This window comes from Phenylobacterium sp. RIFCSPHIGHO2_01_FULL_69_31 (assembly GCF_001824475.1).
In the GTDB taxonomy this organism is placed as follows: Bacteria; Pseudomonadota; Alphaproteobacteria; order Caulobacterales; family Caulobacteraceae; genus Phenylobacterium.
Window position 1 is genome coordinate 112659 of the sequence record NZ_MHXN01000039.1, and the last position, 54664, is coordinate 167322.

56 protein-coding genes and 1 pseudogene (2 of these 57 only partly in view) are annotated in these 54664 nt (G+C 69.2%); 22 read left to right on the top strand and 35 right to left on the bottom strand.

Annotated elements, in window-relative coordinates; all coding sequences use genetic code 11:
- The 3 genes from A2790_RS21020 to A2790_RS21030 all read left to right on the top strand — a co-directional run.
- Positions 1-1612: the 3' portion of an error-prone DNA polymerase gene (locus A2790_RS21020; RefSeq protein WP_293395989.1), read on the top strand. 1595 nt of this gene lie to the left of the window's left edge; the window shows 1612 of its 3207 coding nt (coding positions 1596-3207); the start codon falls outside the window, past its left edge; its stop codon occupies positions 1610-1612.
- A gap of 72 nt (positions 1613-1684) precedes the next feature.
- On the top strand, positions 1685-2806 hold the full coding sequence (locus A2790_RS21025) for a glycosyl hydrolase (RefSeq protein WP_293395992.1): 1122 nt from the start codon (positions 1685-1687) through the stop codon (positions 2804-2806).
- Positions 2803-3066, top strand: coding sequence for a MoaD/ThiS family protein (locus A2790_RS21030; RefSeq protein WP_293395995.1), 264 nt, complete (start codon positions 2803-2805; stop codon positions 3064-3066). The genes A2790_RS21025 and A2790_RS21030 overlap by 4 nt, the downstream gene beginning before the upstream one ends.
- A 4-nt stretch (positions 3067-3070) precedes the next feature.
- Here A2790_RS21030 and A2790_RS21035 read toward each other — a convergent pair whose 3' ends face one another.
- From A2790_RS21035 to A2790_RS21055, 5 genes are all read right to left on the bottom strand, one after another.
- Entirely contained in the window at positions 3071-3805 is a 735-nt protein-coding gene (locus tag A2790_RS21035; protein ID WP_293395998.1) for a glutathione S-transferase family protein, read from the bottom strand.
- A gap of 64 nt (positions 3806-3869) precedes the next feature.
- Positions 3870-5444, bottom strand: a complete 1575-nt coding sequence (serA, locus tag A2790_RS21040) for a phosphoglycerate dehydrogenase (protein ID WP_293396001.1) — start codon at positions 5442-5444, stop codon at positions 3870-3872.
- Positions 5445-5519: 75 nt separating this feature from the next.
- Positions 5520-6689, bottom strand: coding sequence for a phosphoserine transaminase (locus tag A2790_RS21045; RefSeq protein WP_293396004.1), 1170 nt, complete (start codon positions 6687-6689; stop codon positions 5520-5522).
- A 221-nt stretch (positions 6690-6910) separates the two neighbouring features.
- Positions 6911-7351, bottom strand: a complete 441-nt coding sequence (locus A2790_RS21050) for a hypothetical protein (RefSeq protein WP_293396008.1) — start codon at positions 7349-7351, stop codon at positions 6911-6913.
- A gap of 85 nt (positions 7352-7436) precedes the next feature.
- Positions 7437-7772 (bottom strand): hypothetical protein, encoded by a 336-nt coding sequence (locus A2790_RS21055; protein ID WP_068874656.1) that lies wholly within the window; start codon positions 7770-7772, stop codon positions 7437-7439.
- 206 nt (positions 7773-7978) lie between these two features.
- Here A2790_RS21055 and A2790_RS21060 point away from each other — a divergent pair, with 206 nt between their 5' ends.
- Both A2790_RS21060 and A2790_RS21065 read left to right on the top strand, forming a co-directional pair.
- Positions 7979-9889, top strand: coding sequence for an ATP-binding protein (locus A2790_RS21060; RefSeq protein ID WP_293396013.1), 1911 nt, complete (start codon positions 7979-7981; stop codon positions 9887-9889).
- Between the two features lie 133 nt (positions 9890-10022).
- The gene (locus A2790_RS21065; protein WP_293396016.1) at positions 10023-10403 is read left to right on the top strand and encodes a hypothetical protein; all 381 of its coding nucleotides are present in this window, start codon (positions 10023-10025) and stop codon (positions 10401-10403) included.
- Between the two features lie 92 nt (positions 10404-10495).
- Here A2790_RS21065 and A2790_RS21070 read toward each other — a convergent pair whose 3' ends face one another.
- Positions 10496-11311 (bottom strand): PhzF family phenazine biosynthesis protein, encoded by an 816-nt coding sequence (locus tag A2790_RS21070; protein ID WP_293396019.1) that lies wholly within the window; start codon positions 11309-11311, stop codon positions 10496-10498.
- A 95-nt stretch (positions 11312-11406) separates the two neighbouring features.
- Between A2790_RS21070 and A2790_RS21075 the strand changes: the two genes are divergently transcribed.
- The gene (locus A2790_RS21075) at positions 11407-11832 is read left to right on the top strand and encodes a GNAT family N-acetyltransferase (protein ID WP_293396022.1); all 426 of its coding nucleotides are present in this window, start codon (positions 11407-11409) and stop codon (positions 11830-11832) included.
- Here A2790_RS21075 and A2790_RS21080 read toward each other — a convergent pair.
- Positions 11820-12398, bottom strand: a complete 579-nt coding sequence (locus A2790_RS21080; RefSeq protein WP_293396025.1) for a nucleotidyltransferase family protein — start codon at positions 12396-12398, stop codon at positions 11820-11822. The genes A2790_RS21075 and A2790_RS21080 overlap by 13 nt on opposite strands.
- The gene (gene thiD, locus A2790_RS21085) at positions 12395-13195 is read right to left on the bottom strand and encodes a bifunctional hydroxymethylpyrimidine kinase/phosphomethylpyrimidine kinase (RefSeq protein ID WP_293396028.1); all 801 of its coding nucleotides are present in this window, start codon (positions 13193-13195) and stop codon (positions 12395-12397) included. The genes A2790_RS21080 and thiD overlap by 4 nt, the downstream gene beginning before the upstream one ends.
- Before the next feature lie 146 nt (positions 13196-13341).
- Here thiD and A2790_RS21090 point away from each other — a divergent pair, with 146 nt between their 5' ends.
- On the top strand, positions 13342-13575 hold the full coding sequence (locus A2790_RS21090; protein WP_293396030.1) for a zinc ribbon domain-containing protein: 234 nt from the start codon (positions 13342-13344) through the stop codon (positions 13573-13575).
- Here A2790_RS21090 and folP read toward each other — a convergent pair.
- The 3 genes from folP to rpsU all read right to left on the bottom strand — a co-directional run bounded on the left by folP (position 13572) and on the right by rpsU (position 16823).
- Positions 13572-14399 (bottom strand): dihydropteroate synthase, encoded by an 828-nt coding sequence (gene folP, locus A2790_RS21095; protein ID WP_293396032.1) that lies wholly within the window; start codon positions 14397-14399, stop codon positions 13572-13574. The genes A2790_RS21090 and folP overlap by 4 nt on opposite strands.
- A 115-nt stretch (positions 14400-14514) precedes the next feature.
- Entirely contained in the window at positions 14515-16401 is a 1887-nt protein-coding gene (ftsH, locus tag A2790_RS21100; RefSeq protein WP_293396034.1) for an ATP-dependent zinc metalloprotease FtsH, read from the bottom strand.
- Positions 16402-16589: 188 nt separating this feature from the next.
- Positions 16590-16823, bottom strand: a complete 234-nt coding sequence (rpsU, locus tag A2790_RS21105; protein ID WP_068874644.1) for a 30S ribosomal protein S21 — start codon at positions 16821-16823, stop codon at positions 16590-16592.
- Between the two features lie 129 nt (positions 16824-16952).
- On the opposite strand from rpsU, the gene A2790_RS21110 reads away from it, so the two are divergent.
- Positions 16953-17648 carry a COQ9 family protein gene (locus A2790_RS21110; protein ID WP_293396036.1) on the top strand — a complete coding sequence of 232 codons (696 nt, stop codon included), beginning with the start codon at positions 16953-16955 and terminating at the stop codon, positions 17646-17648.
- On the opposite strand, the gene A2790_RS21115 is transcribed toward A2790_RS21110, so the two are convergent.
- From A2790_RS21115 to purE, 4 genes are all read right to left on the bottom strand, one after another.
- Positions 17639-17836, bottom strand: a complete 198-nt coding sequence (locus A2790_RS21115; RefSeq protein WP_293396038.1) for a helix-turn-helix transcriptional regulator — start codon at positions 17834-17836, stop codon at positions 17639-17641. The genes A2790_RS21110 and A2790_RS21115 overlap by 10 nt on opposite strands.
- The gene (locus tag A2790_RS21120) at positions 17833-18219 is read right to left on the bottom strand and encodes a hypothetical protein (protein ID WP_293396040.1); all 387 of its coding nucleotides are present in this window, start codon (positions 18217-18219) and stop codon (positions 17833-17835) included. The genes A2790_RS21115 and A2790_RS21120 overlap by 4 nt, the downstream gene beginning before the upstream one ends.
- A 94-nt stretch (positions 18220-18313) precedes the next feature.
- Positions 18314-19393 carry a 5-(carboxyamino)imidazole ribonucleotide synthase gene (locus A2790_RS21125; RefSeq protein WP_293396042.1) on the bottom strand — a complete coding sequence of 360 codons (1080 nt, stop codon included), beginning with the start codon at positions 19391-19393 and terminating at the stop codon, positions 18314-18316.
- A gap of 11 nt (positions 19394-19404) precedes the next feature.
- On the bottom strand, positions 19405-19884 hold the full coding sequence (purE, locus tag A2790_RS21130) for a 5-(carboxyamino)imidazole ribonucleotide mutase (protein ID WP_293396044.1): 480 nt from the start codon (positions 19882-19884) through the stop codon (positions 19405-19407).
- Between the two features lie 125 nt (positions 19885-20009).
- Here purE and A2790_RS21135 point away from each other — a divergent pair, with 125 nt between their 5' ends.
- On the top strand, positions 20010-20732 hold the full coding sequence (locus A2790_RS21135; protein WP_363081422.1) for a GGDEF domain-containing protein: 723 nt from the start codon (positions 20010-20012) through the stop codon (positions 20730-20732).
- 3 nt (positions 20733-20735) lie between these two features.
- Here A2790_RS21135 and A2790_RS21140 read toward each other — a convergent pair whose 3' ends face one another.
- The 3 genes from A2790_RS21140 to A2790_RS21150 are packed head-to-tail and all read right to left on the bottom strand — an operon-like array spanning position 20736 to position 22010.
- A complete protein-coding gene (locus A2790_RS21140; protein WP_068874639.1) occupies positions 20736-20951 on the bottom strand; it encodes a DUF465 domain-containing protein in 216 nt (71 codons plus the stop codon).
- 13 nt (positions 20952-20964) lie between these two features.
- Positions 20965-21408: a TIGR02444 family protein gene (locus tag A2790_RS21145; protein WP_293396047.1), complete on the bottom strand. Its 444-nt coding sequence runs from the start codon at positions 21406-21408 to the stop codon at positions 20965-20967.
- A gap of 2 nt (positions 21409-21410) precedes the next feature.
- Positions 21411-22010: a UbiX family flavin prenyltransferase gene (locus A2790_RS21150; protein ID WP_293396049.1), complete on the bottom strand. Its 600-nt coding sequence runs from the start codon at positions 22008-22010 to the stop codon at positions 21411-21413.
- Between the two features lie 130 nt (positions 22011-22140).
- On the opposite strand from A2790_RS21150, the gene A2790_RS21155 reads away from it, so the two are divergent.
- Positions 22141-22314: a DUF465 domain-containing protein gene (locus tag A2790_RS21155; RefSeq protein ID WP_068874636.1), complete on the top strand. Its 174-nt coding sequence runs from the start codon at positions 22141-22143 to the stop codon at positions 22312-22314.
- A 143-nt stretch (positions 22315-22457) separates the two neighbouring features.
- On the opposite strand, the gene A2790_RS21160 is transcribed toward A2790_RS21155, so the two are convergent.
- The 7 genes from A2790_RS21160 to A2790_RS21190 all read right to left on the bottom strand — a co-directional run bounded on the left by A2790_RS21160 (position 22458) and on the right by A2790_RS21190 (position 30997).
- A complete protein-coding gene (locus tag A2790_RS21160) occupies positions 22458-23147 on the bottom strand; it encodes a cell cycle transcriptional regulator TrcR (protein WP_293396051.1) in 690 nt (229 codons plus the stop codon).
- Positions 23148-23258: 111 nt separating this feature from the next.
- On the bottom strand, positions 23259-25055 hold the full coding sequence (locus A2790_RS21165) for a M10 family metallopeptidase C-terminal domain-containing protein (RefSeq protein WP_293396053.1): 1797 nt from the start codon (positions 25053-25055) through the stop codon (positions 23259-23261).
- Positions 25056-25219: 164 nt separating this feature from the next.
- A complete protein-coding gene (ribB, locus tag A2790_RS21170) occupies positions 25220-26359 on the bottom strand; it encodes a 3,4-dihydroxy-2-butanone-4-phosphate synthase (protein ID WP_293396055.1) in 1140 nt (379 codons plus the stop codon).
- Positions 26356-26931: an NADPH-dependent FMN reductase gene (locus A2790_RS21175; RefSeq protein ID WP_293396057.1), complete on the bottom strand. Its 576-nt coding sequence runs from the start codon at positions 26929-26931 to the stop codon at positions 26356-26358. Before A2790_RS21175 ends, ribB begins: the two co-directional genes overlap by 4 nt.
- A 201-nt stretch (positions 26932-27132) precedes the next feature.
- Positions 27133-28890 (bottom strand): class I adenylate-forming enzyme family protein, encoded by a 1758-nt coding sequence (locus tag A2790_RS21180; RefSeq protein ID WP_293396059.1) that lies wholly within the window; start codon positions 28888-28890, stop codon positions 27133-27135.
- 145 nt (positions 28891-29035) lie between these two features.
- Positions 29036-30355, bottom strand: coding sequence for an acyl-CoA dehydrogenase family protein (locus A2790_RS21185; protein WP_293396061.1), 1320 nt, complete (start codon positions 30353-30355; stop codon positions 29036-29038).
- Positions 30356-30433: 78 nt separating this feature from the next.
- Positions 30434-30997: a PAS and helix-turn-helix domain-containing protein gene (locus tag A2790_RS21190; protein WP_293396063.1), complete on the bottom strand. Its 564-nt coding sequence runs from the start codon at positions 30995-30997 to the stop codon at positions 30434-30436.
- A 70-nt stretch (positions 30998-31067) separates the two neighbouring features.
- On the opposite strand from A2790_RS21190, the gene A2790_RS21195 reads away from it, so the two are divergent.
- Positions 31068-31565 (top strand): GNAT family N-acetyltransferase, encoded by a 498-nt coding sequence (locus A2790_RS21195; RefSeq protein WP_293396066.1) that lies wholly within the window; start codon positions 31068-31070, stop codon positions 31563-31565.
- Between the two features lie 4 nt (positions 31566-31569).
- On the opposite strand, the gene A2790_RS21200 is transcribed toward A2790_RS21195, so the two are convergent.
- Entirely contained in the window at positions 31570-32337 is a 768-nt protein-coding gene (locus tag A2790_RS21200) for a crotonase/enoyl-CoA hydratase family protein (RefSeq protein ID WP_293396069.1), read from the bottom strand.
- A gap of 59 nt (positions 32338-32396) precedes the next feature.
- Positions 32397-33083 (bottom strand): GNAT family N-acetyltransferase, encoded by a 687-nt coding sequence (locus tag A2790_RS21205; RefSeq protein ID WP_293396072.1) that lies wholly within the window; start codon positions 33081-33083, stop codon positions 32397-32399.
- Between the two features lie 135 nt (positions 33084-33218).
- On the opposite strand from A2790_RS21205, the gene A2790_RS21210 reads away from it, so the two are divergent.
- Complete coding sequence (locus A2790_RS21210) at positions 33219-34445, top strand: serine hydrolase domain-containing protein (protein WP_293396075.1); 1227 nt, start codon at positions 33219-33221, stop codon at positions 34443-34445.
- On the opposite strand, the gene A2790_RS21215 is transcribed toward A2790_RS21210, so the two are convergent.
- Positions 34402-35970, bottom strand: a complete 1569-nt coding sequence (locus A2790_RS21215; protein WP_293396078.1) for an MATE family efflux transporter — start codon at positions 35968-35970, stop codon at positions 34402-34404. The genes A2790_RS21210 and A2790_RS21215 overlap by 44 nt on opposite strands.
- Before the next feature lie 101 nt (positions 35971-36071).
- Between A2790_RS21215 and rfbD the strand changes: the two genes are divergently transcribed.
- Complete coding sequence (gene rfbD / locus A2790_RS21220; RefSeq protein ID WP_293396081.1) at positions 36072-36959, top strand: dTDP-4-dehydrorhamnose reductase; 888 nt, start codon at positions 36072-36074, stop codon at positions 36957-36959.
- Positions 36960-36965: 6 nt separating this feature from the next.
- Here rfbD and A2790_RS21225 read toward each other — a convergent pair whose 3' ends face one another.
- Both A2790_RS21225 and A2790_RS21230 read right to left on the bottom strand, forming a co-directional pair.
- Entirely contained in the window at positions 36966-37112 is a 147-nt protein-coding gene (locus A2790_RS21225; protein ID WP_293396084.1) for a hypothetical protein, read from the bottom strand.
- 90 nt (positions 37113-37202) lie between these two features.
- Positions 37203-38588: an amino acid permease gene (locus tag A2790_RS21230; protein ID WP_293396086.1), complete on the bottom strand. Its 1386-nt coding sequence runs from the start codon at positions 38586-38588 to the stop codon at positions 37203-37205.
- A 126-nt stretch (positions 38589-38714) separates the two neighbouring features.
- On the opposite strand from A2790_RS21230, the gene A2790_RS21235 reads away from it, so the two are divergent.
- From A2790_RS21235 to A2790_RS21245, 3 genes are all read left to right on the top strand, one after another.
- The gene (locus A2790_RS21235; RefSeq protein ID WP_293396088.1) at positions 38715-40457 is read left to right on the top strand and encodes a DUF885 family protein; all 1743 of its coding nucleotides are present in this window, start codon (positions 38715-38717) and stop codon (positions 40455-40457) included.
- Positions 40458-40620: 163 nt separating this feature from the next.
- Positions 40621-42711 carry a redoxin family protein gene (locus A2790_RS21240; RefSeq protein ID WP_293396091.1) on the top strand — a complete coding sequence of 697 codons (2091 nt, stop codon included), beginning with the start codon at positions 40621-40623 and terminating at the stop codon, positions 42709-42711.
- Between the two features lie 53 nt (positions 42712-42764).
- Positions 42765-43754: a D-2-hydroxyacid dehydrogenase gene (locus A2790_RS21245; RefSeq protein ID WP_293396094.1), complete on the top strand. Its 990-nt coding sequence runs from the start codon at positions 42765-42767 to the stop codon at positions 43752-43754.
- A gap of 160 nt (positions 43755-43914) precedes the next feature.
- Here the strand turns inward: A2790_RS21245 and A2790_RS21250 are convergent, their stop codons facing one another.
- The gene (locus A2790_RS21250; protein ID WP_293396097.1) at positions 43915-44553 is read right to left on the bottom strand and encodes a TetR/AcrR family transcriptional regulator; all 639 of its coding nucleotides are present in this window, start codon (positions 44551-44553) and stop codon (positions 43915-43917) included.
- Positions 44554-44763: 210 nt separating this feature from the next.
- Here A2790_RS21250 and A2790_RS21255 point away from each other — a divergent pair.
- The 3 genes and pseudogenes from A2790_RS21255 to A2790_RS21265 form a co-directional block, all read left to right on the top strand.
- Positions 44764-44946, top strand: a pseudogene (locus A2790_RS21255) (helix-turn-helix domain-containing protein); the annotation flags it as partial.
- A gap of 129 nt (positions 44947-45075) precedes the next feature.
- Complete coding sequence (locus A2790_RS21260) at positions 45076-46173, top strand: glycosyltransferase family 1 protein (protein ID WP_293396157.1); 1098 nt, start codon at positions 45076-45078, stop codon at positions 46171-46173.
- Between the two features lie 116 nt (positions 46174-46289).
- On the top strand, positions 46290-46739 hold the full coding sequence (locus tag A2790_RS21265) for an NUDIX hydrolase (protein ID WP_293396100.1): 450 nt from the start codon (positions 46290-46292) through the stop codon (positions 46737-46739).
- On the opposite strand, the gene phnE is transcribed toward A2790_RS21265, so the two are convergent.
- From phnE to phnC, 3 genes are read right to left on the bottom strand one after another with little or no spacing between them, the layout of a single operon-like run.
- Complete coding sequence (phnE, locus tag A2790_RS21270; protein ID WP_068878538.1) at positions 46736-47536, bottom strand: phosphonate ABC transporter, permease protein PhnE; 801 nt, start codon at positions 47534-47536, stop codon at positions 46736-46738. The two genes, A2790_RS21265 and phnE, sit on opposite strands and share 4 nt — an antisense overlap.
- Entirely contained in the window at positions 47533-48561 is a 1029-nt protein-coding gene (gene phnD, locus A2790_RS21275; RefSeq protein ID WP_293396104.1) for a phosphate/phosphite/phosphonate ABC transporter substrate-binding protein, read from the bottom strand. Before phnD ends, phnE begins: the two co-directional genes overlap by 4 nt.
- Positions 48558-49352: a phosphonate ABC transporter ATP-binding protein gene (phnC, locus tag A2790_RS21280; RefSeq protein ID WP_293396107.1), complete on the bottom strand. Its 795-nt coding sequence runs from the start codon at positions 49350-49352 to the stop codon at positions 48558-48560. The genes phnD and phnC overlap by 4 nt, the downstream gene beginning before the upstream one ends.
- A 204-nt stretch (positions 49353-49556) precedes the next feature.
- Here phnC and A2790_RS21285 point away from each other — a divergent pair, with 204 nt between their 5' ends.
- The 3 genes from A2790_RS21285 (at position 49557) to A2790_RS21295 (ending at position 52888) form a co-directional block, all read left to right on the top strand.
- On the top strand, positions 49557-50831 hold the full coding sequence (locus A2790_RS21285) for a type III PLP-dependent enzyme (protein WP_293396110.1): 1275 nt from the start codon (positions 49557-49559) through the stop codon (positions 50829-50831).
- A gap of 104 nt (positions 50832-50935) precedes the next feature.
- Positions 50936-51988 carry a deoxyhypusine synthase gene (locus tag A2790_RS21290; protein ID WP_068878535.1) on the top strand — a complete coding sequence of 351 codons (1053 nt, stop codon included), beginning with the start codon at positions 50936-50938 and terminating at the stop codon, positions 51986-51988.
- Positions 51989-52087: 99 nt separating this feature from the next.
- Positions 52088-52888 (top strand): phosphatase PAP2 family protein, encoded by an 801-nt coding sequence (locus A2790_RS21295; protein WP_293396116.1) that lies wholly within the window; start codon positions 52088-52090, stop codon positions 52886-52888.
- 3 nt (positions 52889-52891) lie between these two features.
- Here A2790_RS21295 and A2790_RS21300 read toward each other — a convergent pair whose 3' ends face one another.
- On the bottom strand, positions 52892-54664 hold the end of the coding sequence (locus tag A2790_RS21300) for a CHAT domain-containing protein (protein WP_293396119.1). The gene runs 1812 nt beyond the window's last position; the window shows 1773 of its 3585 coding nt (coding positions 1813-3585); its start codon lies beyond the right edge, outside the window; its stop codon occupies positions 52892-52894.

Sequence of the window (54664 nt, forward strand, 5' to 3'; positions counted from 1 at the left end):
CGTGCTGGCGCTGGGCATGCTGACGGCCCTGAAGAAGAGCTTCGACCTTCTGCCGCCGAGGCCGGACGCAAGCCGGATCACCGACATCGCCCACATCCCCCAAGGCGATCCCGAGGTCTACGAGATGCTGTGCCACGCCGATTCCGTGGGCGTGTTCCAGGTGGAAAGCCGCGCGCAGATGTCGATGCTGCCGCGGCTGAAGCCGCGGAAGTTCTACGACCTGGTCATCGAGGTGGCGATCGTCCGCCCCGGGCCGATCCAGGGCGACATGGTCCACCCCTATCTCAAGCGCCGGGACGGCCGCGAGGCGGTGAGCTACCCGCGGCCAGGACCCGATTATCCCCAGGACGAGATGGAGGCGATCCTGGGCAAGACCCTGGGCGTGCCTCTCTTCCAGGAACAGGCCATGCGGGTGGCGATCGTCGGAGCCGAGTTCTCGGACGACGACGCCGACGGTCTGCGCCGTTCGATGGCCACCTTCCGTAATGTGGGCACGGTGGGGAACTACGGGCTGAAGTTTGTCGAGGGGATGGCGCGCCGCGGCTACGACCGCGAGTTCGCCGAGCGGTGCTTCAAGCAGATCGAGGGCTTCGGTTCCTATGGCTTTCCCGAGAGCCACGCCATCAGCTTTGCGATCCTGGTCTACGCCTCAGCCTGGGTGAAGCGGCATCACCCCGACGCCTTCCTGGCCTCGCTGCTGAACAGCCAGCCGATGGGCTTCTACCAGCCGGCCCAGCTGGTGCGGGACGCCCGCGAGCACGGGGTGGAGGTGCGGCCCCCGGACGTGATGTTCAGTCACTGGGACTGCACGATCGAGGCCAAGGACGACCCGCGCGAGCGGCTCCGGCCGGTGCGCCTGGGCCTGCGGCAGATCAAGGGCTTCAAGGAGGACGATGCCAAGGCCCTGGTCGCGGCGCGCGAAGCCGGCGCCGACAGCATCGAGGCCTTCGCCCGCCGGGCCCGCCTCTCGCGCCGCGCCCTGGAGCTGCTGGCCGAGGCCGACGCCTTCCGCAGCCTGGGCTTCCCCCGGCGGGAGGCGCTGTGGGCGGTGAAGGGGCTGGCGGGCGAATGGGGGGCCGAGACCCATGCGCCGCTGCTCCTGCGCCAGAGCCTGAAGGAGGCCCAGGTGGAGCTGCCGTTCATGAGCCAGCCCCAGCACGTGGCCGAGGACTACCGCACCACCAGCCTGTCCCTGAAGGACCACCCCGTCCGCTTCTTCCGCGAAGAGCTCGCCCGCCAGAAGGTCGTGCCCTGCTCGGCGCTGAAAACCGTCCGCGACCGGCGGCGGCTGGCGGTGGGCGGCCTGGTGCTGGTGCGCCAGCGGCCCGGCACCGCCAAGGGCGTGGTGTTCATGACCCTGGAGGACGAAACCGGCATCGCCAACATCGTTGTCTGGCGCGACGCCTTCGAAGCGAACCGGCGGCTGGTGATGACCTCGGCCTTCCTGATCGTCCACGGCCAGGTGCAGAAGGAGGGCGAGGTCATCCACGTGGTGGCCGAAAGGTTCACCGACCTGTCCGGCCGCCTGTCGGAGCTGCGCGAGGACCAGGGCCAGATCGCCGCCCACTCGAAGGTCACCGGACGCCTGATCCGCAGCCGCGATTTTCACTGAGGTCGCGGATTTCGCAGATCGTGTTGTCGGAATAGCCTGGCCTCGCACGTCCTCGGGTTGGGAGGTGATCAGATGACCGAAGCCATCCAACTGCTCGTGGGCACCCGCAAAGGCGCCTGGATCTATCGCAGCGACGCGGCCCGGGAAGCCTGGCAGGTCGAGGGACCGATGTTCCTGGGGCAGATCGTCAACCACTTCGTCCGAGACCCGCGCGACGGCCGCACCCTGCTGATGGCGGCCTCCACCGGCCACCTGGGGCCGACCATCCTTCGCTCCACCGACGGCGGCGCGACCTGGAGCGAGGCCAGCCGCCCGCCCGCCTTCCCGAAGGGCGATCCTCACGGCCGCTCAGTGGACCATTCGTTCTGGCTGGAGCCCGGCCACACGGAAGAACCCGGCGTCTGGTGGGCCGGCGTCTCGCCACCCGGACTGTTCCGCAGCGCTGACGGCGGCGACACCTGGGAGAGCGTCGAGGGGCTGAACAGCCATCCGCAGGTCATGGACTGGTTCCCCCCTCAAGGCGGCACCCCGGACGGGGCGATCCTGAACCAGGTGATCGTCGACCCGCGCGACGCCCGTCACATGTATCTGGCCACCTGTTCGGCCGGCGTGCTGGAGACCACGGACCAGGGCGCGACCTGGCGGCCGCTGAACCGGAACGTCCGCTGCGACTTCCTGCCGGACCCCTATCCCGAGTTCGGCCAGGACAGCCACTTTGTGGCCCTGGCGCCCACCGACCCCGACCGGCTCTGGCAACAGAACCACTGCGGCGTCTATCGCCTGGACCGTCCGGGCGAGCGCTGGGAGCGGATTGGCGAGGCCATGCCCAAGGAGATCGGCGACATCGGCTTCACGATCGTGCCGCACGCCCGCGATCGCGACACGGCCTGGATCTGGCCGATGGACGGCACCGAGGTCTGGCCGCGCACCAGTCCGGGTGGACGGCCCGCCGCCTATCGTACGCGCGATGGGGGCGCCTCGTGGGAGCGGCAGGATCGCGGCTTCCCGACCGAACAGGGCTGGTTCACGGTGAAGCGCCAGGCCTTCTGCGCCGACGCCGCCGATCCGATGGGGCTCTACATCGGCACCACCGGCGGGGAGATCTGGATGAGCGGCGACGAGGGCGAAAGCTGGCGCCAGATCGCCGCCCACCTGCCCGAGATCTACTCGATATCGGCGGTCCCGGCCGGATGATCCGCGTCTCGATCCCCTCGCAGCTGATCGCCTACACCAACGGCGCGACGCGGGTGGAGGCCGAAGGCGCGACGGTCGGCCAGGCGCTGGACGACCTCGACCGCCGCTACCCTGGCCTCAAGTTCCGCGTTATCGACGAGCAGGACCGCATCCGCCGGCACATGCGGATCTTCGTCGGGCAGGACGAGGCGCGCACGACTGCGGCGCCCGTCCCGTCCGGCGGCGAACTTCTGATCTTCGGGGCCCTGTCGGGCGGCTAAAGGCCTAGAGCGACATGATCCCCTTACGGGGCGTGGGCGTCGCGACCGTCTCGGCGGAAAGCGGGGCGCCGACCGCCGCGAGCGCGGCGCGGCGGCCGGCCGGGGTGGCCGCGATCTGCGCGTCCTCGAACCGGCGCAGATCCGCCAGCGCCGGGTGGGCCAGGACCCGCGCCACATAGGCCGCTGTGAGCGGCCAGCGATCATCGATGGCGAACCCGACGAAGCCGGCATTGCGGAAGAAGGCGCCGAGCGCGATGTCGGCCAGCCCGATCGTTCCGAACAGGAAACCTTCCACCGGGACCTCGCCCTCGAGGTAGTTCAGCACCGCCGGAGCGTCTTCGGCCAGCGTCTTGTCCACGCGCGCCTGATCGCCGGGCTCGTTCCACACGGCAGGGTGGGCGAACAGCGGGTAGAAAAGCCCCCAGATGAAGACATCTCCCATGCGGGTGTCGGCGAACTCTTCCAGCCAGCGAGCGCGGGCGCGGGCGCGCGGGTCCGCCGGCAACAGAGGATGGCCGGGATAGGCTTCGTCCAGGTACGCGCAGATCACCGAGGAGTCGCAGAGCTGCAGATCCCCATCCAGCAGGACAGGTATCCGGCGCAGGGGGCTCATCCGGCTGAAATCGTCGTCGCCGAAGAAGGGCGTGATCGGGTCGATTTCATAGGTCAGCCCCTTCAGCGCAAGGCATGCGAGCACCTTGCGCACATATGGACTGACGTAGCTGCCGATGACCTTCACGAACCCCTCCTGCGACCCGAGGCTCAGGTTGTGACCTCGGATCGCAGGCGCAAGGGCCAGTTGGTCAGAAGCGGAGCGCGCGAGCTTCCTTCACGTGCGGCAGGCCTTGGATCTTGGCCAGCAGCGCCTCGGTGGGCTCCTGGTCCACGCCCACCAGGGCGATGGCGTCGTCGCCCGCGTCGATGCGGCCCAGGTTGAAGGTGGCGATGTTGACGCCCGCCTCGCCCAGCAGGCCGCCCAGCGCGCCGATGAAGCCCGGCTTGTCCAGGTTGTTGATGTACAGCATCCGCGGCGCGAACGGGGCGTCCAGGTCCATGCCCTTCACCTCGACCACCCGGGGCGCGCCGGCCTGGACCGTCCCGGCGAACGAGCGCTTGCCCTTTTCGGTCGTGACGGTGATGCGCACCAGGCTCTCGTAGATCGGCGAGTCGTCCTGCTTGCTCTCCGAGACGGTGATGCCGCGCTCCTTCGCCACCGCCGGGGCCGAGACCATGTTGATCTCGGCCAGCATCGGCCGCAGCACGCCGGCCAGGGCCGCGGCGCTCAGCGGGCGGGTGTTGAGCTTGGACACCTCGCCCTCGAAGGCGATGTCCACCGACTTGATGCCGAAGTCGACCATCTGGCCGGCCAGGGCGCCCAGCTTCTCGGCCAGGGCCACGAAGGGCTTCAGGCGCGGGGCCTCCTCGGCGGTGACCGAGGGGCTGTTCAGGGCGTTGGTGACCGCGCCGGTGAGCAGATAGTCGCTCATCTGCTCGGCCACCTGCAGCGCAACGTTCTCCTGGGCCTCATTGGTCGAGGCGCCCAGGTGCGGGGTGGCGATGAAGTTCTCGGCGCCGAACAGCGGGTTCTCCTTGGCCGGCTCCTCCACGAACACGTCGAAGGCCGCGCCGCCGACATGCCCCTCGTCCAGCAGCTTGCGCAGCGCCGCCTCGTCCACCAGGCCGCCGCGGGCGCAGTTGACGATCAGGACGCCCTTCTTCGTCTTGGCGAGGTTCTCGGCCGACAGGATGTTGCGCGTCTTGTCGGTGAGCGGGGTGTGCAGGGTGATGATGTCGGCCCGGGCCAGCAGCTCCTCCAGCTCGACCTTCTCCACGCCGATCTCGACGGCGCGTTCGGGCGAGAGGAAGGGGTCGTAGGCGACCACCTTCATTTTCAGGCCCAGCGCCCGGTCGGCGACGATGCCGCCGATATTGCCGGCCCCGATGAGGCCCAGGGTCTTGGCGTAGAGCTCCACGCCCATGAACCGGTTCTTCTCCCACTTGCCGGCCTGGGTCGACTGGTCGGCGGCGGGCAGCTGGCGGGCCAGGGCGAACATCATCGCAATGGCGTGCTCGGCGGTGGTGATCGAGTTGCCGAACGGGGTGTTCATGACCACCACGCCGGCGGCGGTGGCGGCGGGGATGTCGACGTTGTCGACGCCGATGCCGGCGCGGGCGACGACCTTCAGGTTCTTGGCGGCGGCGATCACGTCCTTGTCGACCTTGGTGGCCGAGCGGATGGCGATGCCGTCGTACTCGTGGACGATCTTCAGCAATTCGTCCTTGGGCAGGCCGGTCTTCACGTCGACGTCGACGCCGCGCTGTTTGAAGATGTCGATGGCGGCGGGGCTGAGCTTATCGGCGATGAGCACGCGGGGCATGGTGAATCTCCTCGGGAGACGCCCTCCCGGCCGCGCCGGGAGGGGTGATGTGTCGATGGGGGCGTGGAGCCGCGCTTAGGCGGCTTGCAGGTCGGCGACGACGGAGGCGAAGGCCCAGTCGAGCCAGGGCGTCAGCGCGTCGAGGTCGGAGGTCTCGACCGTGGCGCCGCACCAGATCCGCAGACCGGGAGGGGCGTCGCGATAGCCGCCGACGTCGAGGGCCACGCCCTCCTTTTCCAGCACCGCGGCCAGCTTCTTGGCGAAGTCGGCCTGGGCGTCGGCCGACAGGCCGGTGACCCGCGGGTCGACCACCTTCAGGCACACGGAGGTGTTGGAGCGGATGTCCGCCGTCTCGGCCAGGAAGGCGACCCAGTCGGTCTTGGCGACCCAGGCGTCCAGCACCGCCAGGTTGGCGTCGGCCCGGCGCTTCATCTCCGTGAACCCGCCGATGGCGGCGGCCCACTTCAGCGCATCAACCGCGTCCTCGACGGCCAGCATCGAGGGCGTGTTGATGGTGGCGCCTTCGAACAGGTCGAGCGTCACCTTGCCGCCCTTGGTCATGCGGAACAGCTTCGGCATGGGCCACGGCGGGCTGTAGCTCTCGAGACGGGCCACGGCGCGCGGCGACAGGATCAGGACCCCGTGCGCGGCCTCGCCGCCCAGGGCCTTCTGCCAGGAGAAGGTGACGACATCGAGCTTGGGCCAGTCCAGGTCCTGGGCGAAGGCGGCCGAGGTCGCGTCGCAGATCGTGATGCCTTCGCGGTCCGCGGCGATGAAGTCGGCGTTCGGCACCCGGACGCCCGAGGTGGTGCCGTTCCAGGTGAAGACCAAGTCGGCGTCCTTGCGGACCTTCGAGAGGTCGGGAAGCTGGCCGTAGGGCGCGTCCAGCACCTCGGCCTCGATCTTCAGCTGCTTGGTGACGTCGGTCACCCAGTCCTTGCCGAAGCTTTCGAAGGCCAGCAGCTGCACCAGGCGCGGACCCAGCATCGACCACAGGGCCATCTCGACGGCGCCGGTGTCGGAGCCGGGCACGATGCCGACGAGGTAGTCGTCGGGCACGCCCAGCACCTCGCGGGTGCGGTCGATGGCTTCCTTCAGGCGCGCCTTGCCGATCTTCGACCGGTGCGAACGGCCGAGGACGGCGTTGCTGAGATTTTCGGGATTCCATCCGGGGCGCTTGGCGCACGGGCCGGAAGAGAACTCGGGGCGAGCCGGACGCATGGCCGGCTTCGGCGTGGTATTCATAGCGATGTCTCCCATCCTTGCAGATGAGCAGCGCCCCGTTGGGAGGGCGTGGCCCGCCGGCCAAAGGCGCTCGTTTGTGCTGCAGCGCAAGAGAAACTTTTCTAACGACCTGTGAAGGCAGGCTGCCGCCGAGGCGCAGCTGAGCCCGCCTGCGTCAATATGGTCCAGGCGCAGGAGCTGCCCGCGGACGCGCGGACCCCCGGGGGCGCGGGACGCTGGGTTTAGGCGGCGGCCTGCGACGCGCTCGCCTTTGCGCGACGCCGCCAGGCCACGATCGTGCCGATGACCAAGCACCAGCTGATGCCGCTGAAATTGATGTTGTTGATCAAGGCGTTGAGATAATCGCCGGTCGGCCGCTCGGTCACCATGTAGTACGAATGCATGGCGAACTGGGCGGCGAAGAACAGCATCACCCCGCCCATCCACGGCGCGACGTAACGGACCGTCACCACAAGCAGGCCGAGGGCGGTGAGGCCGTCGTTGACGAGGCGGATGATGTCGTCGCTAGCGGGGGCGAGCCAGTGGCTGGCCTCGCCGATCAGGGCGTTCACCAGAACGATGACCCCCGCCGCGCGCTCAGCCTTACCGCCCTTCCAGAGCGCGAAGAGCGCGCCCAGGACGGAGAAGGCGTTGATCAGCAATCGGACGGAGATGTCTGGCATGATTAAGCGCCCCTAATGCGAATTAGAGGCGCCTAACCAGTTAATCTATTGCAATGATCCGTCAGGTAACCGACGGAAAGGTCGGTTAACCGACCTCGCGCATGGTCGTCTGGTGACGAACCGCGCCTTCGGCCGGCTTGTCCATGCCGCTCATCTTCGTGCGGATGCCCAGGCGAAGCTTCGCTTCGTTCAGTTCGTTGTGGACGGCGACCATGGCGGAGCGAGCTTCGCTGAGCGCCTTCATGGCTTCCATCATCTTGACTTGCACGTCGTCGGCGAAGACCAGCGAGGTCTTCACGTCCTGGCGAGCCTTGAGCATTTCGCCCATCAGTTCAGTAGCTTCGATCAGAGCGCCGTCGACCGCGGCCTCCGTCGAGAAGAGCTTGTTGGCCACGCGTTGGGCCACGAACGCTTTTTCCATGTGGATACACCCCTTAAGTTACCCGACACTCGTTAAGGTAAAGCAAAGGTTACTGCGCACGCAATGGATTCAGGACTCGTTAACCATGTTTTCTGATGCGGCCAGTTGTAGCGTGGCGCCAAAGGCACAGTTTTGAGTGAAAAGGCGGCAAACTGCCCGCCGCGACGGAAGCGAAGCGTTAGGACTATCGGTCTATCCCTGCGGGCATGAACCTGCCGGGGGACACGTCTGGAAACGGCGCGCCGAAGAGCGCGGCCCCGACGGCGACGTTCCATGCGCGCGTGGCCGGCGTCGGGCTGATCACCACGGTGGTGGTCCTGGTCGCCGCCTGCCTGACCTTCATGCTGCAGCAGTGGGCCATCGCCCGCACGCAATCCCACAAGTTCCACGAAGGCCTGACCGAGATCGCCGCCCAGATGGCGGGCCCCTCGATGGCGCCCGCCAGCCGCATCGACCTCAACCGCGCCATCGCCGCGGTGCAGGCCAGCAAGGACGTCGTCTCCGCCCACGTCGTGGACAGCACCGGCCGCGAGCTTGCCAGCTTCAAGAGCCCCGAGCCCGCCACGGGCGCCACGGAGGCCCTCACCCGTCCCATCGTTCTGGACGGTCGGACGGTCGGCCAGTTCACCCTGACGGTCGAACAGCCGTCGCTCCGGCCGATGCTGCCGCAGTTCATCGCCCTGACCTTCGTCCTGCTGTTCGGCGGCGTCGGCGTAGCGCTGTTCCTGGCCCGCAGCCTGGCGCACCGGGTGATCCAGCCGGTGCAGAGCCTGTCGCAGGCCATGCATGAGGTCGCCGCCGGCGGCAGCTTCACCCCCGTCAAGGTCGACGCCTCGGACGAGCTGTTCCAGAGCCTCACCGAGAGCTTCAACCACCTGCTGGGCAAGCTGGGCGAGCGCGAGGACGACCTGAAGCGCGCGATGCGCGAGCTGGAGCTGGCGCGCGACGCCGCCAACGCCGCCAATGTGCTGAAGACCCAGTTCCTGGCCAACATGAGCCACGAGATCCGCACGCCGCTCAACGGTGTCCTGGCGATGGCCGAAGTCATGGCCCTGGGCCAGCTCGACCAGGTGCAGCGCGACCGGCTCGACGTGATCCGCCGCTCGGGCGGCCTGCTGCTGGCCGTGCTGAACGACGTGCTCGACCTGTCCAAGATCGAGGCCGGCAAGCTGAACCTGTTCGAGGAGGACTTCGACGCCGAGGTCGCCATCGACGGCGCGCGCGAGAACTTCGAGATCATGGCGCGCGCGAAAGGCCTGGGCTTCTCGGTCACGATCGCCGAAGAGGCCAAGGGCTGGTGGCGCGGCGACGCGGACCGCCTGCGCCAGATCATCGGCAATCTGCTGTCCAACGCGGTGAAGTTCACGCCGCAGGGCTCGGTCGGCGCGACGGTGGACGTCAACGCCGCCGGCGGCCTGCGGATCGTGGTGCGCGACACGGGCGTCGGCATCTCGCCCGAGAAGCTGCCCAGCCTGTTCGAGAAGTTCACCCAGGCGGACAATTCGGCCACCCGGCGTTTCGGCGGCACGGGCCTGGGTCTAGCGATCTGCCGCGAGCTGACCCAGATGATGGGCGGCTCGATCAATGTGGAGAGCCTCGAGGGCCAGGGATCGACCTTCACGGTCGAACTGCCGCTGAGCCGCGGGCGCCCGGCGTCGGCCGACGGGAACGAGTCCGCACAGTCCTCCGACGACGGCGACCTGCGCCTGCTGGCCGCCGAGGACAATCCGACCAACCAGCAGGTGCTGGCGGCGGTTCTGGGCTCGCTTGGCATCGAGGTGCACATCGTCCCGGACGGCCGCGAAGCCGTGGAGGCCTGGCGCACGGGCAGCTACGACCTGATCCTGATGGACATCCAGATGCCGGTGATGGACGGCATCACCGCCGCCTCCGCCATCCGCGAGGCTGAGAAGACCACCGGCCGCCGCCGCACGCCCATCGTGGCCCTGACCGCCAACGCCCTGACGCACCAGGTCGAGGAGTACCTCGCGGTCGGCATGGACGCCCACGTCGCCAAGCCGATCGAGATCGCCAAGCTCTACGACGCCATCTCCGCGGTGCTTAACGCCGCCGCGACCGGCGGTGCGGGCGCGTCCCGGGCCGGCGCGGCGGCCTGACCGCCAGCTGAACGTCCTGCAATCTAGGTGAACCTCGCCCAACGGCGAGGCTCAGACGCGCGTCAGGCGCGGCGTGGTCTCTTGTCGTCACTGAAGGCCGACCCCCGGTCGACACGGACTAAGGAGACCAGACATGAAGACCCTGATCGCCGCTCTGGCCGCCGTCACTGCCGTGACGGCCGTCGCCGCCCCGGCCATCGCCACGGCCCAGCCCTACGATCGTTACGAGCACGCGCGGCACGACCGCGGCGCCTACAACCTGAACCAGCGTCAGGACGAGCTGAACCGCCGGATCGCCTGGGGCGTCCGGACGGGCGCCCTTACCCGCGGCGAAGCGGCTGACCTGCGCGACCAGGCGCGGAATATCGCCCGCATCGAGGCCCGCTACCGCGTCAACGGCCTGAACAGCTGGGAGCGCGCCGACCTCGACCGCCGCTTCGACCGCCTCGACACCCGCATCGGGCGCCAGACGCACGATCGGGAGTACGGGTACGGCTACGGCCATCGCCGCTAACCGCGGCGCCTGACACCCGCCCTCTCGGCGGAGACTGGACGCCCCCGGAGCCTCGGCTTCGGGGGCGTCTGCGCGTTCTGGACCCTGCGCCTTCAGGGCTCTGCGCGCAGCGTGCTTTCCATCATCGTCACCGCCCGGCCGCGCAGCAGGACGCGATCGCCGCGGTGCTCGCACTCCAGGTCACCGCCCCGGCCGGGATAGGCCTGGTGGAAGCGCACGGTCGCACGGCCCAGTTTCTGCGCGAAGAGCGGCGCCAGGATACAGTGAAGCGATCCCGTGCAGGGATCCTCGGGAATCCCAGAGCCGGGAGCGAAGAACCGGTCGACCACATCGTGGGGCCCGGCCTTCGCCAGCGCCGCCACGCCGACGTTGCCGCGGCCGCCGGTCGCCTCGCCGGAGATGCGGTTCAGCGCCGGGATGTCCGGCGTCAGATTCCGCACTGTCCCTTCGTCGTCGAACAGGGCGACCAGATAGGACGAGGCCCACACCTCGCTGGGCTCGGCACCCAGCGCTTCGGCGAGACCCGCCGGGACCGCGGTCTGCACCGGCGGCTGGGCGGGGAAGTCCATCTCATACCCCTCGCCGGCCCGCGCGACCGTCAGGGCGCCGGAATTGGTGTCGAAGGTGAGCCGGTCCGCAGCGACGCCGAGCTCGGCGAAGAGCGCATGGCCCGCCGCCAGGGTCGCGTGGCCGCACAGCGGCACCTCCAGCAGCGGCGTGAACCAGCGCAGGCCGAACCGGGCCGGATCGTCGGTCCGCAGAAGAAAGGCGGTCTCCGCCTGGTTGTTCTCGGCCGCGAGGGCCTGCATCCAGGCTGCGTCCGGCCAGGCGGCGAAGGGCTCGACCACGCAGGCGGGGTTCCCCCGGAACGGGCGGTCGGCAAAGGCGTCGACGGTCCACTGGCGCAAGACTGGCCTCCTCGAAAACGGCCCCAGGACTTGCGTCGGGACGACCGGGGCGGCAAGGGCCAGTTCCGGCGCGGCGGACCGGCAGGAGGGGTTCGATGACCTACGAGGTGAGCGACGATCCCGCGCGGTTCGACCTGGCCCGGGCGCATCGCTGGATCTCGACCGAGAGCTACTGGGCCGAGGGCATCCCGCTGGAGACCTTCGCCAGGTCCTGCGCCAACAGCTTGGTCGTGGGCGCCTATGCGCCGGACGGGACCATGGCGGCCATGGCGCGGGTGGTCACCGACCGGGCCACCTTCGGCTGGGTCTGCGACGTCTTTGTGGACGCAGGCCACCGCGGCGCAGGCCTCGGCAAGCAGATCATGGCCTACCTCCGGGCGCACCCGGATCTGCAGGGCTTCCGCCGCCTGCACCTGGCCACGCGCGACGCCCACGGCCTGTACCGGCAGTTCGGCTTCACCGACCTGACGAGCGTGGAAAACTGGATGGAGATCCGCGACCCCGAGGTCTATCGGCGCTGATCGGCGACCACCTCGATCTCCGGCCAGCGGGCCTTGGCGGAGGCGGCGATGCGCGGGAAGTTGGCGGAAGGCCCGTTGGGATTGGGCCGCAGCCGCCGGGCGAACAGATCCTCCAGGCCGAAGGGCGCCACCATGCTGAGGCGGTCGTCGGGCTCCAGCTTCACTCCCACGGCGAACATCGGACTGACGAACCGCTCAGGCGCCTCAGCCGAGCTGGAGAGCGGGGCATAGGGCTCGCCGAACTTGCCCTCGAACCAGACGTGGACCCGCGCCTGGTTGCGCACTTCCACCATCTCGCGGAGCGGCGGTTCGAACGCCGCCGCCACGCGCCGGATCACCACGTCCTCGGCCTCGTAGGAAATGTCCGACCCATCGAAATAGCCGACGTCGTAGTCCTTGATCCCGTAGTCCAGGTCGCGGCCGCCCAGGTGATTCAGGACCCGCTGGTACACCGCGCCCGAGAACAGCAGCCAGTCCGGCAGGTCCAGCTCGCGCAGGGTCGTCAGCACCCGCATCAGCGGCGCGGACTGGCGCAGAACGTCCTCGAGGCGGCGCTCCAGGCTCATGCACGCCCCCGCAGCGGCCAGGCGTGGTCCAGCGGTCCGTGGCCGGCGCCCAGGCCGGGCGCGCGCAGCATCGCCTCGTGGACATAGTCCCAGGCCCGCGCCACCGCCGCGACTAGGGGCAATCCCTGGGCGAGGCCGACGGCGCAGGCCGAGGCCAGGGTGCAGCCGGTGCCGTGGGTGTGCCGGCTCTCGATCCTCTCGCCTTCGAAGGCGGTGTCGCCCTGCGCCGTCATTAGAACGTCCACCACGCGCTCGCCCGGCACGTGACCGCCCTTCATCAGCACCGCCTTCGCGCCCGCCTTGAGCAGCGCGTCGCCGGCGCGGCGGAGGTCGTCGGTGGTCGCGACTGCCAGCCCGGTCAGCGCCTCCGCCTCGGGCGCGTTGGGCGTCAGCAGCGTGGCGCGCGGGATCAACAGCTCGCGGACCGCGGCCACCGCATCGGCCGCCAGCAGCGAGGCGCCCCCCTTGGCCACCATCACCGGATCGATCGCCGCCGGGACCGCCGCCTCGTCCAGGAGCCGGGCCACCAGTTCGACCGTGGCGGCGTCACCCAGCATGCCGGTCTTGATGGCGTCGGCGCCGATGTCGGACAGGACCGCCCGCGCCTGCGCCTCCACCACGTCGAGCGGGATTGGATGGACGCCGGTGACGCCGAGGGTGTTCTGGACCGTGACCGCCGTAATCGCGGTGGCCGCATAGCCGCCCAGCGCCGTGACCGTCTTGATGTCGGCCTGGATGCCCGCCCCGCCCCCGCTGTCGGAGCCGGCGATGATCAGGACGCGGCCAAGGTTCTGCATGTCTCGCAGTTAGGACGCCCGGGCGGCAAAGTGCATCCGGATTTGCGAACTATCCCCAACCGGCAGCGCCTGCGCCGCCTTGATCCGGCTCATGGCGGACGGGGGCTCATGCGGGCAAGTGATGTGAAAAGCGGAGAATCCGGCCCATGACCCACCCCTGCGAGAGCTGCGGCATGCCGATCGAGGACGGGCGCTACTGTCAGTACTGCGTCGACGACAACGGGGCGCTGCAGGACTTCGACACCCGGTTCAGCCGCATGGTGGAATGGCGGTTGCGCGAAGTGGGCGGCGACCGCGCGGCCGCCGAACGCGACACTCTCGCCCACATGGCGACCCTGCCGGCCTGGCGGGATCATCCCAGGGTCAAGGCCGCACGCTAGCGTCCACCAGCGATCGCCGCCTGCACGGTCAGGGCCTGAACCGTCTCACGCACGTCGTGCACGCGCACCGCCGCCACGCCCGCCGACGCGCCAGCCAGGGCCGCCGCGATCGAGCCGCCCAGGCGCTTATCCACCGCCGCGCCGGGGTCGAGGGCGCCGATGAACGCCTTGCGGCTGGCGCCCAGCAGCACCGGGAAGCCTAGGGCGACGATCCGATCCAGCCCCGCGAGCAGCGGCAGGTTGTGGCGCAGCGGGTGCTTGCCGAAGCCGATGCCGGGATCCAGCCAGATCTTCTCGCGCGCCACCCCCGCCGCCATGGCCGCCTCGGCCCGCTGGGCCAGGAAGGCCGCGACCTCGGCGACAACGTCGTCGTAGCGCGGCTCGGCCTGCATGGTGCGCGGCTCGCCCTGCATGTGCATGAGCACCACCTCGCAGCCCAGCTCGGCGGCGGCGGCCAGGCTTTCGGGCGCGTAGCGAAGCGCCGCCACGTCGTTCCAGATGCCGGCCCCGGCCGCCATCGCCGCTCGCGCCACCTGCGGCTTCATGGTGTCGACCGAGATCGGCACGTCGCTCTCGGCTCGGAGCGCCTTGATCAGGGGGACGAGGCGCTCGATCTCGACCTCAGCGGGGACGGGGTCGGCCCCGGGCCGCGTGGATTCCGCCCCGATATCCAGAATGTCGGCGCCGTCGGCGATGAGCCGTCGCGCCTGCGCCAGCGCCGCCTCAGGCGCGAGGAAGCGACCGCCGTCGGAGAAGCTGTCCGGCGTCGCGTTGACGATGCCCATGACCTTTGGGCGGGCGAGGGTCGGTGGTGAAACGTTCATGCGCCCGGCCGTCATAGCGCCAGCGCCGCGACGGAAGAAAGCGCTGCGGCGCGCCACAAACGAAAAGGGCGGCCGCCTGCGCGACCGCCCTTGTCTTTACCTCTGGCCTGGACCCTTAAGCCGGTTCGGCGCTGGGCTTGGGCGAGATGGGCACCGCCACGGACGGACCGGTGGGGCGCTTGGCCTCGCTCTCGTCGCGGTGGGGCGGGACGCCCTTCAGCGCATTGACGATCTCGTCGCCGGTCAGGGTCTCGTACTCGAGGAGGGCCTTGGCCAGGGTGTGAAGGTCGTCCAGCTTCTCGGTCAGGATACGGCGCGCTTCGCTCTCGCCGCTCTCCACCAGCCGCCGGACCTCTTCGTCGATGATCTTGGCGGTCTCTTCTGAGACGTTCTGGTTGCGCGCGACCGAGTGGCCCAGGAACACCTCTTCCTGGTTCTCGCCGTACTCGACCGAGCCCAGGCGCTCCGAGAAGCCCCACTTGGTCACCATCGCCCGGGCCAGCTTGGTGGCCTGGCTGATGTCGGACGAGGCGCCGGAAGTGATCTTGTCCTTGCCGAAGATGATCTCCTCGGCGACGCGGCCGCCGAACAGGATGGCCAGGCGCGAGGTCATCTGCTCGTAGGACATCGAGAACTTGTCCCGTTCCGGCAGCTGCATGACCATGCCCAGGGCGCGGCCCCGCGGAATGATCGTGGCCTTGTGCACCGGGTCGGTGGCGGGCACCGACAGGGCCACCAGGGCGTGACCGCCCTCGTGATAGGCGGTGAGCTTCTTTTCGTCCTCGGTCATGACCATGGACCGCCGCTCGGCGCCCATCATCACCTTGTCCTTGGCGTCCTCGAAGTCGCGCATGGTGACCATGCGGCGGTTCTTGCGGGCGGCCATCAGGGCGGCCTCGTTGACCAGGTTGGCCAGGTCGGCGCCCGAGAAGCCGGGGGTGCCGCGGGCGATGACCTTCACGTCCACGTCGGCCGCCAGGGGCACGTTCTTCATGTGGACGCGCAGGATGCGCTCGCGGCCGTTGATGTCGGGGTTCGGCACCACGACCTGGCGGTCGAAGCGGCCGGGACGCAGCAGGGCCGGGTCCAGCACGTCGGGACGGTTGGTGGCGGCGATCAGGATGATCCCTTCGTTCGCCTCGAAGCCGTCCATCTCGACCAGCAGCTGGTTCAGCGTCTGCTCGCGCTCGTCGTTACCGCCGCCCAGGCCCGCGCCACGATGGCGGCCCACGGCGTCGATTTCGTCGATGAAGATGATGCAGGGGGCGTTCTTCTTGGCCTGTTCGAACATGTCGCGCACGCGGCTGGCGCCGACGCCCACGAACATCTCCACGAAGTCCGAGCCCGAGATGGTGAAGAACGGCACGCCCGCCTCACCCGCGACGGCGCGGGCGATCAGGGTCTTACCGGTGCCGGGCGGGCCGATCAGCAGCGCGCCCTTGGGGATCTTGCCGCCCAGGCGCTGGAATTTCTGCGGGTCCTTCAGGAAGTCGACGATTTCCGTCAGCTCTTCCTTGGCCTCGTCCACGCCGGCCACGTCCTCGAAGGTGACGCGGTTCTTGTTCTCGGTGAGCAGGCGCGCCTTGGACTTGCCGAAGCCCATGGCCCCACGGGCCCCACCCTGCATCTGGCGCATGAAGAAGATCCAGACGCCGATCAGCAGCAGGATCGGCAGCGAATTCAGCAGCAGGCCCACCAGCGTGATCCCACCGGCGGCCTTCACCGTGATGTCGGCGCCCTGCGACTCCAGCCGCTTCACCAGGTCGTCCTGGTTGTTGGGCGTCACGGCCCGGAAGGTGCGGTTCGACTGGTCGGTCACCTGGACCATCGGGCCCTGGATCTCGGCCTTCTTCACCTCGCCGGCGTTCACCTTCGAGAGAAGCTGCGAGTAGGTGACCTCGTGGGCCCCGGCGGCCCCGCGGCCGCCACCCGTCATCATGCTGTAGAGGCCAATCAGGACGACGACGATGACGCCCCAGATGACGAGATTTCGCATGTTCATATGAGGACAGATCCCTCGAAAGCGGCGGTCAGGCCCACAAGATAGGACGCCGACCGGTGATAGACCATTAAACGCCGGCCGCCCGCGACCGTACATCGCGCCTTAGCCGTATACGCAAAAAGGGCCGCGCCGGTGGCGCAGCCCTTCAAATAAGCATCATTCGTGCCAGGTTTTAGACCTGGATCAAATCAGCGCGTCGGCTTCTTCGGCGCGGCGATCAGGCCTTCGCGCTGGGCGCGCTTGCGGGCCAGCTTGCGGGCGCGGCGCACGGCTTCCGCCTTCTGGCGGGCGCGCTTTTCCGACGGCTTCTCGTAGTGGACGTGCCGCTTCATTTCGCGGAACGAGCCTTCGCGCTGCATCTTCTTCTTCAGCGCCTTCAGGGCCTGATCGACGTTGTTGTCGCGGACGAAAATCTGAACCAGAGGAACCTCTCCTGCGTAACGCTAGCCGCCCGCCTCGACCGGCAAAAGGCGGCGAGCGTGCAAAAATGGATCGCCCGAAGGTGTGACCCTTCGGGTTTGAGCGCGGGCAATTAGCAGAAGGCGGATGCGATGTCCACGCGTTCGCCGTACAAAGCAACCATGATCATCGCCGCGCAGGACTGGGCCGAAGCCGCCGAACAGGCGCTCCTCGACGAAACGCTGAAACTGGCGCCGGTCCACGGGTGGACCCGGCGCACCGCCGTGCTGGCCGGGAAGGCCCAGGGCATGTCGCCCGGCGAGACCGAACTCCTGATACCGCACGGGCCCGCCGACCTCGCCGCCCTGCTCTCGCGCCGGCACGACGCCCGCGCCCTGGCGACCCTGGCCGAGGTCCACCCCTCGAACCTGAAGATCCGCGAGCGGATCCGCCGGGCGGTGGAGGCGCGCCTCGACGCCTCGGCCCAGGACGAGCCGGCCCTGCGCCGCTGGATGGGCTTCCTGGCCCTGCCGCAGAACCTGGCCCTGGGCTCCCGCCTCGCCTGGGAAAGCGCCGACGTGCTCTGGCGCTGGGCCGGAGACGAGGCCACGGACGAGAATCACTATTCAAAGCGCGCGATCCTGGCGGGGATCCTGACCGGCGCGATGGCGATCCGCATGACAGCGGGCCGCAAGGAGGCGCTCGAGTTCGCCGACCGGCGCATCGAGAACGTCATGAGCCTCGAAAAGTGGAAAGCGACGACCACCATCCGCCCGAGCCGCTGGCTCAGCGGGGCCGCTGAGACCCTGGCCCGGGCCCGGTACGGAAGCGCACCGCCTCAGGCGTGAGGGTTCTCGAAGATCGTCTCCACCGGCTCGCCGAACAGCGCGGCGATCCGATAGGCCAGGTCCAGCGACGGATCGTGCTTGTCGCTCTCGATGGCGATGATCGCCTGGCGCGAGACCCCTAGGCGCTCGCCGAGGTCGGCCTGGGTCCAGCCGCGGCCCGCGCGCAGGTCCTTCAGCCGGTTCCTCACCGGGTGGTCCGCACGAACGGCGAGACCAGGCCGTAGCAGAGCCAGAAGAGCATGTAGATCACATAGCCCGGCACGTGCGGGGCGCGGGCGTACTCTTCCACGAACCCCCAGGCGGTGAAGATCGCCATCGCCGCCCCCGACGCCAGGATGAACCGCTTGGCCGTCAAGGCCCGGACGAACTCGTCCGCGTCGTTCATCAGGGCCAGGGTCGCCCAGAGTTGGCCCACCACCGGGGCCGCCACGGCCAACCCCAACAGCCACGATCCCGGCGCGCTGCGATCGTCGAACGCGCCGCCGATCGCAGCGATGTTGATGGCCACGTAGGGGACCATGAAGGCGATGGTCCGGGTCACGTAGCGGCGGTGGGCGATGTCCATGGCCATGAAAGCGCGCTCCTTGAATGTCAGGTTAACCTGACATGCGAGGAATGTAAGGTCAACCTGACATCTCTTGCCTCCCCTTATGGGGAGGGAAGGTTCACAGCGCCTTGAGCTTGTTCACGTGCCCCATCTTGCGGCCGGGCTTGGGATCGCGCTTGCCGTAGAGGTGTATGCGGGTGTCCGGCTCGTGGGCCAGCTTGCTCCAGGCCTCGGCCTCGTCGCCCAGCAGGTTCAGCATCTCGACGCGGGCGTGCGGGACGGTGGGCGCCAGGGGCCAGCCGGCCACCGCGCGGATGTGCTGCTCGAACTGGTCCGCCGCGCAGCCGTCCTGGGTCCAATGGCCGGTGTTGTGGACGCGCGGCGCGATCTCGTTGACCAGCAGCGTGCCGTCCTTCAGCTCGAACAGCTCGATCCCCACCACGCCGACGTAGTTCAGGCCCTTGAGGATGCGCGCGGCGATCTTCTCGGCCTGGAAGGCGAGATCCTCGCTCACCTGGGCAGGCGCCAGGCTGCGGCGCAGGATGCCGCCCTCGTGATGGTTCTCGGCCAGGGGATAGACCGCCGTCGCGCCGTCGCGGCCCCGCGCGGCGATGATCGACAGCTCGCGGACGAAGTCGGCCGGAGCCTCCAGGATGACCGGAACCCCGCCCAGTTCGGCGAAGGCGGCCGCGGCGTCGGCGGCGTGCTCCACCCAGCGCTGGCCCTTGCCGTCATAGCCTTCGCGGCGGGTCTTCATCAGCACGGGCGCGCCCATGGCGGCGGTGGCGGCCACGGCCTCCTCCGCCGTGTCGGCGGACGAGAACGCGACGGTCGGCGCGCCGCTGGCGTTGAGGAACTGCTTCTCGGCGATCCGGTCCTGCGCCACGGCGAGGGCCTCGGGCCCGGGCGCCACCTCGACACCCAAGGACTGGAGCTTGAGCACCGAGTCGGCGGGCACGTTCTCGAACTCGAAGGTCACCACCTGGGCCACCGCGGCCAGCTGCTCCAGCGCCGCCGGGTCGTCGTAGGCGCCGACGATCGTGTGGGCCGCCACCCGGCCGGCCGGGCTGTCGGCGTCGCGCTCCAGCACGGCCACGTCGAAGCCCAGGCGCGCGGCGGCCAGCGCCAGCATGCGGCCGAGCTGCCCGCCCCCCAGGATGCCGAGGGTGGAGCCGGGGGGAAGCGGAAGCGTGGCCATCTGTCTCTGCTCTACTCGACCGCCTCGGAAACGCTCGCGGTCTGTTGTTCGGCGAAGGCGCTGACGCGGTTCGCCAGGTCGGCGTCCGACAGGGCCAGGATCCTGGCCGCCAGCAAGCCGGCGTTCTTGGCGCCCGCCTCGCCGATGGCCAGCGTCCCTACCGGGATGCCGCCGGGCATCTGGACGATCGACAGCAGGCTGTCCATGCCCTTCAGCGCCTTGGACTCCACGGGAACGCCCAGCACAGGCAGGTCGGTCAGGGAGGCGGTCATCCCCGGCAGATGCGCCGCGCCGCCGGCGCCGGCGATGATCACCTTGAAGCCCGCGGCCTTGGCCCCGCGGGCGAAGTCGTACATCCGCTGCGGCGTGCGGTGGGCCGAGACCACCCGGGCCTCGTAGGCGACGCCCAGCCCCTCCAGCATCTCGGCGGCGTGGCGCAGCACGGGCCAGTCCGACCGGCTGCCCATGATGATGGCGACAGGCGCGCTCATGATGTGTGGAATCCCAAGGCGTCCCCGAAAGGCGGCGGAGTATAGGCGCCGCCTTTGCCCGCACAACTCGCCACGGTTAGAATCCCTTAACCGCGGTGACGTCGAATGGCGTTAACCATTCGGGGATGACGATGAAGGTCGGCGGCGCACGCAGCGAACCCATAGCGGCCAACCGCCGCCGCGTCGCCACGCCGGCGGCGGCGGCCGGGCTTGCCGCGAGCCAGCCGATCGACCGCGCCACGTTCATGGGCGTCACCCGCGCCGAGATGACCCCGGCGGTCCAGGCCGCGATCCAGAGCCTGCTGGGCGAACTCGACGACCTGAAGGCCGAGGTCGACCGGCTGAAGGCGCGCCTCGAGGAAGCCGAGGGCCTGGCCGATCGCGACCCCCTGACCCCGCTCCTGAACCGCCGCGCCTTCCTGCGCGAGCTGGGCCGCGCCCGGACGTTCGCCCAGCGCCACGGCTTCCCGCTGAGCCTGGTCTACTTCGATCTCGACGGCTTCAAGGCGCTGAACGACCGCCTCGGGCATTCGGCCGGCGACGCCGCCCTGCATGCCGTGGCCGAACGCCTGGTCGCCAATGTGCGCGAGAGCGACGTGGTGGGCCGGATGGGGGGCGATGAGTTCGCCGTGGTGCTGATGCCCGCGGACCAGGCCGCCGCGGAGGCGCGCGCCGGCGCCCTCGCCCACGCCATCGAACAGGACCTGCACCTGCCCGGCGCCGCCGACGCGCGCCTGCGGGTCAGCTACGGCGTCCGCGAGATCGGGCCGGAGATCGACCCGGAATCCCTGATCGCCCAGGCGGACGCAGCCATGTTCGACGCCAAGCGCCAGCGCAAGGCCGGCTAAAGGTCAGGCGATGATGTCGGGGTTGAGGAAGTCCTCGATCCTGGCGATCTCGTCCTTCAGCGCCAGCTTCTTGCGCTTCAGGCGACCGATGACGATCAGGTCGGGCACGGTCGTGTTGCTCAGGGCCTGGATCGCGGCGTCCAGGTCGGCGTGGTCCTGGCGCACCTCGGCGAGCCGGGCCTCCAGGGCCTCGTCGGTGAAGTTGGAATAATCGATCATCGGCCCCGACACTCTACCCCAGGGCGGCGGCCAGTTCAGCCAGGGCGCCTGCGGGCGCGGGCTTGTCCCACGCCTTCGACGCCGCTTCCAGAGCTTCGAGCGCATGAGCGCCACCGCCGCCGTGCGACAGACCGTCCAGGGTCTCCATCAGCAGGCGCTCGGCCGCCAGCTCCAGGACCTTGACCTCCTCGCGGAACGCCAGGCGCGCCTCGTCGCCGACGGGCGGCAACGGCGCCTTCAGCCCACGGCGCACCTCGCGCAGCGGAACCAGCGCGGTGCGGTCCCAGGCGCGGGCGCAGGCCGCCGCCCGCGCAAGCAGGTCCGGATCCCTGGCCTCGGCGCGAACGGCCCACAGCAGGAGGGAGGTGTTCTGCCCATACTCGTCCTGCAGCCGCAGGCACGCCTCGGGCACGCCTGGCCGCGCATAGGCCTCCAGCGCCCACGCCCAGATCGCCATGCTCAATCGTCCTTGCCGCGGATCGGGGCGATGTCCTCGCCCCAGCGCTTCACCGGCTTCCAGTCCAGGCCGAACAGGTCCAGCGCACGGCCCACCGATTGGTCGACCATCTCCTCCAGGCTCCTGGGTTTGGCGTAGAAGGCCGGGAGCGGCGGGGCGATCACCGCACCCATCTCCGCCAGCCGCACCATGGTGCGCAGGTGGCCCAGGTGCAGCGGCGTCTCGCGCACCATCAGCACGAGCGGCCGGCGCTCCTTCAGCGTCACGTCTGCGGCCCGCGTCAGCAGGGACGAGGTCACGCCGGTCGCCACCTCGCTCATGGTCCGCACGGAGCATGGCGCCACGATCATCCCGAGGGTCTGGAACGAGCCCGAGGCGATGGCGGCCCCGACGTCTCCGGCCTTGTGGACCACGTCGGCGCGGGCCTGCACGTCGGCCGGGGACAGCTCGGTCTCCTGGGCCAGGGTCAGCGCCGACGAGCGGCTCATCACGAGGTGCGTTTCGATCCCCAGGTCGCGGCAGGCGTCCAGCGCCCGCAGGCCGTAGGCGACGCCCGAGGCGCCCGAGATCCCCACGATCAGCCGCGGCTTGTCGCCTTTCATCTGCGGGGGTCCCTCAACAACGGTCGCACGTTCGCGGTTCGTCCGCGCGACTGCAAACATATGTGATCTGACAGCCGCGGGAAGCGGGTGTTCACTCTAGGGCCGTCCAACTGAGAGGAGGCTCTTCGCCATGGCGCTAGATGCCCGGATCCGTGAACTCGGATCCCGCCACCAGTCCCTGGAACAAGCGATCCAGGACGAGATGCGCAGGCCCTACGCCGACGATGTCAGACTCAAGGAACTCAAGCGACAGAAGCTCAGGCTGAAGGAAGAGATCGAAACCCTCCGCGGCCAGCTCCACTGACGCGCTCTTCCCTCCCTTGATGGGGAGGGACAGGCAGGGTGAGGAGATGTGGACCGGTCCCCACGTCTCCGCCCTGGAACGGACCTCCTCACCTGCTCGCCTAGGGCGAGCTTTCCCTCCCCATCAGGGGAGGGAGGGGACCATCAGTCCTCGTCGTCCTCGTCCAGCTCCGGTCGGCTGGCGAACACATTCGCGAGATCCGTCTCGCGCTCGACCTCGGGCTCGTCGTCGACCAGGTCGACGTCGGACGCCGGCCGCAGGGTCGCGCCTTCCGGCTCGACGATGCCGCGGCGGGCGTCGTCCTTGGCCTTCTTGTCGGCCGCTTTCTTGACCACCGCGTCCAGCTCGAGCTGGCTGGCGAGACCCAGGGTCACCGGGTCGACCGGCTTGATGTTGGCCGAGTTCCAGTGCTGGCGGTTGCGCACCTGGTCGATGGTCGCCTTGGTCGTGCCCAGCAGGCGGGCGACCTGACTGTCCGGCACTTCCGGGTGGTTGCGGATGAACCAGGCGATGGCGTCCGGGCGGTCCTGACGACGCGAGACCGGCGTGTAGCGCGGAGCCTTCTTCACCGGCTTCAAGAGCTCGGCGTGACGGCTCTTCTGCGGCTTCATCCGGTACTTTTCGTTCTTCTCGGCCGCATCAAGCTCATCGCGGCTGAGCTGGCCGTTGGCGATCGGGTCGGCGCCGCGGATGTCGCGCGCCACTTCGCCGTCGGCGATGCCCTTCACTTCCAGCGGGTGGAGCTCGCAGAAGTCGGCGATCTGATCGAAGGTCAGCGAAGTATTGTCGACCAGCCACACGGCGGTCGCCTTGGGCATGAGAATTTGCGTCATCGCTTTTGCCTTTGAGGGCGAATTCCAGAAACGAAGGCGCCCGGCCTTTCGGCCGGGCGGTGAGGGATTTCATATAGGCCGGTTACGCCGGCCTGAAAACGAGATTCTAGATCAGGCCCCGAAGATCCAGCCCGGCGTCAACGTGCTCGCCTGCACGCCAACCAGGATGATCTGGTCGCTGGACGAGGCCAGGGTCACGACCGTGTCGGCCCCCACCTGGGCCACGGTATAGGTGGCGCCGGGATCCAGGTGCACGCGGTCGCCTTCCGCCAGGCTGAAGTCCAGGATCCGGTCGATGCCCGCGTCGGACGAGATGTGGAAGATGTCGGCGCCCGCGCCACCCGACACCGTGTCCGAGCCCTTGTCGCCCGACATGAAGTCGTCGCCCTCGCCGCCGGAGATGGAGTCGTTCTCCTGGCCGCCGCGCACGATGTCGTTGCCCGACCCGCCGTCGCCCGTGTCCGCGCCGAGGTTGCCGTAGACGAGGTCGGCGCCGTCGTCCCCGAACAGCAGGTCGCTGTCCTTGCCCCCCACGACGTAGTCGTCACCCGCGCCGCCGCGGCCGGTGTCGTTGCCGACGTTGCCGTGGATGTCGTCGAACACCGAGCCGCCGACGATGGAGTCGTTTCCGTCCTCGCCCCGCAGGTAGCTGGTCCCCGCCCCGCCATCGATGGTGTCGGCGCCGGCGCCCGCGAAAATGCTGTCGAACCCGGCGCCGCCGACCAGGCTGTTGGCCAGAGCGTTGCCGGTGATGGTGTCGTTGCCGAACCCGCCGATGGCGTTCTCGATCTGCGCGCCCTGGGCCACCGCCACATTTCCGACGAGGCCGCCGACGTTCGAGAAGAAGCCCTCGCGCAGCTCGATGAGCTGGTTCTGCGAGTAGCCCGAGAAGTCGAAGGTGTCGCGGCCGCCCGCGTCCCAGACCGCGAAGATCACCCGGCTGGAGCTGTTGGTCGCCACGAACCAGTCGCGGCCGGCGTTGGCGTTGAAGCCATAGACGGTGTCACCCGTCCGGGTGCTCATGTTGGCGCCGTACTCGATCTGGGCGCCGCGGATGTCGTCGAGCTGCGGCGCGGCGGCGTAGCGGCCGCCGTAGCTGGCGCCGGTGTTGGCCTCCGAGAAGTAGCTCATCACCGTGTACTGACGGGTGTCCTCATAGTACTCGGCCGAACTGGCGTAGGTGATCGGCCCACCGTCATCGCCGGCGTTGTAGTCGCCCGGATGGGCCAGGCCGATGGCGTGGCCGATCTCGTGGATCAGGACCTGGGCGCCGTAGTTGCCCATGCTGGGTAGGCTGTTGGTGCCCGCGTTGATGTTGATCCAGACGTCGCCGGCGGCGCTGCTGGCGCTGGTGCTGCCCGGATAGTTGGCGAACGCCGCCGAGCCGCTCTCGCCCGAGCTGTAGTTGCCGAACAGGATCGCGGCGTCGTTGGAATAGGCCGCCTCGCCCGCGCTCCCGATCCCCACCCGTACGAACCGGATGTTGGCCACGTCGGCCCACGCCTGCATGGCCTGCTCGGCCTGGTAGATCTGCTGGGCGTTGAAGCGCTGGAAGCCCGCGGTGTCGCTGGGCATGGTGACAGGCTCGCTTGAGCGGAAAGCGTACGTCACGGTGAAGGCGCGGCCGGCGACCCCGCCCCAGCCGGGTGCCGGCGCCATGGTCACCGGATCGAACCCGGTGAGCTGCAGGCCCGCCCGGTCGATAGTGTAGCTCTCCTTGCCGTTCACCACGGCGCCTGCACGCGCGTCGGCGTTCAGGTAGGACAGGCCGTCCGCGACGTCAGACTCGGCCACGACCGCCAGCCCCGTGCACAGCGGACAGCTGCAGGTTGCGCCATCCGCGGCGGCGAACGGCCGGCTTTGCAGCGACGGGTCGTCGGCGGAAAGGAGGGAAGCGTCCGTGGGCATACTCGCACTCTATCCAGACCCATCCCCTTCATTTGCTTAAGGGAATAGGTAAATCCGCACAATGCGGACCTCGCGCGGCGTTTGCGCGCATAGAGTGTACGCGGCGCGGCGCCCGGCGGCTTCGGACCAGCGTGCCGCAGTTTCCGCAGATCGGCTAGGCGCCGCTAGTCCAGGGGCTGGCGGCCGACGATCCTGAGGCCATAGCCCGCCGAGGCCGGCAGGACGGTCTGGGACGAGGTCAGCAGGGTCATGTCGCGGACGCCGAGGTCCAGCAGGATCTGCGCCCCGATGCCGTAGTCGCGGATGATATTCCCCGCATGGTCGGCCTGCGGCTGGCCGTAACGCTCGCTGAGCCAGTGCGGATTGGAGTCGCGGATGAACACCGCCACCGCGGCGCCCTCGTACGCCGACAGGGCGTTCAGCGCCTTGGGCACGTAGTCGCGGCGCGCCTCGACGGCGCCCAGCATGTCGGTGGCGAGGTCCACGCGGTGCATACGCACCAGGGTGGGCTTGTCCGGCTCGATCCGGCCCCGGGTCAGCACCACGTGCTCGGTCTGATCGATGGAGTTGCGGTAGATGATCATGCGGAAGCGGCCGCCGTAGGCGCTGTCGAACGGCGCCTCCAGCACGCGCTCCACCTGGCGTTCGGTGCGACGACGGTAGGCGATCAGGTCGGCGATGGTGCCGATCTTCAGGCCGTGCAGCTGGGCGAAGGCCACCAGGTCGGGCAGCCGGGCCATCGACCCGTCGTCCTTCATGATCTCGCAGATGACCCCGGCGGGGTTCAGGCCGGCCATGCGGCTGATGTCGACCGCCGCCTCGGTGTGGCCGGCGCGGACCAGGACGCCGCCGTCCTTGGCCACCAGAGGGAAGACGTGGCCGGGCGAGACCACGTCGTCCACGCCCTTGGTCGGATCGACCGCCACGGCGATGGTGTGGGCCCGGTCGTGCGCCGAGATGCCCGTGGTCACACCTTCGCGCGCCTCGATGGAGACGGTGAAGGCGGTGCCGTGGCCGGACTGGTTGTCCGTGGCCATGGGCGGCAGGCGCAACTGGCGCGCCCGCTCGGCGGTGATCGACAGGCAGATCAGGCCGCGGGCGTGCTTGGCCATGAAGTTGATCTGGTCCGGCGTGGCGAACTGGGCCGGGATGATCACGTCACCCTCGTTCTCGCGGTCCTCGGCGTCGACCAGGATGTACGGCCGCCCGTTGCGGGCGTCCTCGATGATGTCCTCGATCGGGCTGATGGCGCCAGACACGTTGTCGGACTCTCCGGACGGCGGAACGAGGTAAGGGCGTTTCATCGGATTGCAGCCTTCATCTGGGCGAACTGCACGACCTGTTCGGCGACGGTCGCGAGCTGCCAGGCGTCCTTCTGATCCATGCAGTCGCCGGCCTCGTCGAAGAGGGCGGCGCCCGCGTTGAGGGCCGCGCCGAACGGCGTCGGCCAGCCCCGGAGGGCATGTATGATCGCCCGCAGCGCCATCAAGGTGGTGCCCGCGGCCTGCCAGCCGTCGGCGGTGATGATGGTCCCCACCGGCTTTTGCGACAGGTAGGGCTGCGGGTCGTTGCGCGTGAGTTCCAGGGTGTCGAGGGCGTTCTTGATCACCCCCGAGATCGAGCCGTGATAGCCGGGGCTGGCGACGATCACCCCGTCGGCGGCGCGAACGGCCTCGGCCAGCTCCAACTGGGCGGCCGTGGTGTCGGACGGGCGTGGGTCGAAGATCGGCAGGGTCCCCAGGAACGCGCCGCCCAGCAGGCGCGTCTCCGCCCCACGCGCCTCGGCGGCCTTCAAGGCGCACAACAACGCCCGCTCGCTGGACGACCCCTCGCGGATGGTGCCGCCGATACCGACGATGAGGGGGCGTTTGCTCATACGCGCTCCTCTCCCCCCGCGAAGCGGAGAGGGAGAGGGGAGCGAGAGGGTCGGCGCAGGCCGCCCAGCTCAAGCTCCCGGTCCAGCCAGGGTCCCGCGTCGGCAAGATTGATCATCGCTAGACCTCTATGCCGGGCGAAATGTCGACGCCAGCCCTCTCCCTACCCTCTCCCTCTCGCTGCGCGGGGGAGAGGAGGCCCATCAGGCCGCCGCGCTTTCCTCGGCGAAGACCTTCTTCAGCTCCGTCTTCAGGATCTTGCCATTGGCATTGCGGGGCAGGGTCTCGGGCCAGAAGGCGATCTTCACCGGCACCTTGAACGCCGCCAGCCGCTCGCGGACGAACTGGCGCAACTCGGTCTCCGTGGCCGCGCCGCCGGGCTTGAGATGCACCACCGCGGCCGGTTCCTCGCCCAGGGTCTTGTGCGGGATGCCCACCAGGGCGGCGTCCATCACGTCCGGGTGGTCGTAGAGGACGTTCTCGACCTCGACGCAGTAGATGTTCTCGCCGCCGCGGATCAGCATGTCCTTGGCCCGGTCGATGATGAACAGGAAGCCCTCGTCGTCGACCCGCGCCAGGTCGCCGGTGCGCAGCCAGCCGTCCTGGAAGGTCTCGGCCGTGGCGTCGGGCTTGTTCCAGTAGAGCTTCACCACCTGGGGGCCCTTGACCCACAGCTCGCCCACCGAGCCCGGCGGCAGAACCGTCTTGCCGTCGGCGGGATCGCGAACCTGCATCTCGCCCACCGGCGCGGCGGGGCCGGCGCTGTCGGGGCGGTTGAGGTAGTCCATGCCCATGTGGCTGGTGAAGGTGGCGGTGGTCTCGGTCATGCCCCAGCCGTTGCCGGGCTGGGAGCCCGGGAACACCTCGGCGATCTTGCGCACCAGTTCGGGCGCGGACGGCGCGCCGCCATAGGTGACGGCCATCAGCGACGACAGGTCGTACTTCGCCCGCGCCGGATGCTCGATCAGCTGCCAGGCGATGGTCGGCACGCCGCCGGTGGAGCTGACCTTCTCCCGCTCGATCAGCTTCATGGCGGGCTCGGCGTCCCAGCGGCGCATCAGCACGATCTTGCCGCCCGAGTTCAGCGTCGGGCCGACGGTCGCCGACAGGCCGGTGGCATGGAACATGGGCACCACCAAAAGGGTCACCCGCTGCGGCAGCTTGGTCGCGTCCAGCTCGGGCAACGGCTCGCCGGCCCGCAGGAAGTTGCGCGCCGCCGAAATGCCGCCGGCGCCGATGTTGGACGTCATGTTCCGGTGCGTGCCGAGCGCTCCTTTCGGGCGGCCCGTGGTGCCGGAGGTGTAGAGGATGGTGGCGTCGTCCTCCGGCCCCAGCGGCACGTCGGGCATCGGCAGCTCGGCCAGCTCGCCCCAGGCGTTCACGACGCCGATGACGTCCTCCAGCCTCTCGGTCTTAGGCGGCAGGCTCGCGGCGGCGTGGCGGGTGACATAGACCTTCTCAAGGTCCGGCAGCTTGTCCAGGAACTCGACGATCCGGTCGAGCCGCTCGTCGTCCACGAAGGCGATCTTGGTTCCGGAATCGGCCAGGCCGTACTCCAGCTCCGCCCCGGTCCACCAGGCGTTCAGCGGCGTGACGATCGCGCCCACCAGCTGGCCGGCCCAGAAGCAGACCGCCCATTCCGGCAGGTTGCGCATGATGACCGCGACCCGGTCGCCCTTCTTCACGCCATCAGCCTGCAGGCGATGCGCCAGGGTCAGGGTGGCGCGGGCGAAGCTGTCGAAGGTGGCGCGGTCGTCCTCGTAGACCAGGAACTCCCGCTCGGCGAACCGGCGGCCGTTCACGAACACGTCGCGCAGGGTGGGCGGGGCGTTCTTCCAGGTGCGCGTCGGCACGCCCCGGATCACCTTCTCCTCGATTTCGAACGGAGCGCCGGGCGCGGTCAGCTTCGCATGCGCCTCTGCGACGGACATTACGGGCCAGGTTTTTGAAGAGTCGGTCATCAGGCGCTTCCCTACCCGCCGGACCTTGCGTCAGCCTACAGGCCCTGGCGACGTTGTCTCATTGAACCCGTCCCGTCTAAGCACCGCAACGGGCGCCCATGTCTCTGGCGGACTTCGGCGGCGAAACAATCGAGAGGTTGGGCGGTCAGACCTTCTCCCGCCGCGCGGCGTAGTGGTCGCGGATCTCGGCCAGCTCCTTGCCGAACCGCTTCCTCGCTTCCTCCTGCAGCTTGGGGATGTGGTAGCTGGGGAAGAGGTCGTTGTCCGGCTGGTAGTCCTTGAGGATCTGCTTGGCCAAGGTGACCTTGTGGACCTCGGTCGGGCCATCGGCGATGCCCATGACCAGGGCGGAGGTGACCATCCGCATGAACGGCATCTCGTTGGAGACACCCAGGGCGCCGTGCAGGTGCGCGGCCTTGGCGGCGACGTCGTGATAGACCTTGGGCATCGCCACCTTGATGGCGGCGATGTCCTTGCGGACCTTCTGGTAGTCCTTGTGCTTGTCGATCAGCCAGGCGGTGCGCAGCACCAGGAGGCGGAAGCTCTCCACCGCGATCCAGCTTTCGGCGATCTGGTCCTGAACCATCTGCAGGTCCGAGAGCCGGCCCTCGCGGGTGGTGCGGGAGACCGCTCGCTGGCACATCAGGTCCAGGGCGTGGCGGCAGGCGCCCACCGTACGCATCGCGTGGTGGACCCGGCCGCCGCCTAGGCGCACCTGGGCGATGACGAAGGCCGCGCCCCGGTCGCCCAGCAGGGCGTCGTAGGGCAGGCGCACGTTCGTGTAGCGGACGTAGGCTTCGTTGCCGCCGCCCACCTCGCCGCCGGCGCCCACGGCCACGTTGCGCACGATCTCCACCCCGGGCGTGTCGGTGGGCACCAGGAAGATCGAGGTGCGCCGGTAGGGGTCCTTCGCGTCGGGATCGGTGATCGCATAGAGCACCAGGACCTTGGCGTACTTGGCGTTGGTCGAGAACCACTTCTCGCCATTGATCACCCACTCATCCCCCTCCAGCACGGCGCGGGTGGTGAAGGTCAGCGGGTCCGAGCCGCCGGTGGGCTCGCTCATGGAGAAGGCCGAGCGGATCTCGCCGTTCAGCAGGGGCCAGAGGTACTGTTCCTTCTGCTTGTCGGTGCCGTAGTGGGCGATGATCTCGGCGTTGCCGCTGTCGGGCGCCTGGCAGCCGAACACGCTGGGCGCCAGGCTGCTGCGGCCCAGCTTCTCGTTCATCAGCGCCAGCTTGAGCTGCCCGAAGCCCTGGCCCCCCAGCTCGGGGCCCAGGTGGCAGGCCCAGAGGCCCTGGTCCTTCACCTTCTGCTGCAGCGGCTTGATGAACTTCTCGCGGCCCAGGCTGGAATAGACCGCCATGCCGAGGTGCGAGAGCGGCTCGACCTCCTCGCGCATGAAGTCCTCGATCCAGTCCAGCTTCTTCTGAAACTCAGGATCGGTCTCGAAATCCCAGGCCATAGGGCGCCTTCCGTCACGGCAATTTTTCGTATTATTGGTATGCTACTCCTCTCGAAGGCGAGCGCAAGACCAGTTGGCTCAGCCCAGGAGCAGGCGGCGGACGAGATCGCCCGTGTTGGAGACGCCGAACTTTCGCAGCAGGCGCGAGCGGTAGATGTCCACCGTGCGCGGGCTGATCCCGAGAGCCAGGGCGGCCTCCTTGGCGGTCCTGCCGTCGACGAACAGCGCCGCCACGTCGCGCTCACGCGCAGTCAGGGCAGTGGCGGGCGCATTGCGGGCGGCCAGCACACCGGACAGTTCGGTGAACACCCAGAGCGTGTCGTCATGCGCAGCGCCCGGACGTAGGGCCCGGCCGCGGACGTGGACCCAGAAGAGCTCCCCGTCGAGGCGGCGCATCACCCGGTCGCTGGCGAAGACCTTGCCCGCGAGAAGGGTCCGTTCGGCGCGCTGGCCCGCGCCATGATAGTGGCGCTCGTCGGGATAGAGGCCCGCAAACCCCTCACCGACCAGGGCCTTGCGCGGACCGCGAAACATCTCGCAGAAGGCGATGTTGCAGTCGGCGATCCGGCGCGCCCGACCGACGGCGAGGCCGACCGGGGCCAACTGGAAAACCTGGATGTGATCGACCTGCGGCTCTGGCATCCCGCGTCCGAATACGTAAGCGTCCGACACCTATAGCCTTAGGTGTCGCGGCTCCGTAGCGTCGCCGGCCATGACGATCCCAGATCTGCACATCCGCCCCGCGGCGCCATCCGACGCCGAGGCCATCTGGCGCATCATCGGGCCGACGATACGGGCCGGCGAGACCTACGCGCTGGACCGCGACCTTCCGGAGGCGGCGGCGCTGGCCTACTGGCTTGGCGCGGGCCGTGAGACGTTCGTGGCGGAAGCCGACGGTCAGATCCTGGGGACCTACTACATCCGGGCCAACCAGGCCGGCGGCGGGGCCCACGTCTGCAACTGCGGATACATGACCGCCGCCGAGGCGGCCGGCCGCGGGGTGGCCCGGGCCATGTGCGCACACTCGCTGGACCATGCCAGGTCCCGGGGCTTCCGCGCCATGCAGTTCAACTTCGTGGTCAGCACCAACGTCCGAGCGGTGAAGCTGTGGCAGTCCATGGGCTTCACGGTCGTCGGTCGCCTGCCCGGCGCCTTCGCCCATCCCACGGAGGGATATGTCGACGCCCTGGTGCTGTTCCAGACGCTGTGACGCGTCAGAACGCGCCGCCCCGTCCCTGACCAGCGGCGAACCGGGTTGCGCCCTCGACCGCGGAGCCCGTGCGCAGGGTCTCCATGCCGACCTTCACCTCGAAGGCCTGGGCCTCGTCCCAGTCGAGCGACCACTGCTTGAGCGCCGAGAGGCGGTCGTTGCGCATGCAAAGCTGCGGGAAGGCGCTGATCTGCCTGGCGAGGTCGACGGCCGCGCTCAGCGCCTGCCCCTGCGGGGCCACACGATTGGCCAGGCCCATGGCCAGCGCCTCGTGCGCGTCCACGGCCCGGCCGGTGAGGATCAGGTCCATGGCCCGCGAATGGCCGATCAGCCGCGGCAGCCGCACGGTGCCCAGGTCGATCAAGGGCACGCCGAACCGGCGACAGAAGACGCCGAAGGTCGCGCCCTCGGCGGCCACGCGCAGGTCCGCCCAGCAGGCCACCTCCAGCCCGCCCGCGACGGCCGGTCCCTCCACCGCCGCGATCACCGGCTTGCCCAAGGCCAGGCGCGTGCAGCCCATGGGTCCGAAATCCCCGGTCTCCTTGACGGGATTGCCGGCGCCTTCGCTGATCGCCTTGAGGTCGGCCCCGGCGCAGAAGAAGCCGCCGCGGCCGGTGAGCACCGCTACGTCCAGGCCGTCGTCGGCGTCGAAGGCCTTGAAGGCGTCGTAGAGCTCGCGCGCCGTGGCGCCGTCCACCGCGTTGCGGCGCTCGGGGCGCTCGATGGTGACGACGGCGATGCGGCCGTCCCGTTCGAGGCTGACGTTGGCCATGGGCGGTCTCCTGCTTTGGCCGCCACCCTGCGCCCCCGACCCACGGGGAAGGCAAGCCGTCAGGCGCGGGAGAGAAGCCACATGCGCATCTGCCGGCGCGTCCGATAGCCCAGGTGCTCGTAGAGCGCGATCGCGCCGGTGTTGTGCCCGTACACGTGCAGGAAGGGGGTCTCCCCGCGCGTCGCGATGCGGCCCGCCACGATCCCCATCAGCGCCGCCGCATAGCCTTTGCCGCGGTGGTCCGGATGCGTGCAGACGGCGCTCACCTCGGTCAGGCCCGGCAATCGCATGCGCTCGCCGGCCATGGCGATCAGGCGCCCACCGGCCTTGACGCCGACGAAGTCGCCCAGTTGGTGCGTGCGCGAGAAAAATGGCCCAGGCCGCGTGAGCGTGGCCAGCTCCAGCATCTCGGGCGCATCGCCGTCGTCCAGGTCGACCACCTCGAAGTCTGGCGGCGGCAGGGGGCGGAGCTCGCCCGCCACCATCTGGCAGATCCCCGGCTGGGGCGTCATGACTACGCCCGGGATGGGCGGATGGTCCTCGGCTTGAATCACCGCCAGTTCGCCCTCGGCCGGGACCAGGGCCGCAAGCGCGGCGAGGCTGTCCGGCGCCGTATCCGCGGCTGAGGCAAAGATCCCATACTCGCCGCGCAGGCGCAGGGCCCCTTCGGCCTGCTCGGCGAGCGCCGCCTGCCGCGTCGTGAATGCGTGCCAGATCGGTCGATCCAGAAGCTCGTCCCGTCCCACAGCCACCTCCTGTACTGCGCGCCGGGATAGACCGCCGCCCACCCAAGCGCCACCTTGCGGACCGCGCTTCCCGGCTATGGCTTGCAGCCGGACGGGGCGCAGGGGCAAATGGCCGAAAGACGCAGGGAAGCGACGATGAGCAAGGCCGAACGACTGGGGTTCTCGAAGACGCGCCTGGAGCGGATCGACCGCTTCCTTGATGAGAAGTACGTCGGCCCCGGCCGCATGCCCCACGCCCAGTTCCTGCTGGCGCGCGGCGGCGAGGTCGTCCACCAGACGGTGCTCGGGATGCAGGACCCCGAGCGCGGAGTGAAGCTGGGCGAAGACACCGTCTACCGCATCTATTCCATGACCAAGCCGGTGACATCGGTCGCCTTGATGAGCCTGGTCGAGGAGGGCCTGATCGCCCTCGACGATCCGGTCTCGCGGCACATTCCGGAGTGGAAGGACCTGGGCGTCTTCTCAGCAGGAGTGAACCCGGTGTTCGCCACCACCCCGCCCGGGCGGCCTATGCAGGTAGTCGACCTGCTGCGGCATACCTCCGGCCTGACCTACGGCTTTCAGAACCGCACCAACGTCGACGCCGCCTACAGGAAGCTCAAGCTGGAGGCGATGCACGGCGAGCACGACCTCGAGGCGATGATCGACATGCTCGCGCGCCTGCCGCTCGAGTTCTCGCCCGGGGAGGCGTGGAACTACTCCGTCGCCACCGACGTCTGCGGCTATCTGGTGCAGAAGATCGCCGGCAAGCCGCTGGACCAGGTGTTCCAGGAGCGAATCTTCGAGCCGCTGAAAATGGTCGACACCGGCTTCCACGTCCGCGACGACCAGCGCGGCCGGTTCGCCGCCTGCTACGACGCCGTCCTCGGCGGCAAGATGAAGCTGCAGGACGATCCACAGACGAGCCCCTATCTCGCCCCGCCCGCCCTGCTGTCCGGCGGCGGCGGCCTGGTGAGCACGGCGGCGGATTACATGCGGTTCGCGGGCATGCTGCTGAACCGCGGCGAGCTAGACGGCGCCCGCATCCTGGCGCCCAAGACCGTCGATCTGATGGCGTCCAACCACCTGCCCGGCGGCTCGGACCTGACCGAGATGTCCCGCTCGCTGTTCTCGGAGAGCACCAACGCCGGCGTCGGCTTCGGCCTGGGCTTTGCGGTGGTGTTCGACCCGCCGCAGACCCTGATCCCGTGCAGCCTGGGCGAGTTCTACTGGGGCGGCGCGGCGTCCACGGCGTTCTGGGTCGACCCGATGGAGGACGTCACCGCGGTCTTCATGACCCAGCTCCTGCCGTCGTCCACCTATCCCATCCGGCGCGAACTCAGGACCCTGGTCTATTCGGCGCTGATGGAGACGAACGGCTAGGCTCCGCCCGTTCCGCGGCTTCGGCCAGGACTTCCGCCTCCTCGATCATCGGCTGGCCGAAGCCGGTGTCGGGCTCGTCGGTGACCGGCGGGGTCGTGGGCAGCATGCGCGATGTCCGCCAGCCGCCCCAGACGTAGTAGGCCCAGGCCAGCAACAGGGTCGTGAAGCTGCCGATCGGGAAACTGATCCAGATGGCGTTGGCGCCCAGGTACGGCTCGAGGATGTTGGCCAGTGGCACCCGCACGCCCCACAGCGCGATGATCATCGCCAGCAGGGGCGGCCAGACCGCTCCGGTGGCGCGGACGACGCCGGAGAAGATGAAGGCCAGGCCGAAGGGGATGAAGCCCCAGAGCACGATGGAATTGATGTGCACCGCGATGGGGAGCGAGGGGCTGGTTCCCGGCAGGAAGGCCTGCAACACCCAGGGGTCCGCGAAGTAGATCGCCACCACGGGAAGGCCCGTGAACACCAGGGCGTAGAGCACGCCCGAGCGCGCCACCTGCTCCACGCGGTCCATCTTGCCCGCGCCGACGTTCTGGGCGGCCATGGACGAGACCGCCGCGCCCAGGGCCATGGCGGGCATCTGCACATAGGTCCAGAGCTGGCTCGCCGCCCCATAGGCTGCGGAGGTGTGCACCCCGTGCCGGTTGACGAGGCTCATCATGGTGACGGCCGCCAGGCTGGTCACCATCATCTGGAAGCCCATGGGCAGGCCCTTGAGCACCAGTCCGCGGATGATGGAGAGGTCCGGCAGCAACAGGTGGAACTCGCCCGGCCGCAGCACCAGGATCGAGCCCTTGCGGTAGAGGTGGACGATCATCGCCACGAGCGTGATCGTCTGGGAGACCAGGGTCGCGTAGGCCGACCCGGCGATACCGAGCTTCGGGAACGGGCCGTAGCCGGTGATCAGCAGCGGGTTCAGCACCACGTCCATGCCCACCGCCAGCAGCGAGAAATAGAATGGCGTGCGGCTGTCGCCCGTGCCGCGCTGGGCCATCATCACGTACGAGAAGAAGTACATGAACGGCATGGCCGAGAAGATGACCCGCAGGTAGGCGACGGCGTCGCGCTTCGCCTCCTCGGGCGTGCCCATCCAGGTCAGGATATGCGGCGTCAGCAGCGCGCCCAGCAGGCCCACGCTCAGCGACACCACGATGAAGAAGGCCGTCGAGGTGCCGATCACCTTCTTGGCCGCCGTCATGTCGCGGGCGCCCATGGCGTGGCCGATCATGATGTTCGAGGCCATCGACAGGCCGAAGACGGCGCCCAGCATCAGGAACATGATCTGGTTGGCGTTGGAGGTGGCGGTCAGGGCCGCCTCGCCCAGCACGTGGCTGACCCAGATGGCGTTGGCCGAGCCGTTCAGCGACTGGAGGATGTTGGTCGCCAGCACCGGCAGGGCGAACAGGATCAGCGTCCGGCCGATGGGCCCGGTGGTGAGGTCCGGTACTTTCCGGCCCGGCGGACCACCTGGTCCCCGCGCCGCTGTCGCACCCCCAGCCACAGCCGCCCCCTGAAAACGCACGCGCTCCATACCGCTTCTACGGGGCGCGCCGGGTCGGGTTCAAGCGCGGCCGTCCGCATGGCGCCGCTTGAGGGTCATGGGTTTCGCGCTATGGAAGGCGCATGACCGTCCAGATCCTGCAATTCGGAACCACCGGCCAGCTCGCCACCGAGCTCCTGCGCCAGGCGCCCGCCCACGACGTGGCGCTGGCGGCGCTCGGCCGGGCGGACGCCGATTTTGCCGACCCTGCGGCCTGCGCCCGCAAGGTGATGGAGGCGCGTCCGGACCTGGTGATCATCGCTGCGGCCTACACCGCCGTGGACCAGGCCGAGAGCGAGCCGGACCTGGCGCGGGCCGTGAACGCGGGGTCTCCGGGCGCTATCGCCGCGGCGGCCGATGCGGTCGGCGCGGCCGTGATCAATGTCTCAACCGACTATGTGTTCGACGGCGCCGGCGGCGCGCCCTACGCCGAGGATGCGCCCACCAATCCGCTGAACACCTATGGCGCCACCAAGCTGGAGGGCGAGACGGCGGTGGCCGCGGCCTGCCGCCGGTCGCTCAACATCCGCACCTCGTGGGTGATCTCGCCGCACGGCAAGAACTTCGTGAAGACCATGCTGCGGGTCGCGGCCGCCGGCACGCCGCTCAAGGTCGTCGACGACCAGTCGGGCCGGCCGACCTCGGCCGCCGACCTGGCCGGGTTCATCCTGTCCCAGGCTGCGCGGCTCTCCCAGGCCAAGGCCGAAGATCCGATGTTCGGGACGGTCCACTTCGCCAACGACGGCGAGGTCACCTGGCGCGACTTCGCGGTCGAGATCTTCGCCCAGGCGCTGGGTGAGCAGGCGCCTGAGGTGGGGGCTCAGAAGACCGCCGACTACAAGACCCCGGCCCAGCGGCCCCTGCGCGCCACCATGGATCTGGGCAAGCTCGAACGCGTCTACGGCGTGAAGCCCCGCCCGTGGCAGGAGGCTCTGGCCGAGGTGGTCGCGGAGATCAGGCCGAACCCCTGACCACTCTCACGGCGCGGCGGGTGCGGCGGCGAGGGCCGCCGACCCGGACGGGCCCTTCGCGCGCGCCCCGCCAGGACTGGGCGCCGCCAACGTAATGATCGCCAGGACCGCCAGCGTCAGCGCGAGCAGGGCGAGGTTCCGCGTCAGATACATGCACGGTCCGTGCCGCAATCTTTCGGCGGGTTCAAGCGGCCCGCGGCCGCAGGGCGCCCATTCTGAGGAGGCCCTGCGGTGGGGCGGCGCTCACGCCTCGGCGAGCCGGCTCTTTGCCCGGCCGTAGAGCAGGTAGGCCACGACCCCGATGGCGTTCCAGATGAAGAAGAACGCGATGGTCTTCACCGTGAGGCTGGTGAACAGGTACAGGCACCCCAGCACGGCCGCCGGGCCGATCACCCAGACCAGCGGGGTGCGGAACGGCCGCTCCAGTTCGGGCGAACGGCGGCGCAGCACCATCACCGCGAAGGCCGTGGCGATGAAGGCGGCCAAGGTGCCGGCGTTGGCCAGCGAGGCGATCTCGTCCAGGGGCATGAACCCCGAAATGATGGCCGCGATCACGCCCGTCAGGATCGTCACCGCCGTGGGCACGCCGCGGGGACCGACCGCCGCCAGCCGGCGGGGCAGCAGGCCGTCGCGGGCCATGGCGAAAAACACCCGGCTCTGGCCGAACATGAAGACCATGATCACCGTCGGCATCGCCACCACCGCTGCCCCGGCGATGATCGCCGCCGCGCCCGGCTTGCCCAGTTCCTTCAGCACGAAGGCCAGGGGCTCGGGACTCTTGGAGAACAGGCCGAACGGCACCGCGCCCAAGGCCACGGCCGCCACCACCATGTAGATCAGCGTGCAGACCGCCATCGAACCCACGATGCCGATGGTCAGGTCGCGCTTGGGGTTCTTGGCCTCCTCGGCCGCCGTCGAGATCGCATCGAAGCCGTAGAAGGCGAAGAAGATGATCGCCGCCGCGCCCATCACCCCGAACTTGGTGCCGTCGATGTCGTGGGCCCCGAAGCCGAAGGGCGCGAAGGGCTGGAAGTTGGCGGCGTCGAAGGCCGGCAGGGTGAAGGCCACGAAGGCCGCCAGGGCCACCAGCTTCACGCAGACCAGGATGAAGTTGACCGTGGCGCTCTCGCGCGTGCCGACCAGCAGCATGCCGGTGACCGCGAGGGCGATGAAGATGGCCGGCAGGTCCACGACGCCTCCGGCGAGGATGGCTTCGGGTACGCCCCAGCCCGCCTGGCGGATCAGGCCGGACGCATAGCCCGACCAGCCCACCGACACGGCGCTGCAGACCAGGGTGTATTCGAGGATCAGGCTCCAGCCGATGACCCACGCGAGGCCCTCGCCCAGGGTGACGTAGGAATAGGTGTAGGCGCTGCCGGCCTGGGGGGTCAGGCTGGCCATCTCGGCGTAGCACAGCGCCGCGCAGGCGCAGACGGCGCCCGCCACCGCAAACGAGAGGATGACTGCCGGGCCGGCCAGGCCCGCCGCCACGCCGGTGAGGGTGTAGATGCCGGTGCCGATGATCGCGCCGATGCCCAGGGCCATCAGGTGCGGCCACCCCAGGGTGGGCTTCAGGTGACGCTCGGCATGCGCCTGTTCGATCGGCTTCCGGCGGGTGATGAAACTCATGGGCGCCCCCTCTTGTGGGCCGACATTTGCCCTGAGCCGCACCGAACTGCCAAGCCTTGCCCCGAAACCCTTGGCGCCGGGGCCGACGTGCGCCAGCTTGGCCGCTCTTTGGGGAGAGCGTGTCTCATGCGTCGAGTGATCCTGGCCTTGATGTTGCTGCTGCTCGCCGGCCCGGCGCTGGCCGACGATGCGGCGATGACCAAACTGGCGGCCGACTACGACGCCTGGCTGCTCTCGGAAGACCCCATCACCGCCGGCCGCCAGGGCGACCGGGCCGCCCTCTCGAAGCTGCCGGACGTGACGCCCGCGGCCGATGCCCGGCGCCTGAAGGCGCTGAAGGCCTTCCAGGCTCGCCTCGCCACCGTGCCCGAGGCCGGCCTCTCGGACAACGCCGCCGCCAGCCGCGGCTACATGGCCTGGGAACTGGGCAGCCGGGTCGGCCAGATCGAGCACGACACGGCGCGCATGCCCGTCTCGTCCGACGGCGGTTTCGAGGACACGCTGAACTATGTGGCCGCCACCACGCCGATGCGATCCGCTGCCGACGCGGAAGCCTGGATCGCCCGGCTGGAAGCCCTGCCCGGCTACTACCGCGACAACATCGAGAACGCCCGCCGCGGCATCCGTACCGGCTTCACCCAGCCGAAGCCCACCGTCGACATCATCCTGGCCCGCGCCAAGGCGGCGGCCGTCGCGCCGCTCGATACCGACCCGCTGCTGCGCCCCTTCCGCAAGTTGCCCGACGGCATCCCGGCCGAGCAGCAGGTCGCCCTGCGCGCCCGGGCCACGGCCGTGGTCCGCGAGCGCATCCGCCCGGCGCAGCGCGACTTCGCCGCCTTCATGGAGCGCGAGTACGCCCCGGCCGCCCGCAAGGGCCTTGGCGTGCGCACCGCGCCCGGCGGCGAAGCCTTCTATCGATTCGCGGTGAAGGACTTCACGACCACCGGTCTGTCGCCCGACGAGGTCTACGCCCTGGGCGAGCGCGAGGTTGCGCGCATCCGCGCCCAGATGCTGGTGACCATGAAGGAGGCCGGTTTCGCCGGCGACCTGCCTGCCTTCATCGCCATGCTGCGCAAGGACCCGAAGTTCTACGCCACCTCGCGCCAAGACCTGCTGGAGAAGGCTTCCGAGATCGCCAAGCGGATCGATGACCAGCTGCCCGGTTGGTATGGGACCCTGCCGCGCCTGACCTACGGCGTCCGCCCCGTGCCGCCCGAGATCGAGGCCGCCTACACCACCGGCCGCTACTTCCAGGGCAGCCCCGAGCAGGGCGTGGCCGGAGGCTACATGGTCAACACCTTCGCCCTCGACCAGCGGCCGCTCTACGAGCTGCCGGCGCTCACCGCCCACGAGGCCGTCCCCGGCCACCACCTGCAGATCGCCCTGGCCCAGGAGCTGAAGGACGTGCCGATGTTCCGGCGCGAGGGCGGCGTAACCGCTTTCGTCGAAGGCTGGGGCCTCTATTCCGAGAAGGTGGCCGGCGAAATGGGCATCTATCGCGACGCCTACGAGCGGTTCGGCCAGCTCAGCTACGAGATGTGGCGCGCCTGCCGCCTGGTGGCCGACACCGGCATCCACTGGAAGGGCTGGACCCGTGAGCAGGCCGAGGCGTGCTTCCTGGAGAACACGGCGCTCGCCCCGCTCAACATCACCGTCGAGGTCGACCGCTACATCTCCTGGCCCGGCCAGGCCCTGGGCTACAAGATCGGCGAGCTCAAGTTCCTGGAGCTTCGCGCCCGCGCCAAGGCCAGGCTGGGCGAGCGCTTCGACATCCGCCGCTTCCACGACGCCGTCCTGCTCGCCGGGCCCCTGCCGATGGACCTGCTGGAGGCCCGCGTCGACGCCTGGATCACCGCCGGCGGACGGTAGGGGGAAGGCTCCAAACACCTCGCCGGAACCCATCTGAACATTGATCAGAAATAATGATGCAACGCGTCGATGCTTGGGTATGATTTGGCGTAACAGACAATTTTAAGGGCCTGGGCGCGGACGGGGCGACACGACCTCCGCCGGATCCATGGGGAGGAGCATTATGACGACCAAGACGCGTATTTCCGCGTTGGCGACGACGGTCGCCGCCAGCGGCCTGGTGTTCGGCTGCGCGGCCGACGGCCAGGCGCCGAACGCCCTGTCGGCAGGGTCGCCCACGTCCGCCGCGGTCGCCAGCTCGGCCACCCCCACCACCGTCGACAACTTCATGCTCGCCGACACCGAGTACATGGGTCACGAGCTCTATCGCACCGACGCCAAGGCGATCGTGCTCATCAGCCACGCCAACGGCTGCCCGATCGTGCGCAACCTGGCGCCGGCGCTGAAGGCCCTGAAGGCCAAGTACGAGAGCCAGGGCGTGCAGTTCCTGATGGTGAACTCCGCCATCCAGGACAGCATGGAGGCGATCGCCAAGGAGAAGGCCGAGTACGGCTTCGACATCCCGATCCTGAAGGACGCCAACCAGCTGGTCGGCGAGCAGCTGGGCGTGACCCGGACCGCCGAGGTTTTCGTCATCGACCCCAAGACCTGGAAGATCACCTACCGCGGCCCGCTCGACGACCGGCTCGACTACGGAACCCAGAAGGCGGTGGCTCAGCACACCTGGGCCGCCGACGCCATCGACGCCACCCTCGCCGGCCGCCAGGCCATGGCCGCCAGCAAGCAGAGCGTGGGCTGCCTGATCGACTTCCCGAACCGCAAGGTGGCGACGATCTCCTACGTCAAGGAGGTCGCCCCGATCCTCGAGAAGAAGTGCGCCGCCTGCCACACCGAGGGCGGCATCGGCCCATTCGCCATGTCGAGCTACGAGATGGTCAAGGGCTTCTCGCCCATGATCCGCGAGGTGCTGCGCACCGACCGCATGCCGCCGTGGAACGTGGACCCGCACGTCAGCAAGTTCGCCGACGACAAGAGCCTGACGCCCGCTGAGATCAAGACGGTGGTCCACTGGGTCGAGCAGGGCGCGCCCCGCGACGGCACGACCGACCCGTTGGCGGTCGCCGCCAAGAAGCGGGTGGTGGCGGAATGGCCGCTCGGCAAGCCGGACCTGGTCCTGGAGCTGCCGACCTACAAGATCCCCGCCTCGGGCGTGGTCGACTACCAGCGCCCGATCGTCGTGAACCCGCTGACCGAGGGCAAGTGGGTCAAGGCCTCGACCTATGTCGTCAACCAGCGCCAGGCGGTGCACCACTTCCTGTCGGGCTACCTCAAGGAGGTGCCGGCCGACGGCAAGGGCAACGAAAGCCGCTGGGGCGCCTCCATGGGCGGCTATGCGGTGGGCGCCGAGAGCACCCTGTGGCCGACCAACGTCGGCAGCTACCTGCCGCCCGGCGGCGCCATCGGCTTCCAGGCGCACTACACGCCGTTCGGCAAGGAGGTGACCGACGCCTCCAAGATCGGGCTCTATTTCTACAAGGACGGCGAGAAGCCCGACCTCGTGATGCGCAACTCGGTGGTGGTGGACAACACCATCGTCATCCCGCCGGGCGCCAGCCGCCACAAGGAGACGGCCTACATCGACTTCCCGAAGGATGCGCTGCTGTACTCGGCCTTCCCGCACGCCCACTACCGGGGCTACGCCTCCGACCTCTGGATCCAGTATCCGGACGGTTCGAAGAAGCGGCTGCTGGCCATGCCGCGGTACGACTTCAACTGGCAGCGGGAGTACACGTTCGCCGAGCCGCTGAAGGTGCCGGCGGGCTCGAAGCTGATCGCCAACTACTGGTACGACAACTCCAAGCAGAACCCGGCCAACCCCGACGCGACCAAGACCATCGTCTGGGGCGACCAGTCGTGGGAGGAGATGTTCTACACCGCGGTCCGCTACCGCTGGCTGGACGAGACCTCCTCCAAGCTCACCAACTATGACGAGCTGATGGACCAGACCCGCCTCTTGGGCATGCTGGACGAGAACATCGACGGCACGATCCAGAAGGCGGAGCTCAAGGGCCAGCTCGGCGACCGTCTGACGCCCTACTTCGCCCAGATCGACCAGAACAAGTCGGGCGGCATCGAGAACGGCGAGCTGATGGCCGCGCTGAAGATGATGGGCGGCCGCCGTCGCGAGCAGGCCCAGCAGGCTCCGGCCGCGCCGGCGCCCGCCGCCCCGCCCAAGGCCGGGGGCGGCCGCTAACCGGTAGCGCACACGGTCTCTCCCCGGCTAAGACCGGGGCCTGGGAGAGACCGATGCGCCTGCTGATCTACGAACCTTCCTTCCGCCGCATCGAGGCGCAGATCGCCGAGCTCGGCCCTGCCGTCGAGCCGCTGCTCGTGACGACCTCGGGCGAGGTGACGTCGAACGGCGCCGTGCTGGACGCCGAGAGCGTCGACGCGGACGCGGCCTGGACCAATGCCGACGTCTTCTTCAGCCCCGTGGCCCGGGCCTTCATGGTCGCCATGCTGAAGTCGCCGGGCCTGAAATGGGTGCAGAGCGGGGCGGCGGGGTTCGACAATCCGGTCTTTGGCCAGATCGTCCAGAAGGGCGCGACGCTGACCACCAGCCACGGCCAGGCGGTGGGCATGGCGGACTACGTGATGTGGGGCGTACTCGACGCCCTCCAGGGCGGGGCCCAGCGGCGCGCCGCCCAGGCCGCCCATGAATGGAAGCGCGAACCGTTCCGCGAGGTCGCCGGATCGAACTGGACGATCGTGGGCTTCGGCGCCATCGGGAAGGGCGTGGCCGACCGCGCCCGGGCCTTCGGCGCACACATCACCGGCGTGCGCCGCAACCCCGCCGCCGACCCCTCGGCCGACCGCATCGCGGCCCAGGGCGACCTCCCAGGCCTCCTGCCGGCCGCCGACGTCGTGGTCCTCGCCTGCCCGCTGACCGCCGAGACGCGCCACATAGCCGACGCGGCGTTCTTCGGCGCCATGAAGTCCGGCGCGATCTTCGTGAACGTGGGCCGCGGCGGGCTGGTCGACGAGCCTGCGCTGCTGGCGGCCCTGGACCGGGGCGTCCCCGAGCATGCTGTCCTCGACGTCTTCGAGACCGAGCCGTTGCCTGTCGAGAGCCGCTTCTGGGACCATCCGCGCGTGACGCTGACCCCCCACTCGTCGGGCATGAGTTCGGGCAACGCCCTACGCAACGACGCCCTCTTCCTCGACAACCTCGGCCGCTTCGTCCGCGGCGAACCGCTCCGCAACGTCGCGGATCCGAAGGACGTCCTGGCGGGGTGAGTATCGCTCCTCCCCTGTCGCGAAGACGACGGGGGAGGTGGATCGACGCGTCCCGCGGCGAGACGGAGGGGGCGCTCGGCCCCAAGCTCCGCGCTGGCGTCCTTGCGCCCTTTCCGTCAGCTTCGCTGACACCTCCCCCGCTTCGCAGGGGAGGAGCGCTTTAGTCCGTCCAGAGGTCCTGCTGGTCGCCCTTGCGGTTCAGCATGCGGACGGCGCGTTTGATCACGGTCAGCAGACGTTCCTGCCGCGCGGCCTGGTCGTAGGTCATCGAGCCCTTGGCCATGCCCTCCAGCAGGAAGCGGCCCAGGTCCCGGCTGGTCTGGAAGCGTGGATCGGCCCCGGCCTGCATCATCGCCCCGATGCGGTCGCCGCCCAGCTGGGCGTGGTCGAAGGCGCTGCGGGCCGAGGCCAGGCGTTCGCTCAGCATCGGGTCGGTGCGCGCCGCGGCTTCCAGCTCGGCGAAGGCCACGAACGGCGTTTCGCGCAGCAGGGCCCAGTAGACGTCGATGGCGTGCTCGGAGGCGTCGACGCCCGGCGCCGGCGGGGTCGAGGCCGCCTGTTCGAACAGGCGGGCGCGGTGCAGCTCGATGTGGGCCACCGCCGCCTCGATCAGCTCCTCGCGGGTCGCGAAGTGATAGAGCATGGCGCCGCGGGTCAGCATCGCCGCATCGGCGATCACCGCATTGGTCGCCGCGTGATAGCCGATCTCGGCGAACAGCCGCATCGCGGCATCCAGGATGCGGGCGCGCGTGCGCAGCGACTTCGGCGTCGCCTTCGCTGGATAGGTAGAGGCGTCCATCGGACCCAACTCGCAGCGGCCCCCCCAGGGCCTGCACTCGCCAGACCTCTAGCCATATGGGGGCCGCGCGTGCCAGATCATACGTGGCCATAGCGCGCATTGGACGCGCAATGTTCGCCGATTGGGCGCCGGGTCGTCGACATTGCTGCATTGTGGGGTAACGGCGGCATGCGTTGACTTCCCGCTCGAACCCATGACAGTGCGGCTGTCATGAAACCCCCCCTGCCGAACCTTCGGGACCGCCAGCGTGAGGAGACCCGCGAACAGATCCTGCGCGCCGTAGGCGATCAGCTCGAAAGCCGGTCGCTCGAGGATCTGAACTTCGCCGAAATCGCCCGCGACGCTGGCGTCGGCGAGCGCACGGTCTATCGCCACTTCCCCACCAAGGAAGCGCTACTGGGCGCCTTCTGGGCCTGGCTGCAGAGCGAGGCGTTTCGCCAGCAGCCCGACCGGCCGAGGCCCCAGAGCACCGACCGGCGCATCCGCGAAGCCATAACCGCTCCCCGCGACGCCCTGCGGCCGATGCGGATCCTCGTCGCCACCGACGCCTGGGAGCCCCAGGTGAACGGCGTGGTCCGGACCCTGACCCGCGTGGTGCAGGAGCTGCAGGCCATGGGCCACGTGGTCGAGGTGATCCACCCCGGCCAGTTCAAGACTTTTCCCCTGCCCACCTATGCCGAGATCAAGGTGGCGATAGGCGTCTACGAGCCGGTGCAGGAGCTGTTCAAGGCGTTTGAGCCCGAGGCGATCCACATCGCCACCGAAGGGCCGATCGGCCTTGCCGCACGGCGCATCTGCGTGGAGTGGAAGCTGCCCTTCACCACCAGCTATCACACGCGGTTCCCGGAATACGTCTCGGCGCGCCTGCCTTTGCCGCTGGCGGCCGGCTACGCCTACATGAAGTGGTTCCACAAGCCGTCGGGCCGGCTGATGGTGGCCACGCCCACCATGCGCGAGGAGCTGTCGAACCACGGATTCCGCAACATCTCGGCCTGGTCGCGCGGCGTGGACACCGAGCACTTCCGCCCCCGCGGCGAGGGCGATCCCGACATCTTCGCCGACCTGCCCAAGCCGGTGTTCCTCTATGTGGGCCGGGTGGCCGTGGAGAAGAACATCGAGGCGTTCCTGGCCCTGGACCTGCCCGGTTCCAAGGTCGTCGTGGGCCCGGGGCCCCAGCTCGAGGAGCTGCAGGAGAAATACCCGAACGTGGTGTTCAAGGGCTCCCGGTCTGGCAAGGAGCTGGCCGACCACTATGCCTGCGCCGACGTCTTCGTCTTCCCCTCGCTCACCGACACCTTCGGCCTGGTGATCCTGGAGGCCATGGCCACCGGCACGCCCGTGGCGGCCTATCCCGCGCCGGGCCCCATCGACCTGATCCCCGGCTCGGGGGCGGGGGTGCTGGCGCTCACCGCCACGGAGGGCCTGCGCGAGGCCTGCCTGCAGTGCCTGGACCTGGACCGCAAGAAGGTCCGCGCCTTCGCCGAGAAGTTCTCCTGGCGGGCCTGCGCCGAGGACTTCGTGAAGAACCTGCAACCCTATCCCGAACCCGAGAAGACCCGGTTCTGGCGGCGCCTGCGCCGGCTGGCGCGCGTGCGCCGCCGCCGGCCGGAAGCGGCCTGACCTCCGCAACTCGTGACACTTTTATGACAATGTGATTGGCGCACGCCGAAACCCCGCGTAAACCGCCCGGCTCTAAGGCGGCAGGCCGCCGATTCGAGGGGAGTTTCACGACGCCGATGGGCAAGAAGCGCGACAGGTTGCGACCGGAGCCCGACCGGGAGCCGCGCACCCAGTACGCCGCCTTGCCCTGGCGCAAGCGCGACGACGGCGCCGTGGAAATGCTGCTCATCACGTCGCGGGAAAGTCGGCGCTGGGTGATCCCGAAGGGCTGGCCGATGAAGGACATGGCTCCGGAAGACGCCGCCGCGCAAGAGGCCTACGAAGAGGCCGGCGTCACCGGCAAGGCGAACCACAAGTCGCTGGGAGTCTATCACTACGACAAGCGCCTGCGCTCAGGCCGTCTGCAGCACGTGCGGGTGATGGTTTACCCACTCGAAGTGCGGAAGGTGAGCGACATCTGGCCCGAGATGGTCGAGCGGGAGCGGCTGTGGTCGTCCCCGGCCGAAGCCGCCAGCCTGGTCGACGAGCCGGAGCTGCGGACCCTGCTGGCGAAGTTCGGCGCCTAGAGCAGGCGGCTGCGGATCGCCTGGCTCAGCATGTCGATCAGGCTGACCGCCACGATGATCACCACGACGATGGCCGCGGTGTTCGAATAGGCGAAGGCGTTCAGGCTGTCGAAGAGCACCTGGCCGATGCCGCCGGCGCCGATCAGGCCCAGCACCGTGGCGCTGCGGCTGTTGGATTCGAACCGGTACAGCGCATAGCTGGTCCACAGGGGCGCCACCTGGGGGATCACGCCCCAGACGATCTCGTGCAGCTTGTGGCCGCCGGTGGCGCGGACGCCCTCGACCGGCCCACGGTCGATGGACTCCACCGCCTCGGAAAACAGCTTGGCCAGCACGCCCGACGTGCCGATAGCCAGGGCCATCACGCCTGCGAACGGCCCGGGACCCACGGCGACCAGAAAGATCATGCCGATCACCAGGTCCGGGACCGAGCGGACGATGTCGAGGAACCGCCGGACGGGAATCTGGATGAAGGCCGGCGTGATGTTGCGCGAGGCCAGCAGGCCAAGGGGCGCAGCCGCCAGGATGGCGATGGTGGTGCCCCACAGCGCCATCTGGACCGTGAGCCACATCATCGAGACGTAGAGCCGCCACTGGGTGAAGTCGGGCTTGATGAAGCCCCGACCCAGCTCCTGCATGTTGCCCGAGTTCGTGAACAGCAGCGGGAACTTGCTGAGCTCGGCCGGCCGGAAGGCGATGGCCAGCAGGACGATCAGGCCACCCCACAGGACCAGGTCGGGCGCCCGCTGCGCGAGGCTGCGTTTCGGGGCGGGCGGAACCGCGGACGAGACGCTCATTGGGCGGGCGCCGGCGCCGGGACGGGTTCGAGCGCGCGCGTGCGGGCCGCTTCGGCGCTGACCTTTTCGAACTCGGCCTGGGCCTTGGCGATCCGGGCCTGGTCGCCCGACCGCTTGGCGGTGGCAAGCGCCTCGCTGGCCTCCATCTCGCGCACGGGGTCGAGGTAGGAATTGTCGGCCGGCCGGAAGCCGCCGTAGGCCAGGCCCTTCAGCACCTCGCGCTGCTTAGCGGCCTTCTCGTCGGTGCCGGTGCCGTAGGTGAGGAAGAACTGGCGGATCTTTTCCTTCAGGGCCGGATCCAGGTCCTTGCGCACCACGATCGAGCTCTCGGGCAGCGGCGGCGAGGACCAGATCGTCTCCACCTTGGCGGCCAGCTCAGGGCTCTGCCGGGCGAAGAAGATCATGCCGACGCTGTTGTTGGTCGCCACGTCCACGACCCCGTTGGCCACCGAGAAGGCGTTGGCCTGGTGGCTGGCCGAGCGCACCGACTTGAAGCACTTGTTCGGCTCGATGCCCTTGGGCGTGAAGAGGTAGGTCATCGGCGCCAGGGTGCCCGAGGTCGACTGGGTGTCGCCCAGGCCGAACGACAGGGACTTGTCGCACTTCAGCACCTTGTCGAGGGTGATGCCGCTGCCCTTACGCACGATCAGCACGGACTTGTAGGTGGCGTCGCCGCCGGCATCGACCACGCGGCCCAGCACCTCGGCGTCGGCGCGCCGCACCGCCTGCAGCGCCGGAGACGCCGAGAACCAGCCCATCTGCACCTGGTTGAAGCGCATGGCCTCCACCAGCGAGGTGTAGTTGGTGGCGAAATAGGGCTTCACCTTCATGCCGATCTGTTCGGACATGTCGGCCAGCAGGGGCGCCCAGAGCGGCTCCATGGACGTCTGGTTCTCGGCCGAAAGGATCGAGAAGGTCAGCTCCGTGAGCTTTCCGTCCTCGGTCTTCTTTTCCGCGGGCTCGCCGCACGCGGCGAGGGCCAGGGCGGCGGCGCTCAGGGTGAGGATGAGGGTGCGGCGGATCATGTGGGCGCTCCTTCCCAGAAGACGTCCTCGAATTCGGGGCCGTAAATGTCGATGAGTTGTTCGCGCTTCAGGCCGCCGGAGGGGCCGTCGTAGACGACCTTGCCGGCCTTCAGCGCCACCACGCGATCGCAATAGCGCAGCGCGTAGTCCACCTGGTGCAGGGTGACGAGGACCGTCAGGCCGTCGTTCTTGTTGAGCTCGCGCAGGATTTCCATCACCCGGCGCGCGGACACAGGGTCCAGCGAGGCGACCGGCTCGTCGGCCAGGATGATCTTGGCCTTCTGCACCAGGGCGCGCGCGATGGCGCCCCGCTGCTGCTGGCCGCCCGACAGGGTGTTGGCCCGCTGGGTGGCGTAGTCGGACACGCCGAACCGATGCAGGGCCGACATGGCCGACTGCTTGGTCTCGGCCGGCCAGAGGCCCAGCGCGGCCTGCCAGAAGTTGATCCGGCCCAGCGAGCCCAGCGCCACGTTGGTGAACAGGCTGAGCCGGCCCACCAGGTTGAACTGCTGGAAGATCATCCCGATCCGGGTGCGCGTCTTGCGCACGTTCGAATCGATCCGGCCGTCCTTCTGGACCGGGCCGCCGAAGGCCACGATCTCGCCGGGACCGGCGTCGATGGTCTGGAGGGCGCTGATGGAGCGCAGGAGGGTGGATTTCCCCGACCCGGAGGGCCCGATGAGGGCGATCATCTCGCCCTTCGTAGCTTCCAGCGACACCCCATCGAGGGCGCGGCGCTGGCCGAAGGTCTTGGAGACGTTCCGTATCGACAGAACGGCGGCGTCAGGCATGAGGGTTTTCGGAGCTTTCCCGTAGTAGCCCGGCTTCATGGCACGGCCGGCCCCATCGGGTCTACCGCGCGAAGCCGTCGCACACACGAAGACTTTACACGCGGGTCCAAAGTCCCTAAATGCGCGCCTTCCGGCGGACCCGATGTCCTCAAAAGCGCTGCTAACGCCGGTCTGGGTTCAACAATCCGTTGGGGGTTGCGTGAGGTGCAGACGTACCATACGCCCCTGGACCTGGTCCGTGAGCGGTCCCCGGAGCGTCCTGTCGCCTTTGCGCGGCCGGGCGTGGTGGCCGTAGCGGCGCGCTGGTTCCAGGATAAGTTTCAAGGCGACGTTTTCTACGCTGTGAAGGCGAACCCTTCGCCGTGGGTCATCGAGGCCCTGGTGAAGGCCGGCGTGAATTCGTTCGATGTGGCGTCGGTCCCCGAGATCGAACTGGTTCACCGGTTCGCTCCGGGCGCGCGCATGGCGTTCATGCACCCGGTGAAGAGCCGCAAGGCCATCGCCGAGGCGTACCACCGCTATGGCGTGAAGACGTTCTCCTTCGACACGCACGAGGAGCTGCAGAAGATCCTCGAGGCGACCGACGGCGCCAACGACCTGACGCTGATCGTCCGCCTGGCGGTCACGGCGGAAGGCGCGTCCTACTCGCTCTCCGGCAAGTTCGGCGTCGACGCGCACGAGGCTCCCTCGCTGCTGCTCGCCGCCCGGCGCGCCACCCAGGGCAAGATGGGCGTCTCCTTCCACGTGGGCAGCCAGTGCATGCGGCCGACCGCCTACCAGGCGGCCATGGCCCAGGCGAACCGCGCCATCGTGCGCGCCGGCGTCATGGTCGACATCGTGGACGTAGGCGGCGGCTTCCCGTCGGTCTATCCGGGCATGGTTCCGCCCGACATGGCCGACTACGCCGACAGCATCCATCGCGGCTTCGCCGAGATGAGCGTCCATGAGACGACCGAGCTGTGGTGCGAACCCGGCCGGGCGCTGGTGGCCGAGGCCTCCTCGATCCTGACCAAGGTGGAGCTCAAGAAGGGCGACGCGCTGTACCTCAACGACGGCAGCTACGGCTCGCTGTTCGATGCGGCGCACGTGAAGTGGCCCTTTCCGGTGAAGCTGTACCGCGGCGAAGGCGACGAGGCGCACGAGGTGGACGGGCCGCTGAAGCCCTTCCGCTTCTATGGTCCCACCTGCGACAGCCTCGACCACATGCCGGGCCCGTTCTGGCTGCCGGAAGACATCCGCGAGGGCGACTACGTCGAGATCGGGATGCTGGGCGCCTATGGCGTGGCCATGAACACCCGCTTCAACGGCTTCGGCGACGCCGAGACCGTCGAGGTGTCGGATGCCCCCATGGCCTCGATGTTCGGCCTCGCCGGCCGCAACATCCGCCTGCCGCGCGAGCAGCAGGAGGACGAGCGCAGCAAGGTCGTCCGCCTGTCGCGTCCGAAGGGCCGCGCCGGAAAGAGCCGCCGCAAGCGGTAACAACTGACGCTTTCGAAGTGTTATAGGCGCGGCCGGTCGCTCCGTCCCGGTCGCGCCTTTCTGTTTTCCGACGGGCGATCACCCTCAGAAGGGAACTTCAGAAGATGAACGCTCCGGCGAACACCAACCGCAAGGCCGAGCTGCTGGCCAACACCGTCGAACACGTGGCGATCGACCAGTACGACGCCCGCCCCGTCATCGACGCCATGCGCAAGATGAGCTTCACCAGCCGCGACACCGCGCGCGCCGCCGACATCTGGTCGATGTCGCTGGAGGACGCCGAGTGCTCGACCTGGCTGACCCTGGCCGGGTCCACCTCGGCCGGTGGCTGCATGCACATCTACCGCGACATGGTGAAGTACGGGATGATCGACGCGATCGTCGCGACGGGCGCCTCCATCGTCGACATGGATTTCTTCGAAGCCCTCGGCTTCAAGCACTACCAGGCCGACTCCACCGTCGATGACCGTGAGCTGCGCGAGATGTACATCGACCGCATCTACGACACCTACATCGACGAGGAAGAGCTCCAGAACTGCGACGGCACGATCTACGAGCTGTGCGAACTGCTGGAGCCGCGCCCCTACTCCAGCCGCGAGTTCATCCACGAGATGGGCAAGTGGCTGGCCGCGGGCAACGCCAAGAAGCCCGACAGCCTGGTCGAGGTCGCCTATCGCGAAGGCGTGCCGATCTTCTGCCCGGCGTTCGTGGACTCTTCAGCCGGCTTCGGCCTGGTGAAGCACCAGGTCGAGCGGATGAAGGCGGGCAAGCCCTACCTCACCATCGACGCCGTGGCCGATTTCCGCGAGCTGACCGAGATCAAGCTGAAGGCCGGCGCGACCGGCCTCTTCATGGTCGGCGGCGGCGTGCCGAAGAACTTCGCGCAGGACACCGTGGTCTGCGCCGAGATCCTCGGCCACGAGGTGGACATGCACAAATACGCCGTCCAGATCACCGTGGCCGACGTGCGCGACGGCGCCTGCTCGTCCTCAACCCTCAAGGAGGCCTGCTCCTGGGGCAAGGTGGACGTGACCTGGGAGCAGATGGTGTTCGCGGAGGCCACCACCGTGGTCCCGCTGATCGCCTCGGACGCCTGGCATCGCGGCGCCCACAAGAACCGCAAGAAGCGCCGCTGGGCGGACCTGTTCGCGAAGTAGGATGCGGCGGCCGGGGAGCGATCCCCGGCCGTTTTCCTATGGCGGTTGAATCCGCCGCCCCGCTCTGCGACACCGGTTGGACCAGCTTGGGAGGGCGCGATGCGGTTGAGGCTACTGGTGACGTCGGTCTGCGCCGTGGGGCTGCTGGGCGCCGGTGAGGCGCCGAAGACGCCGCCGAAAGCGCCGCCCCCCGTCTCGATCACGCCCTACCTGACCCCCGAAGACCTCGACACCTACAAGGTCCTGCCGCCAGCGCCCGTGGCCGGCACGACCCGCTACGAGGCCGACCGCACCATCTATCTCCAGACCCGCAAGCTGGAGGGCACGCCGCGCTGGGAGATGGCCAAGGCCGACGACAATTCCGTCGGCATCCTGAAGACCATGAGCTGCGCCCTGGGGGCCGAACTCACCCCGCAGAACGCGCCCAAGACCTATGCTCTCTTCGCCCGGGTCGGCCGCGACGCCAGCGCGACCACGAACCGGCCCAAGGACATCTACAAGCGCCAGCGGCCCTACCTGATCGACGACGGGAACATCTGCATCGCCAAGTCGGACGCCCTGGCGAGAAGCCCCGACTACCCCTCCGGCCACAACACCTGGGGCTGGGCGGTCGGCCTGCTGCTGGCCGAGATCGCCCCGGACCGGGCCACCCCGATCATGTCGCGGGCCCGCGCGTACGGCGAGAGCCGCCTCGTCTGCGGCGTGCACAACCTCAACTCGGTCTACATGGGCTGGGCCAACGGCTCGATGATGGTCGCGGCCCTGCACGGCAAGCCCGAGTTCCGCAAAGATCTGGAGGCCGTCCGCAAGGAGGTGGCCGCCGCCCGCAAGACCGCCCCAGCGCTCGACGCCGCCAAGTGCGCCGCCGAGGCCGAGATCGTGGCCCAGAACCCCTACTGATCCTCAGCGCCCGCCTTCGGACAGGTGGAAGACCGCCGCCTGTCCCGCCAGCGCGCCGCCCAGCAGGATGTCGCCCGGCCGGCTCGCGTCGGCCGCGGTGACGTAGATGTTCGAGCCGGAATCCAGCAGCGTCGGGGCGGACGGCGCCCCCCTTCGGTCCAGCGTCACCACGAGGCCGGAGAAGGTGCTGGTGAAGGGCAGGACGGCGTAGGGGTTCGCCCGGGCCGCCGCCGCCACGTCGGGACGGCGCAGGGTCACCACGTTCTCCTTGCTGGCGGCCACGAACGTCCGGCCTCCCGGCAGGGCGGCCAGCGCCCGCACGTCCGAAGCGCCCAGGCTGTCGTCGCGGTAGAGCGCCCGGGTCTCCAGGCGGGGCGTGGCCGACAGCACCGTCGCCCGGCCCTCCTGCCCGCAGGCGTCCCAACTGGAGCCCCCCAGCAGAACCGTCCCGTCCGCCTGGCCCAGCGCCGTGACCACGCCCAGGCCCCGGATCTCCCGCGCCGCCTTGCGCGCGCCCGTCCGGCCATCGCGAAGCTCCAGCCAGGTCACCCGTTCGGTGAGGCAGTAGGGGGTGTCGTAATCGTCCGGCGGCGTGGGCGGCCGGTCCAGCGGCGGCGCCTGGTTCGTCGTGTAGGTCACCAGCAGGTCGCCGCCCATCGGCGTGACGGTCGCGTCCGAGAGCTTGAAACCCGGCGGCGCCTCGACCGTGAACAGGGGCTGGGCCGCGAGCGCCTTCGTCAGTTCAAACACATGCAGGCGCCCGCCGCCGGCCTCGGGCGCGTCCCGCAGATTCAGCTCCCCGACCGCGATCACCGCGGCATCGCCGCCCACCGCCGAGCCGCCCAGGATGAAGGCGTCGACCTTCGCCAGGCCCACCCCCTGCCAGGACCCGGCTACCGCGCCGTTCTCATAGGCCTGCACCACCGGCACGTACCGGCCGGCGGGGCCGAGGCGATAGCCGCCGACGAGGCGTCGTCCGTCCAACTCCACGCCGAAGCGGGACGCCCCACCGGCCCGGTCGTCCTGGCGCCAGATCTCCGCCCCCTCGGCCGTGGCGAGACGCACCGCCGCACCATGCCGGCCCCGCACATCGGCGTCGGAGATGAACTGCGTGGCCACGCCCGCCGAGGTGCGCTCGATATCCAGGACCTCCCCGCCCGCGCGGGTCAGCACCTCCACCGCCCGGAGCGACTTGGCCGGCGGCGCAGCCCGAACCGCCGGACCGCCGTCGCCGAGAACCACGAAGGGCGCCCAGAAGCGCGGATGTAGGTAGGCCCGCTCGGGTGGGGCGGCCAGGAACCGCCGCTGCGCGTGGGCCAGGGCGTCGGCGGGCCCGACGCCCTCCGCCCGCAGGTCGCCGAACAGGTCCGTCACCACGCGCTTTCCCGCTTCCGAGTTCACCGGCCAAAGCGTCGCCAGGGTCGCCGGCACGCCCGCCACGGCAAAGGCGGAGGCCAGGGCCGGCAGGTCCTGGGCGAACTGGCTCAGGTCGAAGTTCGCGGTGTTGCAGGCCGATAGCGCCACGAACGCGGCGCGCAGGTTCATGTCGGCGATTTCCGACGCGGTCAGCAGCCCATCGTCGGCGGGATCCGACGCGTCCACGGGCGTCAGCACCAGGGCCGGCTCGGACAGGCCTTGCAGGTCCTCCCTTATGAGGCCGTGGGTGGCGAACGACAGGTGGCGGTAGGCGCCCACCATCTCGCCGCGCAGGCCGCGCTCCGTCGCGGCGTCCTGGACGAGGACCCGAGCCGCCCGGAAGCCCTTGGCCGAGGCTTC

Excerpts from the sequence above, each read along its gene's own strand:
- A2790_RS21025 (WP_293395992.1), top strand. The coding sequence starts at position 1,685 with ATGACCGAAGCCATCCAACTGCTCGTGGGCACCCGCAAAGGCGCCTGG.
- A2790_RS21030 (WP_293395995.1), top strand. The coding sequence starts at position 2,803 with ATGATCCGCGTCTCGATCCCCTCGCAGCTGATCGCCTACACCAACGGC.
- serA (WP_293396001.1), bottom strand. The coding sequence starts at position 5,444 with ATGCCCCGCGTGCTCATCGCCGATAAGCTCAGCCCCGCCGCCATCGAC.
- A2790_RS21045 (WP_293396004.1), bottom strand. The coding sequence starts at position 6,689 with ATGAATACCACGCCGAAGCCGGCCATGCGTCCGGCTCGCCCCGAGTTC.
- A2790_RS21050 (WP_293396008.1), bottom strand. The coding sequence starts at position 7,351 with ATGCCAGACATCTCCGTCCGATTGCTGATCAACGCCTTCTCCGTCCTG.
- A2790_RS21055 (WP_068874656.1), bottom strand. The coding sequence starts at position 7,772 with ATGGAAAAAGCGTTCGTGGCCCAACGCGTGGCCAACAAGCTCTTCTCG.
- A2790_RS21060 (WP_293396013.1), top strand. The coding sequence starts at position 7,979 with ATGAACCTGCCGGGGGACACGTCTGGAAACGGCGCGCCGAAGAGCGCG.
- A2790_RS21065 (WP_293396016.1), top strand. The coding sequence starts at position 10,023 with ATGAAGACCCTGATCGCCGCTCTGGCCGCCGTCACTGCCGTGACGGCC.
- A2790_RS21075 (WP_293396022.1), top strand. The coding sequence starts at position 11,407 with ATGACCTACGAGGTGAGCGACGATCCCGCGCGGTTCGACCTGGCCCGG.
- A2790_RS21080 (WP_293396025.1), bottom strand. The coding sequence starts at position 12,398 with ATGAGCCTGGAGCGCCGCCTCGAGGACGTTCTGCGCCAGTCCGCGCCG.
- thiD (WP_293396028.1), bottom strand. The coding sequence starts at position 13,195 with ATGCAGAACCTTGGCCGCGTCCTGATCATCGCCGGCTCCGACAGCGGG.
- A2790_RS21090 (WP_293396030.1), top strand. The coding sequence starts at position 13,342 with ATGACCCACCCCTGCGAGAGCTGCGGCATGCCGATCGAGGACGGGCGC.
- folP (WP_293396032.1), bottom strand. The coding sequence starts at position 14,399 with ATGAACGTTTCACCACCGACCCTCGCCCGCCCAAAGGTCATGGGCATC.
- ftsH (WP_293396034.1), bottom strand. The coding sequence starts at position 16,401 with ATGAACATGCGAAATCTCGTCATCTGGGGCGTCATCGTCGTCGTCCTG.
- A2790_RS21110 (WP_293396036.1), top strand. The coding sequence starts at position 16,953 with ATGTCCACGCGTTCGCCGTACAAAGCAACCATGATCATCGCCGCGCAG.
- A2790_RS21120 (WP_293396040.1), bottom strand. The coding sequence starts at position 18,219 with ATGGCCATGGACATCGCCCACCGCCGCTACGTGACCCGGACCATCGCC.
- A2790_RS21125 (WP_293396042.1), bottom strand. The coding sequence starts at position 19,393 with ATGGCCACGCTTCCGCTTCCCCCCGGCTCCACCCTCGGCATCCTGGGG.
- purE (WP_293396044.1), bottom strand. The coding sequence starts at position 19,884 with ATGAGCGCGCCTGTCGCCATCATCATGGGCAGCCGGTCGGACTGGCCC.
- A2790_RS21135 (WP_363081422.1), top strand. The coding sequence starts at position 20,010 with ATGACGATGAAGGTCGGCGGCGCACGCAGCGAACCCATAGCGGCCAAC.
- A2790_RS21140 (WP_068874639.1), bottom strand. The coding sequence starts at position 20,951 with ATGATCGATTATTCCAACTTCACCGACGAGGCCCTGGAGGCCCGGCTC.
- A2790_RS21145 (WP_293396047.1), bottom strand. The coding sequence starts at position 21,408 with ATGGCGATCTGGGCGTGGGCGCTGGAGGCCTATGCGCGGCCAGGCGTG.
- A2790_RS21150 (WP_293396049.1), bottom strand. The coding sequence starts at position 22,010 with ATGAAAGGCGACAAGCCGCGGCTGATCGTGGGGATCTCGGGCGCCTCG.
- A2790_RS21155 (WP_068874636.1), top strand. The coding sequence starts at position 22,141 with ATGGCGCTAGATGCCCGGATCCGTGAACTCGGATCCCGCCACCAGTCC.
- A2790_RS21160 (WP_293396051.1), bottom strand. The coding sequence starts at position 23,147 with ATGACGCAAATTCTCATGCCCAAGGCGACCGCCGTGTGGCTGGTCGAC.
- A2790_RS21165 (WP_293396053.1), bottom strand. The coding sequence starts at position 25,055 with ATGCCCACGGACGCTTCCCTCCTTTCCGCCGACGACCCGTCGCTGCAA.
- ribB (WP_293396055.1), bottom strand. The coding sequence starts at position 26,359 with ATGAAACGCCCTTACCTCGTTCCGCCGTCCGGAGAGTCCGACAACGTG.
- A2790_RS21175 (WP_293396057.1), bottom strand. The coding sequence starts at position 26,931 with ATGAGCAAACGCCCCCTCATCGTCGGTATCGGCGGCACCATCCGCGAG.
- A2790_RS21180 (WP_293396059.1), bottom strand. The coding sequence starts at position 28,890 with ATGACCGACTCTTCAAAAACCTGGCCCGTAATGTCCGTCGCAGAGGCG.
- A2790_RS21185 (WP_293396061.1), bottom strand. The coding sequence starts at position 30,355 with ATGGCCTGGGATTTCGAGACCGATCCTGAGTTTCAGAAGAAGCTGGAC.
- A2790_RS21190 (WP_293396063.1), bottom strand. The coding sequence starts at position 30,997 with ATGCCAGAGCCGCAGGTCGATCACATCCAGGTTTTCCAGTTGGCCCCG.
- A2790_RS21195 (WP_293396066.1), top strand. The coding sequence starts at position 31,068 with ATGACGATCCCAGATCTGCACATCCGCCCCGCGGCGCCATCCGACGCC.
- A2790_RS21200 (WP_293396069.1), bottom strand. The coding sequence starts at position 32,337 with ATGGCCAACGTCAGCCTCGAACGGGACGGCCGCATCGCCGTCGTCACC.
- A2790_RS21210 (WP_293396075.1), top strand. The coding sequence starts at position 33,219 with ATGAGCAAGGCCGAACGACTGGGGTTCTCGAAGACGCGCCTGGAGCGG.
- rfbD (WP_293396081.1), top strand. The coding sequence starts at position 36,072 with ATGACCGTCCAGATCCTGCAATTCGGAACCACCGGCCAGCTCGCCACC.
- A2790_RS21225 (WP_293396084.1), bottom strand. The coding sequence starts at position 37,112 with ATGTATCTGACGCGGAACCTCGCCCTGCTCGCGCTGACGCTGGCGGTC.
- A2790_RS21230 (WP_293396086.1), bottom strand. The coding sequence starts at position 38,588 with ATGAGTTTCATCACCCGCCGGAAGCCGATCGAACAGGCGCATGCCGAG.
- A2790_RS21235 (WP_293396088.1), top strand. The coding sequence starts at position 38,715 with ATGCGTCGAGTGATCCTGGCCTTGATGTTGCTGCTGCTCGCCGGCCCG.
- A2790_RS21240 (WP_293396091.1), top strand. The coding sequence starts at position 40,621 with ATGACGACCAAGACGCGTATTTCCGCGTTGGCGACGACGGTCGCCGCC.
- A2790_RS21245 (WP_293396094.1), top strand. The coding sequence starts at position 42,765 with ATGCGCCTGCTGATCTACGAACCTTCCTTCCGCCGCATCGAGGCGCAG.
- A2790_RS21250 (WP_293396097.1), bottom strand. The coding sequence starts at position 44,553 with ATGGACGCCTCTACCTATCCAGCGAAGGCGACGCCGAAGTCGCTGCGC.
- A2790_RS21260 (WP_293396157.1), top strand. The coding sequence starts at position 45,076 with ATGCGGATCCTCGTCGCCACCGACGCCTGGGAGCCCCAGGTGAACGGC.
- A2790_RS21265 (WP_293396100.1), top strand. The coding sequence starts at position 46,290 with ATGGGCAAGAAGCGCGACAGGTTGCGACCGGAGCCCGACCGGGAGCCG.
- phnE (WP_068878538.1), bottom strand. The coding sequence starts at position 47,536 with ATGAGCGTCTCGTCCGCGGTTCCGCCCGCCCCGAAACGCAGCCTCGCG.
- phnD (WP_293396104.1), bottom strand. The coding sequence starts at position 48,561 with ATGATCCGCCGCACCCTCATCCTCACCCTGAGCGCCGCCGCCCTGGCC.
- phnC (WP_293396107.1), bottom strand. The coding sequence starts at position 49,352 with ATGCCTGACGCCGCCGTTCTGTCGATACGGAACGTCTCCAAGACCTTC.
- A2790_RS21290 (WP_068878535.1), top strand. The coding sequence starts at position 50,936 with ATGAACGCTCCGGCGAACACCAACCGCAAGGCCGAGCTGCTGGCCAAC.
- A2790_RS21295 (WP_293396116.1), top strand. The coding sequence starts at position 52,088 with ATGCGGTTGAGGCTACTGGTGACGTCGGTCTGCGCCGTGGGGCTGCTG.